56 protein-coding genes, 1 tRNA gene and 1 other RNA gene (2 of these 58 only partly in view) are annotated in these 57,252 nt (G+C 48.3%); 21 read left to right on the top strand and 37 right to left on the bottom strand.

From position 1 onward, the window contains the following. The 4 genes from yrfG to H6995_13500 all read right to left on the bottom strand — a co-directional run. Window positions 1-72, bottom strand: the 5' portion of a protein-coding gene (yrfG, locus tag H6995_13515) for a GMP/IMP nucleotidase (GenBank protein MCP5216016.1). 600 nt of this gene lie to the left of the window's left edge; only the first 72 of its 672 coding nucleotides appear in the window; it begins with the start codon at window positions 70-72; its stop codon lies beyond the left edge, outside the window. Window positions 73-148: 76 nt separating this feature from the next. After that, window positions 149-1,126 (bottom strand): cysteine synthase A, encoded by a 978-nt coding sequence (gene cysK, locus H6995_13510; protein ID MCP5216015.1) that lies wholly within the window; start codon window positions 1,124-1,126, stop codon window positions 149-151. Window positions 1,127-1,264: 138 nt separating this feature from the next. Further along, window positions 1,265-1,591 carry a YdhR family protein gene (locus H6995_13505; protein MCP5216014.1) on the bottom strand — a complete coding sequence of 109 codons (327 nt, stop codon included), beginning with the start codon at window positions 1,589-1,591 and terminating at the stop codon, window positions 1,265-1,267. Window positions 1,592-1,635: 44 nt separating this feature from the next. Then, the gene (locus tag H6995_13500) at window positions 1,636-2,586 is read right to left on the bottom strand and encodes a Ppx/GppA family phosphatase (protein ID MCP5216013.1); all 951 of its coding nucleotides are present in this window, start codon (window positions 2,584-2,586) and stop codon (window positions 1,636-1,638) included. A 1,031-nt stretch (window positions 2,587-3,617) separates the two neighbouring features. On the opposite strand from H6995_13500, the gene H6995_13495 reads away from it, so the two are divergent. Further along, window positions 3,618-4,424: a tyrosine-protein phosphatase gene (locus tag H6995_13495; protein ID MCP5216012.1), complete on the top strand. Its 807-nt coding sequence runs from the start codon at window positions 3,618-3,620 to the stop codon at window positions 4,422-4,424. On the opposite strand, the gene H6995_13490 is transcribed toward H6995_13495, so the two are convergent. Continuing rightward, entirely contained in the window at window positions 4,414-5,313 is a 900-nt protein-coding gene (locus tag H6995_13490) for an acyl-CoA thioesterase II (protein ID MCP5216011.1), read from the bottom strand. The two genes, H6995_13495 and H6995_13490, sit on opposite strands and share 11 nt — an antisense overlap. 106 nt (window positions 5,314-5,419) lie before the next feature. Here H6995_13490 and H6995_13485 point away from each other — a divergent pair, with 106 nt between their 5' ends. From H6995_13485 to H6995_13470, 4 genes are all read left to right on the top strand, one after another. After that, a complete protein-coding gene (locus H6995_13485) occupies window positions 5,420-5,836 on the top strand; it encodes a DUF4399 domain-containing protein (protein ID MCP5216010.1) in 417 nt (138 codons plus the stop codon). A gap of 26 nt (window positions 5,837-5,862) precedes the next feature. Beyond that, a complete protein-coding gene (greB, locus tag H6995_13480; GenBank protein MCP5216009.1) occupies window positions 5,863-6,387 on the top strand; it encodes a transcription elongation factor GreB in 525 nt (174 codons plus the stop codon). Between the two features lie 154 nt (window positions 6,388-6,541). Then, window positions 6,542-7,036, top strand: a complete 495-nt coding sequence (locus H6995_13475; protein MCP5216008.1) for a pyridoxamine 5'-phosphate oxidase family protein — start codon at window positions 6,542-6,544, stop codon at window positions 7,034-7,036. Between the two features lie 21 nt (window positions 7,037-7,057). Further along, window positions 7,058-8,002 carry a radical SAM protein gene (locus H6995_13470; GenBank protein ID MCP5216007.1) on the top strand — a complete coding sequence of 315 codons (945 nt, stop codon included), beginning with the start codon at window positions 7,058-7,060 and terminating at the stop codon, window positions 8,000-8,002. Window positions 8,003-8,010: 8 nt separating this feature from the next. On the opposite strand, the gene H6995_13465 is transcribed toward H6995_13470, so the two are convergent. Next, window positions 8,011-9,342, bottom strand: coding sequence for a YihY family inner membrane protein (locus tag H6995_13465; GenBank protein ID MCP5216006.1), 1,332 nt, complete (start codon window positions 9,340-9,342; stop codon window positions 8,011-8,013). 174 nt (window positions 9,343-9,516) lie between these two features. Then, the gene (locus H6995_13460; protein ID MCP5216005.1) at window positions 9,517-10,317 is read right to left on the bottom strand and encodes an inositol monophosphatase; all 801 of its coding nucleotides are present in this window, start codon (window positions 10,315-10,317) and stop codon (window positions 9,517-9,519) included. A gap of 346 nt (window positions 10,318-10,663) precedes the next feature. On the opposite strand from H6995_13460, the gene H6995_13455 reads away from it, so the two are divergent. Further along, the gene (locus H6995_13455; protein ID MCP5216004.1) at window positions 10,664-12,949 is read left to right on the top strand and encodes an NADP-dependent malic enzyme; all 2,286 of its coding nucleotides are present in this window, start codon (window positions 10,664-10,666) and stop codon (window positions 12,947-12,949) included. Between the two features lie 38 nt (window positions 12,950-12,987). Here the strand turns inward: H6995_13455 and H6995_13450 are convergent, their stop codons facing one another. After that, on the bottom strand, window positions 12,988-13,965 hold the full coding sequence (locus tag H6995_13450; GenBank protein ID MCP5216003.1) for a helix-turn-helix domain-containing protein: 978 nt from the start codon (window positions 13,963-13,965) through the stop codon (window positions 12,988-12,990). 139 nt (window positions 13,966-14,104) lie between these two features. After that, window positions 14,105-14,734: a hypothetical protein gene (locus H6995_13445; GenBank protein ID MCP5216002.1), complete on the bottom strand. Its 630-nt coding sequence runs from the start codon at window positions 14,732-14,734 to the stop codon at window positions 14,105-14,107. Between the two features lie 241 nt (window positions 14,735-14,975). On the opposite strand from H6995_13445, the gene H6995_13440 reads away from it, so the two are divergent. Then, window positions 14,976-15,827 (top strand): DUF4124 domain-containing protein, encoded by an 852-nt coding sequence (locus tag H6995_13440; GenBank protein MCP5216001.1) that lies wholly within the window; start codon window positions 14,976-14,978, stop codon window positions 15,825-15,827. Window positions 15,828-15,837: 10 nt separating this feature from the next. Here the strand turns inward: H6995_13440 and H6995_13435 are convergent, their stop codons facing one another. From H6995_13435 to H6995_13400, 8 genes are all read right to left on the bottom strand, one after another. Further along, window positions 15,838-16,824, bottom strand: coding sequence for an SEL1-like repeat protein (locus H6995_13435; GenBank protein ID MCP5216000.1), 987 nt, complete (start codon window positions 16,822-16,824; stop codon window positions 15,838-15,840). Window positions 16,825-16,929: 105 nt separating this feature from the next. Next, window positions 16,930-17,649, bottom strand: coding sequence for a hypothetical protein (locus tag H6995_13430; GenBank protein MCP5215999.1), 720 nt, complete (start codon window positions 17,647-17,649; stop codon window positions 16,930-16,932). A gap of 13 nt (window positions 17,650-17,662) precedes the next feature. Beyond that, a complete protein-coding gene (locus tag H6995_13425) occupies window positions 17,663-18,865 on the bottom strand; it encodes a M48 family metalloprotease (GenBank protein MCP5215998.1) in 1,203 nt (400 codons plus the stop codon). 147 nt (window positions 18,866-19,012) lie between these two features. Next, window positions 19,013-19,948 carry a hypothetical protein gene (locus H6995_13420; GenBank protein ID MCP5215997.1) on the bottom strand — a complete coding sequence of 312 codons (936 nt, stop codon included), beginning with the start codon at window positions 19,946-19,948 and terminating at the stop codon, window positions 19,013-19,015. Between the two features lie 137 nt (window positions 19,949-20,085). After that, window positions 20,086-23,226 (bottom strand): efflux RND transporter permease subunit, encoded by a 3,141-nt coding sequence (locus tag H6995_13415; protein MCP5215996.1) that lies wholly within the window; start codon window positions 23,224-23,226, stop codon window positions 20,086-20,088. Then, window positions 23,219-24,607 (bottom strand): efflux RND transporter periplasmic adaptor subunit, encoded by a 1,389-nt coding sequence (locus tag H6995_13410; protein ID MCP5215995.1) that lies wholly within the window; start codon window positions 24,605-24,607, stop codon window positions 23,219-23,221. Before H6995_13410 ends, H6995_13415 begins: the two co-directional genes overlap by 8 nt. Beyond that, window positions 24,600-25,928 (bottom strand): TolC family protein, encoded by a 1,329-nt coding sequence (locus H6995_13405; GenBank protein ID MCP5215994.1) that lies wholly within the window; start codon window positions 25,926-25,928, stop codon window positions 24,600-24,602. The genes H6995_13410 and H6995_13405 overlap by 8 nt, the downstream gene beginning before the upstream one ends. Window positions 25,929-26,050: 122 nt before the next feature. Continuing rightward, entirely contained in the window at window positions 26,051-26,413 is a 363-nt protein-coding gene (locus tag H6995_13400; protein MCP5215993.1) for a hypothetical protein, read from the bottom strand. Between the two features lie 220 nt (window positions 26,414-26,633). On the opposite strand from H6995_13400, the gene H6995_13395 reads away from it, so the two are divergent. Then, window positions 26,634-27,284 (top strand): methyltransferase domain-containing protein, encoded by a 651-nt coding sequence (locus H6995_13395; GenBank protein MCP5215992.1) that lies wholly within the window; start codon window positions 26,634-26,636, stop codon window positions 27,282-27,284. Window positions 27,285-27,690: 406 nt separating this feature from the next. Here H6995_13395 and H6995_13390 read toward each other — a convergent pair whose 3' ends face one another. The 6 genes from H6995_13390 to rpiA form a co-directional block, all read right to left on the bottom strand. Then, window positions 27,691-28,137, bottom strand: coding sequence for a hypothetical protein (locus tag H6995_13390; protein ID MCP5215991.1), 447 nt, complete (start codon window positions 28,135-28,137; stop codon window positions 27,691-27,693). Window positions 28,138-28,945: 808 nt separating this feature from the next. Then, window positions 28,946-29,021: transfer RNA gene (locus H6995_13385), tRNA-Phe, on the bottom strand. A gap of 107 nt (window positions 29,022-29,128) precedes the next feature. Then, window positions 29,129-29,407 (bottom strand): oxidative damage protection protein, encoded by a 279-nt coding sequence (locus tag H6995_13380; protein MCP5215990.1) that lies wholly within the window; start codon window positions 29,405-29,407, stop codon window positions 29,129-29,131. A 76-nt stretch (window positions 29,408-29,483) separates the two neighbouring features. Next, a complete protein-coding gene (gene mutY, locus H6995_13375) occupies window positions 29,484-30,527 on the bottom strand; it encodes an A/G-specific adenine glycosylase (protein ID MCP5215989.1) in 1,044 nt (347 codons plus the stop codon). Next, complete coding sequence (locus tag H6995_13370) at window positions 30,524-32,734, bottom strand: AsmA family protein (protein MCP5215988.1); 2,211 nt, start codon at window positions 32,732-32,734, stop codon at window positions 30,524-30,526. Before H6995_13370 ends, mutY begins: the two co-directional genes overlap by 4 nt. Before the next feature lie 109 nt (window positions 32,735-32,843). Then, window positions 32,844-33,518, bottom strand: a complete 675-nt coding sequence (gene rpiA, locus H6995_13365) for a ribose-5-phosphate isomerase RpiA (protein ID MCP5215987.1) — start codon at window positions 33,516-33,518, stop codon at window positions 32,844-32,846. A gap of 152 nt (window positions 33,519-33,670) precedes the next feature. Between rpiA and ilvA the strand changes: the two genes are divergently transcribed. Further along, the gene (gene ilvA, locus H6995_13360) at window positions 33,671-35,185 is read left to right on the top strand and encodes a threonine ammonia-lyase, biosynthetic (GenBank protein ID MCP5215986.1); all 1,515 of its coding nucleotides are present in this window, start codon (window positions 33,671-33,673) and stop codon (window positions 35,183-35,185) included. On the opposite strand, the gene H6995_13355 is transcribed toward ilvA, so the two are convergent. The 4 genes from H6995_13355 to H6995_13340 all read right to left on the bottom strand — a co-directional run bounded on the left by H6995_13355 (window position 35,178) and on the right by H6995_13340 (window position 36,686). Next, a complete protein-coding gene (locus tag H6995_13355) occupies window positions 35,178-35,768 on the bottom strand; it encodes a 5-formyltetrahydrofolate cyclo-ligase (GenBank protein MCP5215985.1) in 591 nt (196 codons plus the stop codon). The genes ilvA and H6995_13355 overlap by 8 nt on opposite strands. A 74-nt stretch (window positions 35,769-35,842) precedes the next feature. Next, window positions 35,843-36,020: non-coding RNA, 6S RNA (gene ssrS, locus H6995_13350), on the bottom strand. A gap of 169 nt (window positions 36,021-36,189) precedes the next feature. Further along, window positions 36,190-36,480 (bottom strand): cell division protein ZapA, encoded by a 291-nt coding sequence (locus tag H6995_13345; GenBank protein ID MCP5215984.1) that lies wholly within the window; start codon window positions 36,478-36,480, stop codon window positions 36,190-36,192. A gap of 2 nt (window positions 36,481-36,482) precedes the next feature. Beyond that, entirely contained in the window at window positions 36,483-36,686 is a 204-nt protein-coding gene (locus H6995_13340) for a hypothetical protein (GenBank protein MCP5215983.1), read from the bottom strand. A gap of 144 nt (window positions 36,687-36,830) precedes the next feature. Here H6995_13340 and H6995_13335 point away from each other — a divergent pair, with 144 nt between their 5' ends. The 4 genes from H6995_13335 to H6995_13320 are packed head-to-tail and all read left to right on the top strand — an operon-like array spanning window position 36,831 to window position 41,385. Next, window positions 36,831-37,430, top strand: a complete 600-nt coding sequence (locus H6995_13335) for a UPF0149 family protein (GenBank protein ID MCP5215982.1) — start codon at window positions 36,831-36,833, stop codon at window positions 37,428-37,430. Window positions 37,431-37,465: 35 nt separating this feature from the next. Next, complete coding sequence (gene pepP, locus H6995_13330; protein MCP5215981.1) at window positions 37,466-38,785, top strand: Xaa-Pro aminopeptidase; 1,320 nt, start codon at window positions 37,466-37,468, stop codon at window positions 38,783-38,785. A 49-nt stretch (window positions 38,786-38,834) separates the two neighbouring features. Beyond that, a complete protein-coding gene (ubiH, locus tag H6995_13325) occupies window positions 38,835-40,088 on the top strand; it encodes a 2-octaprenyl-6-methoxyphenyl hydroxylase (GenBank protein MCP5215980.1) in 1,254 nt (417 codons plus the stop codon). Continuing rightward, window positions 40,075-41,385, top strand: coding sequence for a UbiH/UbiF/VisC/COQ6 family ubiquinone biosynthesis hydroxylase (locus tag H6995_13320; protein ID MCP5215979.1), 1,311 nt, complete (start codon window positions 40,075-40,077; stop codon window positions 41,383-41,385). Before ubiH ends, H6995_13320 begins: the two co-directional genes overlap by 14 nt. A gap of 129 nt (window positions 41,386-41,514) precedes the next feature. Here the strand turns inward: H6995_13320 and H6995_13315 are convergent, their stop codons facing one another. Next, complete coding sequence (locus H6995_13315; protein ID MCP5215978.1) at window positions 41,515-41,907, bottom strand: hypothetical protein; 393 nt, start codon at window positions 41,905-41,907, stop codon at window positions 41,515-41,517. A 238-nt stretch (window positions 41,908-42,145) separates the two neighbouring features. Here H6995_13315 and hisB point away from each other — a divergent pair, with 238 nt between their 5' ends. From hisB to H6995_13290, 5 genes are all read left to right on the top strand, one after another. Beyond that, window positions 42,146-42,739, top strand: a complete 594-nt coding sequence (gene hisB, locus H6995_13310; GenBank protein ID MCP5215977.1) for an imidazoleglycerol-phosphate dehydratase HisB — start codon at window positions 42,146-42,148, stop codon at window positions 42,737-42,739. 66 nt (window positions 42,740-42,805) lie between these two features. After that, window positions 42,806-43,456, top strand: a complete 651-nt coding sequence (gene hisH, locus H6995_13305) for an imidazole glycerol phosphate synthase subunit HisH (protein ID MCP5215976.1) — start codon at window positions 42,806-42,808, stop codon at window positions 43,454-43,456. Next, the gene (gene hisA / locus H6995_13300; GenBank protein MCP5215975.1) at window positions 43,456-44,193 is read left to right on the top strand and encodes a 1-(5-phosphoribosyl)-5-[(5-phosphoribosylamino)methylideneamino]imidazole-4-carboxamide isomerase; all 738 of its coding nucleotides are present in this window, start codon (window positions 43,456-43,458) and stop codon (window positions 44,191-44,193) included. Before hisH ends, hisA begins: the two co-directional genes overlap by 1 nt. 43 nt (window positions 44,194-44,236) lie before the next feature. Then, entirely contained in the window at window positions 44,237-45,016 is a 780-nt protein-coding gene (hisF, locus tag H6995_13295) for an imidazole glycerol phosphate synthase subunit HisF (GenBank protein MCP5215974.1), read from the top strand. 17 nt (window positions 45,017-45,033) lie between these two features. Then, on the top strand, window positions 45,034-45,642 hold the full coding sequence (locus H6995_13290) for a hypothetical protein (protein ID MCP5215973.1): 609 nt from the start codon (window positions 45,034-45,036) through the stop codon (window positions 45,640-45,642). A gap of 6 nt (window positions 45,643-45,648) precedes the next feature. On the opposite strand, the gene H6995_13285 is transcribed toward H6995_13290, so the two are convergent. The 5 genes from H6995_13285 to H6995_13265 form a co-directional block, all read right to left on the bottom strand. Then, window positions 45,649-46,341 (bottom strand): peptidoglycan DD-metalloendopeptidase family protein, encoded by a 693-nt coding sequence (locus H6995_13285; GenBank protein ID MCP5215972.1) that lies wholly within the window; start codon window positions 46,339-46,341, stop codon window positions 45,649-45,651. A gap of 34 nt (window positions 46,342-46,375) precedes the next feature. Next, window positions 46,376-47,017 carry an OmpA family protein gene (locus H6995_13280; GenBank protein ID MCP5215971.1) on the bottom strand — a complete coding sequence of 214 codons (642 nt, stop codon included), beginning with the start codon at window positions 47,015-47,017 and terminating at the stop codon, window positions 46,376-46,378. Between the two features lie 160 nt (window positions 47,018-47,177). Beyond that, a complete protein-coding gene (gene hpaR, locus H6995_13275) occupies window positions 47,178-47,627 on the bottom strand; it encodes a homoprotocatechuate degradation operon regulator HpaR (protein ID MCP5215970.1) in 450 nt (149 codons plus the stop codon). Between the two features lie 5 nt (window positions 47,628-47,632). Next, on the bottom strand, window positions 47,633-48,490 hold the full coding sequence (locus H6995_13270; GenBank protein ID MCP5215969.1) for a fumarylacetoacetate hydrolase family protein: 858 nt from the start codon (window positions 48,488-48,490) through the stop codon (window positions 47,633-47,635). A gap of 1 nt (window position 48,491) precedes the next feature. After that, the gene (locus H6995_13265; protein MCP5215968.1) at window positions 48,492-49,388 is read right to left on the bottom strand and encodes a 4-hydroxy-tetrahydrodipicolinate synthase; all 897 of its coding nucleotides are present in this window, start codon (window positions 49,386-49,388) and stop codon (window positions 48,492-48,494) included. Between the two features lie 393 nt (window positions 49,389-49,781). On the opposite strand from H6995_13265, the gene hpaE reads away from it, so the two are divergent. The 3 genes from hpaE to H6995_13250 are packed head-to-tail and all read left to right on the top strand — an operon-like array spanning window position 49,782 to window position 52,577. Then, entirely contained in the window at window positions 49,782-51,299 is a 1,518-nt protein-coding gene (hpaE, locus tag H6995_13260; GenBank protein MCP5215967.1) for a 5-carboxymethyl-2-hydroxymuconate semialdehyde dehydrogenase, read from the top strand. A gap of 38 nt (window positions 51,300-51,337) precedes the next feature. Further along, a complete protein-coding gene (hpaD, locus tag H6995_13255) occupies window positions 51,338-52,189 on the top strand; it encodes a 3,4-dihydroxyphenylacetate 2,3-dioxygenase (protein ID MCP5215966.1) in 852 nt (283 codons plus the stop codon). Window position 52,190: 1 nt separating this feature from the next. Continuing rightward, the gene (locus H6995_13250) at window positions 52,191-52,577 is read left to right on the top strand and encodes a 5-carboxymethyl-2-hydroxymuconate Delta-isomerase (GenBank protein ID MCP5215965.1); all 387 of its coding nucleotides are present in this window, start codon (window positions 52,191-52,193) and stop codon (window positions 52,575-52,577) included. Here the strand turns inward: H6995_13250 and H6995_13245 are convergent. The 4 genes from H6995_13245 to H6995_13230 form a co-directional block, all read right to left on the bottom strand. Then, a complete protein-coding gene (locus tag H6995_13245) occupies window positions 52,567-53,427 on the bottom strand; it encodes a divergent polysaccharide deacetylase family protein (GenBank protein MCP5215964.1) in 861 nt (286 codons plus the stop codon). The two genes, H6995_13250 and H6995_13245, sit on opposite strands and share 11 nt — an antisense overlap. Window positions 53,428-53,437: 10 nt before the next feature. Beyond that, window positions 53,438-54,781, bottom strand: coding sequence for a S41 family peptidase (locus H6995_13240; protein ID MCP5215963.1), 1,344 nt, complete (start codon window positions 54,779-54,781; stop codon window positions 53,438-53,440). Window positions 54,782-54,959: 178 nt separating this feature from the next. Continuing rightward, the gene (locus tag H6995_13235) at window positions 54,960-56,129 is read right to left on the bottom strand and encodes a peptidoglycan DD-metalloendopeptidase family protein (GenBank protein MCP5215962.1); all 1,170 of its coding nucleotides are present in this window, start codon (window positions 56,127-56,129) and stop codon (window positions 54,960-54,962) included. Between the two features lie 16 nt (window positions 56,130-56,145). After that, window positions 56,146-57,252, bottom strand: the 3' portion of a protein-coding gene (locus H6995_13230; GenBank protein MCP5215961.1) for a 2,3-bisphosphoglycerate-independent phosphoglycerate mutase. 444 nt of this gene lie beyond the right edge of the window; the window shows 1,107 of its 1,551 coding nt (coding positions 445-1,551); the start codon falls outside the window, past its right edge; it ends in the stop codon at window positions 56,146-56,148.

Raw genomic sequence — 57,252 nt, 5'->3', positions numbered from 1 at the left:
ATCGAAGTGCAGATCCAGAAGCGTGCCGTCCATGTCTAGAAATACAGTATCTATTTGATCCCAATCGATCATGTTCTGATGAGCCCTCGATAGTCTCTGAGCTATTTTTGCGATAGTTTCCCTGTGTGGTTGGCTACAACGCAATTGTTCAGCTAATAGCTTGAATCGTTTCTTTATCGCTGAAAAATCCTTGAAACAAAGCAGTGGTGAGATAACGCTCACCGGAATCGGGCAGGATTACCACGATCATCTTTCCCTGGTGCTGCTCCTGCTGAGAAACGCGTATTGCTGCCGCTACGGCCGCACCGCTGGATATTCCGGCAAGAATACCTTCTTCACGCATCAGCCGGTGTGCATACTCCATCGCAATATCATCATCGATACGCTCGACCTGATCTACCATAGAGAGATCTAGATTTTTCGGGACAAAGCCCGCGCCGATACCTTGAATTTTATGCGGCCCATGAGTAGGCGTTTCGCCCGCGAGCGCGGCGGTGATCATGGTGGTGGAGGTGGGTTCAACCGCTACCGATGTGACAGCTTTCCCCTGCACCTTTTTAAAATAGCGCGATGCGCCGGTAATAGTGCCGCCGGTGCCGACCCCCGACACCAGAATATCAATTTGACCGTCGGTATCCTTCCATATTTCTGGGCCAGTGGTTTGCTCGTGAATCTGCGGATTGGCCGGGTTCTCAAATTGTTGAAGCATTAAATAGCGACCAGGGTTGCTATCAATGATTTCTTGGGCTTTTTTAATGGCCCCTGTCATGCCAAGTGCACCATCGGTTAACACCACGTTGGCGCCGAGTGCTTTCATTAACTGGCGACGTTCCAGGCTCATGGTGTGGGGCATGGTTAACGTCAGTTTATAACCGCGTGCGGCGGCGACAAAAGCGAGGGCAATACCTGTATTGCCGCTAGTTGATTCAATCAGTTCAATACCGGGCTTTAATGAGCCATCCTGCTCCGCCGCCCAGATCATACTGGCACCGATACGGCATTTGACGGAATTGGCCGGATTGCGGCTTTCTATTTTGGCGTAAATGTTGGCGTTGGTAATACGATGTAGTTTCACCAGCGGAGTGTTGCCAATGGATAGACTGTTATCTTCGAATAAATTTGACATGATGAACCTCCCTAGGGCTAACGCTGACCGTGATATCTGAGTGTTAGGCTACTACCCACCGATAGCGCTTGTCCAGCAATTAGGCGATTTTATAGACTGGTGGTTTTTGACGCTGCGGGGACGTAAAAGATATCTACTTCAGTGGGGAAATGAACCCCCCAGATAAGCGTGGGTTGCTTGGCTCTGCTCGCGCATAATATCAAATAATCGAACGTTAAAGTCTGAAAATACTGGTGAGTTTTTCAAGCTGGCTACGACCGGCCCGTTAGCGTAGGCTCTCGCCGTATCTTCATTTTCAAAGAGATAAATACCTCCGGCAATTTTGTCTTGATCATTATATATCCAGATTTTCCAGATTAATCCCGGTGCTTGTTGGATCAGCGCAAGGGCTTCATCTGTACCTGCTTGAAGCTGTTGCTTTGGGATTGCGTAGTGAAAGTTTATTTGAACCAGCTTTTGGGCCATTTTTATTCCTCCTTCAAAGTGGTTGGTCCGGGCGGCTTTGCGCCCTAAGGATTATTGACGAGGCTATAGAGTAAACCTTCACGTAGTGCGCCTCGAGTATAGTTCATCTGCTCAATCCTAAGTGACTTAAAGGCAGCGATTAAAATACCGACCGCCGCCGCCAGGATTGTTTTGCGTTCGGGCCATAAGCCGGGCAGTTTGACGTCATCCAAGTTATCAAAGGTAAGGATGTGGTCGGCTATAGTTAATAGGCGCTCCAGCGTGATAGTGCGCTTGCGGTAACCCTCTTCTTTGAGGATGCGATCAATCATCCGTATACTGCCGGAAGATCCCAGACACTGAGTCCAGCCGAGCTTGATATACTCCTCGCTGAACGGTGTGAGTTGTTGTTGCGCAGTATTGATTAAATTATCGAAACGTTTCCTGTTGAGGGTGCCATCGGGGAAAAACTGCCGGGTCAGGTTGATGCAACCAACCGGACAGCTGCGTAGCTGTTTGGCATGAAAGTCAGAGCCGATGACAAACTCGGTGCTGCCGCCGCCAATGTCCATCACCAACAGCTGGCCATGAATATCGGATAAATGTGCAACTCCCTCGTAGATGAGCTGGGCTTCCTGCGTTCCGGAAATAATTTCTATGCTAGCTGGAAAGTGCTGTTTGGCACGCAGCAAAAAGTCCTCGGCATTATCAGCGATACGCAAACTATGGGTTGCCACGGCTCTAATTTGGGTTGGTTGGTAATGACGGATTAGCTTGCTAAATTCTTCCAAACAAGCCATGGCGCGATCGATTGTCTCGCTGTTGATCGTATTTTTGCTATTGAGCCCTGCGGCGAGTCGTATCTGTTGTTTATGACGCTCAAGAAACTGAAAATCACCATCGACTTGGCGGGCGATCACTAGATGAAAGCTATTGGAGCCGATATCTAGTGCGGCGACAATAAAGGGTTGATGGTGTTGTGTGGGGCAGTTTTCGACGCTTGGTTCAGAAAGCATTGGTTACCAATAATGAATGTTTAGGGCGCCGACCAAAGCTTCCTTAAGACCCCGGCCCCTTTAGATAATCGTGAATGGCGATTTGGAATCTGATCTTCTTGCGATTCCCTCGTGGAACATAACGGTTGTTCAAGTTTTTGTCCAGTGTTCGTGCTTTACAAGCGTATTTCCATGATATCGTTGATGCCATTGGCTTTGAGAAAGATCCCAGCTTTCTTGCTTTGCTTGGCAAACTGAGTCTCGTTACGGATGAGCTTGCTCAAACTTCTGTGTGTATCATGTAACCCACCAAGTATGAAACTGAAATACGACAGTTTTATTAAAAGGACATCCGCATTAAACTGTCAGGCTAGCCGTGGCGGCCGGCAAGGCGGGTTACGTCACTCGCCAAGTTAGCCAGTTGTTATTAACATTGATGAACAGATGAGCCGAAACTGTAAAAAGTGTCAAACCATCCGAGTGCTAACCACGCTGGTGTTAATTGCTATGGCGGCAACTCTGGTGTACCTGCAATAAAATACCTACTATTTTCCTTTAATGCAGGCAAAGGCGCAGATAGTTTCAGCATGATGCTTGTTGGCTCCATACGCTTGCCTGCTTATGTTGGCGTATATGTGTGCTTGATTTGCTAGGTGGAGCCGAGCCTGTTAACTATAGGTCGGTCGTATAAAATAATGTTGAATTTACCGAATGAAGTGGTCTGTTTGGGGGGTGCTCTCAAATCATGACCCCTATCTTAGCTATGTTCATTAGGTATAAAAAACCCCTCAAGAGTGAAACAGAAAAATGATAAGGCTTGCTATCCAATCTTATATTTGGCTGATCCAGACTGATGTGATTTCGGAATAATATTAATCAGTTCTTGGCAGTTCACATGACATGGCAGATTGCCGAATCGCAGTTTATGGTTTTGCGCCCCTTAAGGGTTTATATTGGCCTGAGACAGGATATTTGGCCAAGGCAAGGCTTGTAAAAATCAGAGGATAAGAGCTTAATAGGCAGTGTTTGGGCATCAAAGGTGCAGACTATCGATGCATAATGCACATATTCTCGCGTTGCAGGGAGTAGAAAATTTCCGCGATTTAGGTGGTTACTCTGTCGGCAATGGCACCATCGTAAAATGGGGGCGGTTATTTCGCTCTGGGCATCTGGCGGAGCTGAGCGAGTTTGATTGTCAGCAGTTATCGCCTCTCAATATATCCTCTATTTTTGATTTACGCGCCCCCTCTGAGCGCAAAGCATTCCCCACGCGCTGGCATGGCGAACCGGAACCTAGCTTCTTCACCATCGATTTACATCAAGATGACAGCCATCCTGCTGCGGGTCTGTTTGAACAAATTATGAAAGGTTCTATTTCAAGAGCTGAAGTAGAAGCACATCTGTTGGAAGATTATGCGCGCATGCCTTTTGAATTTTCGCCTATTTTAAAAGCACTCTTTGCGAAGCTGTTACAACCGCATAGAGGAGCTGTTGTAATTCACTGTACTGCTGGAAAGGATCGCACTGGTTGTGTGGTGGCTTTGTTGCTAACTTTGTTGGGTGTGCCCCAGGAAAAAGTTATTGAGGATTATTTGCTGAGCAACGAAGGTTTTGCTGCCGAACAAAAGCTTAGCCATATCGCCGATAAATTCAGAAGAAAAGTCGACAATATTGAAGACAAAATTAATGCTTTAAGGCCGTTGGTGCAGGTGCAGCCGCATTACCTGGAAGCGGCATTTGCCGCAATCCTGCAGGAAATGGGAAGCATGGAGCGTTATTTCGAATCGGTGTTGGAGCTTACGCCAGATCAGGTTACACAGATTAAGAAAAATCTGCTGCGCGAGACCATTAGCCTCTAAAGCCAGTCGGATCGCCAATAATATCCATTTGATGGGTTTTTTCGCGCGTACGCAAAATACCCTCCTGGGTCGCAGACGCAATGAGAACTCCTGCTTGATTAAAAATACTGCCGCGTACAAAGCCTCGACCATTGGACGCGCTGGTACTTTCTAGCGCGTAGAGTAACCATTGATCAGCGCGAAAAGGCTGGTGATACCACATAGAATGATTAATGGTTGCCAACAGCGCATTGTCAGCATTAATTTCTGGATGTGGTCGGCAGGCCGTTACTAGTATAGGAGAGTCAGAAGCGTACGCCAAAACCGCTTGGTGCAGTGCCGTCTCATCAGGCAGTTCACCATCGGCTTTGAACCATACGTAAGCAGTAGCGGCCTTTTTTTCCGGCTGGTGAAAATTGATGGGGTCGACATGGCGAAACTCGATCGGCCATTGATAGTTATATTCGGGTGTTTGGTTGGTCTCTTCGAAGTAGCGTAAATGTCTTTCTTCTTCAGACGGAAGTGAATCCGGGCCTGGCACATTGGGCATGTCTGCCTGGTGTTCAAATCCCGTTTCTTCAATATGGAAGGATATAATGGCTTCAAAAATGGGCCGTCCTTTTTGGATGGCAGTGACGTGACGGGTCACGATACTGCGGCCATCGCGGACACGATCGACGTCATAGACTATGGGGATGCTGGTGTCGCCAGGGCGTAGAAAATAACTAGCAAAGGAGTGAACCTGACAGCTACTTTCTACGGTTTGGCTGGCAGCAGCCATCGCCTGTCCCAGCACTTGGCCACCGTAAACGCGAAAGCGGGTTTGGTCGAGTGAAACGCCGCGGAACAGGTTGGTTTCAAGCTGCTCCAATTTCAGGTTGTGTACGAGGGTTTCTAACGCTTTGCTCATCTTCCCGAATTCCTGCCAAATAAATCTCAAACTATAAAACGATTTTACGATATCGTAGACTAAGCTGTTTCCGCTATCATAGCTTTTTTTTGAAGGAGAGTTGCCAATGAGAATCCAATCTAAATTATTCGCTGGCTTTATCGCTTGTAGCTTAGTCTTGATATCGAGTCTAGCACAGGCTGGACAACCTTCAGTCTATATTATTTCGCCTGCTGATGGTGCAACGGTCTCCAGCCCGGTAACAGTTAAGTTTGGGTTACGTGGTATGGGTGTTGCCCCGGCTGGCGTCGATAAAAACAATACTGGGCACCATCACCTGTTAGTTGACGTGGCGCAACTACCGGATTTAACCAAGCCCGTGCCAGCGGACGCCAATCATATCCATTTTGGCGGTGGCCAGACCGAAACCCAAATTGAATTATCCAAAGGGCGGCATAGTTTGCAGCTGTTGCTGGGCGATCAGTTTCATATTCCGCATAACCCAGCCGTAATGTCAGAAAAAATCACCATCAACGTAGAGTAGATAGTTTGTCAGGCAAGTATTGAAGCATGGGGCGCTATCGACCACCTCGTCCGTCGGGTTCTAACTATATTACTGCCGTTGGCAGGCGACGTCTCAAGGAAGAGTTTGATTATCTTTGGCGAGAAAAACGGCCTCAAGTGACACAAGCCGTTTCGGAAGCGGCGGCACAGGGAGATCGCTCTGAAAATGCGGAATATATCTACGGCAAAAAACAACTGCGCGAGATTGATAGCCGAATTCGGTTTCTTTCCAAACGGCTGGATCACCTTAGCGTCGTAGATCGGCTACCGGATGACCGCCAGGCCGTTTACTTTGGTGCTTGGGTGGGCCTGGAAAATGAGCAGGGTGAGACATTCGAGTACCGCATCGTCGGGCCGGATGAGTTCGATATGGAGCCAACTTACATCAGTATGGACTCGCCACTTGCCAAAGCACTGTTAAAAAAGCGTGTGGGGGATGAAGTGGTTGTGAGCACTCCAAGCGGGCAGACCTGCTATGAGATTCTGGCGGTTCGGTATGATGAGGGAAATAATCAGTCTGGCCCTTCATAAAAAGATGTATAAATGCTCATGAGAATAGGGAAATCTTCATCCTGGCCAACAAAAAATATCATTAAAACCGCACATAACAGTTGAAAGGTTAAGACTCCCTTAATATGACTTATCTATGCTGATCTTGCCAATTATATAAGAGTGTCAAGTCAGCGTGGAAAACAGCTTTCATTGGGGTGAACGTAAAGCCCAGCAAAAATGGCATACCGAATCAATTTGGGATGACGCCCGTAAACAGCGATTACTGTGGGATCATATTCCTGCTGAGCTGCAGACAAGGTTAGAGAGCGTCCTTTTCTTCTTTTTGGCGACTAGCGATAGTGACGGTCATTGCGATTGCTCCTTCAAGGGTGGTGGCCCCGGTCTGATAAAAATCATTGATGAGCGCCATTTCGTATTCCCTGATTTTGATGGTAATGGTGCCTTTATGAGCCTGGGGAATATTCTGACAAACCCCCATGTGGGGTGCCTGTTTATAGACTTTGAAGATGGCGCTCGTCTCCGGGTGAACGGGACGGCCAGTATTAGCGAAGATACTGATCTGCTGGCTTTATTTCCTGCCGCTGAGCGAGTGATAAAGGTTGAGGTTGAACAGGTAGTGCCAAATTGCGCACAACATGTGCCGCACCTGATTAAAGCTGACGGTTAAAGCTTGAGGTGGATATAACCGATGAAAACGTATAAAACCTCAATCAATATGGAGTGGACGAGCAAGTGCAACGCCCGTTGTATTATGTGTCCGCAAAGTGAAATCCGACATCCGATGCTGATGAGGCCGCAGGTGTTTGATAAAACCCTGCAGCGGATAGCCGAAGCAAATATTTTCAGAGTGGTTATAGCCGGTTATGGTGAGCCCACTACGCACCCACATTTCATGCCATTTATCGACAAAATTAGAGCACAGCCTGTCCGCTTCGATATGGTGAGTAATGGACAGTTGCTTGATAGCAACAAAATCCGACATTTGGATGGCGTGATTCACACCCTTACAGTTTCATTTTCTAGCATCAACCCGGCGGTTTATCGAGAGGTGCACGTTAATCTGGATCAAGAACGGGTAAAACAAAACATAGTGCAAGCGCAGCAAATTTTGAATAAAACTCAGCTGGCCATTAGTTTGACACCGCTCTCGCAATGTCTCGATAGCCTGGAGGAGACCATTCTTTGGTTTAGGCAGCAGGGCATCAATAATCTCTCGATGTCGCCGACACTCTATAATCGCGCTGGGAATTTAAATGATCAGCAAATCGCGACCGAGCGGCTCAGGCAAATAATTAAAACCCACCACTTGCATTCGCAAGAGCTGGATTTTGTTCCTGCATTATCTGATATCGCGCGTCAGTGCCTGCATAACCGTTTCCGATGTATACCCAGAAATGTCGATTTATTTATCGCCTCAAACGGGGATTACCTGTATTGCTATAACGATATTTCCCACCAACATGCGATTGGGAATATTGCGGCTTCGTCCATCGATGAAGTGTTAACCAAAAGGGAACGCATGGCAGGGTTACCCGCGCTCTGTGATAGCTGCAATATGAAGAATCGATATGGCCTGTTTGAGGCAATCAAGGTGGCATACCAGTTCCGCAAAGACCGGTTGCTGTCGTCTTAGGACTTAACTCAGCTTTGTTTAGTCACTAATTCCTTAATAATCCGATTTGAAAAAGCAGAATGTAAACTAGCGTCCAGTTGTACAAAGAGTTCTTCCAGCTGAGGGTTGTGGGCTAGCTGATTGCTGTTTAACAGACGATCCTCGCCGGCTATACGAATCGCATCCAATACATGCTTAACCGAAATTTCATCAAATGGCTGTGCTGGTAAATAGACGGGTATTACGTCGTTAGTTTGTTTGATCAGGTTTTGATTTTCCAAGGCCGACAGAATATTGGCCATAATGTCGGAAGGGATGTTGGCCTCAATCGCCAGCTGTTTTGCGCTGTATGGTTTACGTTGATGATAGAAGTTGTCAGCAATTCGTGTGATCGCCAGTAACGCCAGTCGTTCCTTCATGTTATTGCTGAGTTTTAACTCTCGCTGTGGTGAGCTTACATAATCAGGGTTTTGTACATAAAAGGAGATGCTGGCACCAACCAGTAAGATCAGCCAGCCGACATGCAGCCAGATGAGGAAAAAGATCAGGGTGGCGAAGGCGGAGTATATCGCGGCGGTTTTGGTGGAAGTTGCAACAAAGGTGGCGAAGCCCCAGCCAGCGGTTTGCCAGAGTATTCCGGCTACCAGCGCACCGACAAAAGCGGGTTTCAATTTAACCTTGGTGTTAGGGATGAAAGTATAGATAAAGATAAAGGCGCAAATAATCAGTACATAGGGAATCAGCTTGGTAGCGGCTTCAATCACACTACCGAAGGGCTCAATTGCCGAAATCCATTGCACCATGGACGTATTAAGCATCGTACTGGTTAAGCCCAACGCGGAAATAACCAACACCGGGCCAATCATCACTACAGACAAATAATCACTAAATCGTTGTGACAAAGGACGTGTTTGGGGTACCCGCCAAGTGTGATTAAAGGCGGCTTCAATTTTTTGCATGAGCGCCACGACCGTATAAAAAAGCAGCGCGATACCGAGCGAGCCGAGCACGCCCACCTTCATATTTTCTACAAAACCGATGATGCTGGCAGTAATCTGTACCCCTTGATCGCCCAAGGGCTGCAATAGATTGAGCAGCATGGGTTCGATTTTATTATGTACCCCAAAGGCCTTGAGCACTGAAAAACTCACCGCAAGCAATGGTACCAGAGAGAGTAGGGTGGTATAGACCAGACTCATTGCCCGCAGTGTGAGTTGCCCGGCAGTCATGTCTCTGGCCACGGCGAAAAGCACACGAACGCACTGTATTAATCCAGCGCGCCAGCGTGGCATGCTGCTTAATTCAGTGTGCCAAATCGATTCGATAAGTTTGGAAATGCTGTCTTTAGGTAACGCAGCCATTGGCGATCCTCGCCCCCCAATAATCAGTATTAATGGACGAAACAATAAGCTTTTGTGGAAGTCTGTGCAACCGACAGATGAAGGAATCTAATAGGTCTCATCCCAGGGTTTTCTATAGAAGTGTTGATAGAGCGTACCAAAGCGTCGCTGCAGAAAGATGATTAGAACCGCAAGTTAGAGATGGCCAAGATGTTTTTTGACAATCTGTAACATCGGTTTGAACACCTTGGGGGAAGCACAGACAATATGGCCGGATTTCAGGTAATTGTCGCCGCCTTGAAAATCACTGGTCAAGCCGCCAGCTTCTTTCACCAGTAATGTACCCGCCGCGATATCCCATTCCTGTAAATTCATTTCCCAGAAACCATCAAAACGTCCGGCTGCCACATAGGCTAGATCCAGCGAGGCTGCGCCTGGACGCCTGATACCTGCCGTTTGTCCGGCGATTTCGTGCATGCAATCCAAATAAGGCTTCATATGGTTTAGCGCAAAACCGCTAAAAGGAATACCCGTGCCGATTAAGGCGCCATCCAGGCTGCGACGACCAGATACCCGCAGGCGTTTTCCGTTCATAGCAGCGCCATCGCCTTTGCTGGCAGTAAATTCTTCACGCTTTATAGGGTCAAAAATTACCGCATGCTGAACGCGGCCCTTGTACTTACAAGCAATGGAAATGGCAAAGTGGGGGATGCCATGAAGAAAATTAGTGGTACCGTCAAGGGGGTCGATCACCCATTCATAGTCGGGGTTTTCGCCAGTGCTAGCCCCTGTTTCTTCGCCGCGAATGCTGTGGTCGGGATAGGCCTTACGCAATTGATAGATGATTTCCTTTTCGGCCGCACGGTCAACCTCTGTGACGAAATCATTACGTCCCTTTTCTTCTATTGCAAGCAGGTTAACGCGCTCCAGCGCATCAACAATAATTTCTCCGGCTTTACGCGCCGCCCGCGATGCGATATTCAGCATAGGTTGCATGATGAAGGTACCTAGTTTTTTAAGGAGCAATATAAAATGGCTGGCTATTCTAACAGGGAAAAAGGGTGGGAACTATAGAAGCCATTTAACATTGAGCGAATTAATGGGGGTAACGCCACTCTCGGTCCGGCCTCAGTATGCCTTCTCATTGAGATTTTTGACAAAACCATCAAAACGAATCTGGTAGGTAAGATTGTGTTTACTTAGCTATTGGTTACAATAGCCCACTGTGCCTGAGGAGGTTCAGTAGTTTTTCTGGGGTAGTCTACCCATAAATAGATATTCATCTTGTAAAGAGGATGCTGAAAAGCATCCTCTATTTGTCGTTTTGTTTGAGGAAGCAGCAGTGTCAGATAATTTTAAAGAAGAATCGTTGTACTACCATCGCTACCCAGTGCCGGGTAAATTGGCGATCGAACCCACTAAACCGATGGCTAATAAGCGTGATTTGGCGCGAGCCTATTCTCCCGGCGTCGCCTATGCCTGCGAAGCCATTGTGGAAGATCCGAAAGAGGCTGCGTCACTGACCGCTCGAGGTAATTTGGTTGGCGTGATAACCAATGGTACGGCAGTGCTTGGCCTGGGCGCGATTGGGCCATTAGCGTCCAAGCCAGTAATGGAAGGCAAGGCGGTGCTGTTTAAAAAATTTGCCAATATTGATGTGTTCGATATTGAGTTTGATGAGAGCGATCCGGATAAGTTGATCGAGCATATTGCTGCGTTGGAACCAACCTTTGGTGGCATTAACCTGGAAGATATCAAAGCACCTGAGTGTTTCTATATTGAGAAGCAATTGCGCGAGCGCATGAGTATTCCGGTCTTTCATGACGATCAACACGGCACTGCGATTGTAGCAGCGGCAGCGGTCTACAATGGGCTGAGTATCGTTAATAAAAAGATGGAAGAGGTTAAACTGGTGGCCTCAGGTGGCGGCGCTGCCAGTATCGCCTGTATCGATCTGCTCGTCAGCATGGGCCTTTCCCGTGATAATGTTTATGTCTGTGATAGCCGTGGCGTGGTCTATAAAGGCCGTGTTGATGGCATGAACGAGTACAAAGAAAAATATGCCCAGGACACTTTGCTGCGGACTCTGGATGATGCCATTGCTGATGCCGATATCTTTATGGGCCTCTCCGGCCCTGGCGTACTGACTCAGGATATGGTGAAGAAAATGGCGGATAAACCGCTGATTTTGGCTATGGCGAATCCGACACCGGAAATTTTACCCGAGCTAGCGCGCGAGGCTAGGCCGGATGCCATCATCGCAACCGGACGTTCTGATTACCCCAACCAGGTTAATAACGTTCTGTGTTTTCCTTTTATATTCCGCGGCGCACTGGACTGTGGTGCAACCACGATTAACGAAGAAATGAAGCTGGCCTGCGTGAAAGCCATTGCGGCCCTGGCACGCAAAGAATCCAGCGAAGTGGTAGCAGCAGCCTACGCTGACGAAGAATTAAAATTCGGCCCTGAATACCTGATTCCCAAACCCTTCGATACCCGTTTGATTGAAGAATTACCCGTTGCTGTGGTGGAAGCGGCAATGGCCAGTGGTGTTGCGGCGCGGCCGATTGATGACTTGGTCGCCTATCGTAGAAAGCTACATAGTTCGGTACATCGCAGTGGTTTGTTCATGCAGCCAATTTTTGAGGTGGCGCGACGTTCGCAGGAACGTTTGGTTTACGCCGAAGGCGAAAATGAAGATGTGTTGCGTGCGGTTCAGGCGGTGGTTGATGAAAAAATCGCCCGTCCAATCGTGATTGGACGCCCTGACATCATTCAGGAACGCATTGAACAAATGGGCTTGCGTTTGCAGGCAGAGCGGGATTTTGAGCTAGTCAATCCAGAGAAGAGCGAAGGGCACCAGGAATACTGGGAGTACTATCATTCGTTGGTGGGAAGAAACGGCGTGTCGGTGGAAGCCGCAAAATCCATCATCCATACCAATAGCACAGTGTTGGCAGCGGTTATAGTGGCCTTGGGTGAGGCGGACGGTTTAATTTGCGGAAAAGTTGGACGCTTTGATTACCATATGCGTGACATTATGGGGGTAATCGGGCCTCGTGCTCGGGGTCAACATGTGTCCTCAACTTCGACTCTACTACTGCCTAAGGGAGAGCCGCTATTTTTGGCGGATTCCTTTATCAATGTAGACCCGACGGCTGAGCAGATTGTGGAAACGGCCAAGGCGAGTATTGAAGTGGTACGTCATTTCGGTGTCAAACCAAAAGTGGCGTTATTGTCGCATTCCAACTTCGGCACATCCAATGCCAGCTCAGCGATAAAAATGCGTAAAGCTTCAGAGATTTTGCGAGCAACCATGCCGGATGTGCAAATTGATGGCGAAATGCACGCGATGTCAGCTATGCGACCGGAATTGCTGCGCACTGTTTTCAAAGATTCTGTGCTGAAAGGGCAAGCCAATCTGCTGATTATGCCAAACCTGGATACCGCTAATATTGCACTAGGCCTAATTCGTTCATTGACCAACGCGCTGTTAATCGGCCCACTATTATCAGGCTTGGCCAAGCCGGCACACATTGTTATTCCTTCGGTCACCCCGCGTGGGATTTTGAACATGAGTGCCTATACCGCTGCGGACATCCAGCGTTACAAAGGGAAAGCAACCTGATTAGATAATGCCGGGCAGGGGTGACCCGGCGAGTTGGATTATTCTGCCGCCTCGTCACTACAAGCGCGCAGCCGGTATTGACGAGGGGTAACACTGTAATGTGCCTTAAAACAACGGTGGAAATGGGATAAATCACCAAAGCCCCATTCCAGCGCAATGTCCGTGGTTGAAAGATGCTGCATCGACGAACTGGCCAACGTTCGCGAGCATGCCTCAAGCCGTTGCTGCTGAATGTAGCGGGAAACTGAAATCCCCTCTTCTTTAAATAACATGTGCAGATAACGTTTGCTGATACCCTCTGCCTGCGCGATGAATTCGGGTGATAATCTCGAATCTTGCAGATGCATGGCAATAAAACGTTTGATACGACGTAAATGATCCTGTACCGCATTTTGCTGAGGAGACATATCTGCGCTGGACATGGCTTCCAGTGAGGTAATGAGCAAGTCAAGAATATTTGTTTCCAGGCGTTTGACTATCGCTGGGGCGAGCATGTCGATACGTTGCACTAGTGAAAATAAAAACTGGCTTAGCAGGCCGTGGGTTGGGAATTCACTACCCATGCGAATGCCAAGAAAATCGTTTGGGGATTTTAATAATTCCTGTAGCGTCGATTGTGGTATCGCCAGCACTGCCTGTTGGTAATGCGAAGGCAAATGCAGTTGATAAGGCTCAGTGGTACTGCAGAGTGCAAAATCACCTGGCTTGAGGTGGGCTTCACGCCCGCATTGCTGGAGAAGGCTCTCGCCTTTTAACTGAAATTTAACGAGGTAGAAGGGATCCGCTATTTGCGCGATATCCTGCTTACGGCGAGTAACCGTCAGCGAGTTACTGGAAACACGTGCAAGCCGCATTTTATCCAGTTCGGTATGATAGAGTTCGGCGGCAAAACCAGTAGCCTGTTTGCTGCGATTGATGCTCACATCCATTTGGCAAAAGGTACGGCAAACCGAATGCGTAAAGTGGTCAAACTCCGCGATGGAATGGAACTGTGACTGTGATGAATTACCTGTCATAAATCGTTACCAGCGTGCTAACTACTCGATTTGATAACCTATCTTGTCTTCCCCATAAGGATTGGTCAAGCTGGAATTGAGTCTTTGGTGGATTAGATGGCCTAAATTTGATCGTTTCACACCGAACACAAAGTGCCAGCTAGCGTTTTCTTCGTGCGTTGGCACGTCTTCTGGCAATGGCATCTCGATTGACTTCGATAAAACGCTTTATCCAATAGGAAAGGATAGATTTGCGTCCGGTTGCTAAAAACGCATAAGCGCCGGTGGCAACAGTGAGGGCACCAATTGAGTCCACCATGAGGTCGCTCATGGTGTCATCCAACCCGCTCTTTTGCATGCGCATCGCAAACAGCTTATCCATGCTGTATTCGAAAATCTCCCAGATAGTGCCGATCGAGAGTGCAAAGGCGAATGCAAACAGGCAGATGAAAGGATGTGACAGCTCAAGGTCGATACGCGCATTAAAGTTTAAAACCCAGACCAGGCAGAGTCCAAGCATCCCCAGCAGTAAACCAGAGGTTAAGTGCAGCAGCAAATCCCACCACCAAAAACGTTCATAAAAACCAGCCAGCTCGCCAAGAAAAATCGCCGCGAATATAAAGACTACTGTGGCGAGGTCAAATTCAACCGGTAAGGAAACCTCAAACTGTCTGGCAAAGAGGGTGGGAGCGAGTGACAGCAAAATAATGCCTAACACGATCAGGGCATTAACCCAGTTTTGGTGATAAGCGGAAATGCAAGCGCCGACAAATAGAGTGCCGAGGAGAATGGATTTAAGCAGTCTGGGGTTGACCTTAATCATCATTTTCAGTCCCATATCGATGCCTACCTTACTTTAAAGATGTAGCCATTATCGTCCTATGGTCAGGTTTTTCCAGTGCTTCCTGTTACAGACAGGAGTAACCGATGGCGATAGAATGCAACAATTGGAAGAGAATTTTAATTGTTTGAGAAAATTGAGAAAGTGCTCTTATTTTGCCCGTGTCGGCAAAATTTGGACAGGAAGCCCTATGAAAAGATTCATGATATTGCTGTTGCTAGCTCAGGTCGCCCAGGCACAGGTTTATAAATGGGTTGACGATAATGGCAAGGTGCATTATTCCGATGAAATCCCGGAAGGAAGGGATGTGCTTGAGGAAAATATCGAAATTAAAAACAGCCAAATACAGATTATGGGTGAAAAAGACATGCAACTGCTGGAAACCTATGATACTGACCGTGAACAGCGCAAGGAGGCTAATAAACTGGAGCAAAAGCGGTTAGATCAGGAAGCGAGTAAATCTGCCAATGTGGTAAATAAAAAAGTTTCCTTGCCAGAGAAGCACCGATGTTTTGGCCCTTCGCCATCTTCGACGCCTTCTGGTGTTTCTCATCTGGAAGTAAACGCCAGGGAGTTAGGTGATGAACAGATTGAAACGCTGAAAAATATTTTTGACAAAATTCGGGGAAACTGGAGAGGTACGGCGGAAGGAGTTACCTGCTTAGGTACGGTCGAGACCCCAAAGCTGAAGCCGGAGGATTTTAACTTGAGGGTTGAGGCGCGGGTAGATTTTTCTTCGACGTTGAGGATAGAGGCGGATCTCGAATCAAAACATGGTGGTTCTCGGCGCAGTGAAAAGTATGACTTTCATTTAGAAGATGATTTTCTCAGACTGAATTTTTTTGGCAAAGGTGGGGATATAGAGCTCCGTCATCTAACTAAAGAAGGCTTTACTATTTTGCAAAAAAAATGGCATCGCAATATTTTTGTCGAGACTTTAATTGCAATCAACCTGAACGGAAATGCCTTAATCATAGAAAGAATCAACTACGCCAACGGTATTCTTGGTGGCGTGAGTGTTTGGGCGTTAGAAAAATACTAACCAAGACAGCTTAATGTTTTTCCGCAAGCGCGCACCAATGCTTTGCAGAATCCGTGTCTGGCGCTGTGCCCTGGCCTAGTTCGTACATAAGACACAATTTCCACATCGCCTCCGGAGAGGCCTCTTGCGTGTGTGTTGCTGCGCTAAGGAAACATTGCAGTGCAGATGCATACTTGCCATCGCGGTAAAAGATAACACCGACATTATAAATCTCAGTTGCGGTTAGGTCGTTATCGACAGTGCAGTGGTGAAGTTGCGCAATCGGCCCGGTTTCCGGGCTGCCGTTAAGGTGCTGCTGAGAACTGACTTGATCGCGAATTAATTTTTGCAAGTCTGCGGGTTCAAATAAAAACCAATCGTCGTTCATCGCTATTCTGGTATAAACAGAGAATAGCAATGCAGACTCCATTTTGAGTCGCCTCACAGCGAGGCCTCCATTTGCGCTACTTGTAAAACGATATTCCCACCATTTCGATATCGGGGCGCCCAGGCCAAAAGTGCCGATCCAGTAGGCAGCTGTGTATAGAGGGTCATACTTTTCCTGGTTGTAATCCTTGAAGCCTTCATGGGTTGTTTTGCTGGCCAGCGCCCAACGATTATTTTTACAGTACGACTGGTCTAGATCGAATAGCTGTTCACCGATGAGTTTTTCCATGCCGTTACTAATACCAAAGGCTTTAATTCGTAGCTGCTTTTTGCCTACCGCTTCAATATTAATATGGGTGACATCAATAATTGAAAAATCGCTGATAAATATATGAGCCATTGTCGGTGCTGGAAATTGATAGGAGTTTTCGTATTCGTAATGGGCGTTACTGCTGATATTGTTGAAGGTGCCGAGAGGTGGGTTGCAGTGATCCGTTTTAGCGGTAGTCAATGTGGGCCAATGCCCAGGGTAATTGCTTTCCTCCGAGCTGATAGTGGCACAACCGCATAGAAATATAACCAAGTAAGCTATACTCACTGGCCTATGCCGCTGATAGCGCCATTTCTTCATACAGGAATCCTGCCGATAATGGTGGCAAGAATATAGCGGGTTATTGATTGAGTCTACACTTATTTGTTGGCCTCTCGGGCTGTGTTAATTGGCACATTGATTGTTTTAAAGAGGGCTCAGCGCCAGTTTTGCTGAATTTTTAATGCGCTTCTCATCCTGCCAAAACTCGGATGTAGGAATTTGTTCGAGTGTTTTGGCATTACGTTGCATGAGCACTTCGATACCGCCGCCCCAGGAATAAAGCAAAGTTTCGCGGCGATCCCAGATGCTGACCTTGAGAGTAGATGCGGCGATGGTGCCGCCATAACTCTTACCAGTAATAAATTTCATTAAGCCATCACCTTTGTGCGCTATTTTTTGTGATGCACCATCCCATTCCGCCTTATCATTCATGAAGGGCGCGCCTACTGCTCGTACGCGGAGCGAGACTATCCCATCCACTTTATGCCGTAACAGCAATTCCCGATAACTGTGATCAAGCACCGCAGCAAGTTTTTTGGGATCTTCTTCCCCCGCTTGATGGGCCAAACCAACGAGGCTGTTCATCTGTTGTCGGATATCCTGCATAATCTGTGGTGGTAAAACCTTAAAACCTTCTTTTTTCAAACGTTTAACCACCTCCTGCTCAAGCATGCTTTTGACGCTGTCTGGCATTTTTAAATCGGCAGCAGCGTCTAGTGGCGCGACGGCGAGGTGGTGATATTCTTTTTTTAACGCGCTCTTTTTAATGTTGATAAAAGCATCTTTGCTGGATTCCGCATAGCTCAAGTTTGCGCTGAAAAGCAGCATTAATACACAAGAAAGGTAGCTTTTAAGCTGTTTCATAACGCCTCCCTCATTATTGATTTGACGAGTCAATATACCAGCGGATAATAGGCGCGTCCGCGGCATCGGGTGCGAGTGCCAGATAGCGATCGAAAGCGGCGGTTGCCAGCTCATTCAATTGCTGCTGACGATAGGCCATACCCAGTTCTTTATGCGCTAGCGCGAACTTCGGATCGACAGCGATCGCTTTTTGATAAGCCGTTAGACGCGGTTTAAAGTCGGGGCCTTCTGGGTATTCTTTCCGATAGGCTTCACCGACCATGTAATGCCCAATTGGCCTGTCTGGTAAAGCACGGGTGTAGCGTTGCAAGGTTTTGTGTGCACGTTGATAACGTTGCCGTTGAAGATCCAGTTGAGCATCTACCAGCAGTGCATTGCCGTAGGCTTCGACATAGGATTGTTCTGGTGGAATATTATGCGGTGGTGATTTTATCCTTTTGATCTGCTTTTTAAGGTTTTTCAGCCGGGAGTCAATGTCCGGGTGGCTGCTCCATATTTTCCCCACATTGACTTGGTCGTCTTCTTTGATACGTAAAGCTTCAAAGGCAGGCAACGCTTGATTGGGTTCGTAACCGGCCGCAACCAGTAACGCTAAACCCTGCTCATCCGCTTTGGTTTCGAGTTTGCGGGAATATCCGCTGGTAACCAAGTCAGTCCATACCTGTCCTGCGCCCATCAGGCTGGTATCCAGGGCTCCGGTTTTCGCCGCGACGGCGGCGGTGGCGAGCAGGCCCAAGCCTTTACCGATCGCCGATTGCTTTTGTTTGGATTTTATTTGGATATAGGCATGTCGATTCAAAAAGTGTGAGATTTCATGGCCAAGAATTGCCGCTAATTGAGCTTCGTTCTCCAACTCAGCCAGTAACCCGGTTTGCACCGCAATGGTGCCATCGGGGTAAACCCAGGCGTTAACGGTTGGGTCTTTGAAGATCAGTACTTTCACTTCCATGCCAATGGTTTCCACCATATCACCCATCAGCCGTGTTACTAAAGCTTCAAGCTGAGCTTCCATCTCAGGGTCATCAATCACCTCGCCAGTTTCGCGAACCTGCTTTTGGTGTGCCTTGCCAATTTCCCAGATCTGTTTTTCTTCCTGACTTTCCGGTACAGAATGTGGGATTTCGTTGATAGGTTGGTATTTTGCTGCGAGACTCAGGGTGCTTAGCGCAGTGCCAAAAGTCAACAATAGGATGGGTAAGTATGGTGGACGTTTCATCGTGCCTCCTACTTGCGACGGTCATTAGACTTCCCGGTGGACGGGTTCCGTACCAAGAATATACGCCTATAGATCGTGTTTTTCTAATTGAATTGTGGAATAGCGGGGCGTCTAGAGGTTTTTCATGGAACAAAATGCTAGCTTATTTCAGGCTCTTTTTAAAATCTCGGTTAATGCCGCTAAGGATATTTCAGCCCGAAATAACACCCGATTGTCGGTAAGCAAACCATAGCAATGATAAAGTTGTTGTGCTGCACCGGAAGCGCCTAACCCCTGACCACTGGTCATTATCTGTGGCGGCGCCACCAGGATATTAAGTTGATCGTTGCTCTTTAGCCTAGCATTGAGAGCTCTATCTACCGAAAACTTATGCGAGGTATAGACCATCGGGTCTTTTTTGAAATCGTGCCCTTGTTTAAATGCCCGCTCCAGTAGCGCACAGGAAACCAGTGCCATCGGAAAGGTCTCAGGAAAGATAAACTTATCATTCAGCTCGTCAAAATAATCTGATTGTTCTGCCAGTGAGCCCGATAAAAAATTCTTAGCATTGCCAACGTTCATGTATTTACGTTTGATGAAATAGTGCTGATCTGAGAAGAATGAGCGATCATCTAATAGCTTTAAATCCGGCAGCCAGCTGAGGTCGGAGTCTGCTAAACATAATGGTGTTTGCGTTTCCTTTTTGTAGCCCAATAAAACCACCCCTGCGTCGGTCTTGATGGCGACACGGTTAGAAAGAGTTGGCGTATCTGCGGTGCTTAAAACGGACTTTCGTATATCCACCGCAACAGCTTGCTCCGGTTTTACCACATTGGCGAAAGTAAATTGATAATTACTAAATTGCAGTTGTTCTCGGTCAATTATTGCGTTCTCTTGTGCCTTTTCGCGAAACAGCCGTAATTGATATTCGATCAAACATTCGAGTTGGAAGCCCAGAACAATCGGTCCGGCAAACGGATTGCCGACAATTTGCGGCCAATGATTTTTGTCATGAAAAAGATTGAAGTCGTCGGTTGAGTTGCGCGCAACTTCGATATGTATTTGTGAAAATAGGAAATTGTTATTGTTTGGTCGTGCTGTCATCTGCCTAACCCCTTGAGGTCCATGGAGCTATTAACCATCCGTTGGCGAATAGATTATCGTATCGAGTAGAACTACGCTACTACCTTTATATCCCCCTCAACCATGCCTTCTCCCTAAGAAGATATGGTTGGTCTCGATCAAGCAGATTTACTTTCCTGATACTGCAGCACCAGGCTATAAATCACGGGTAATACCAACAGGTTCAACAGTAGCACCGAGAACATGCCTCCTAACATAGGCGCGGCGATGGGTTGTGTGACATCTGAGCCGGTACCGCTACTGAGCATGATCGGTACTAAACCGGCCATAGTTGATAGCACTGTCATGGCGATGGGGCGCACACGTTTTGAAGTCGCCTCGAGGACGGCATCTTTGATTGTCTCAGCGGCTAGTTTCGAATCGCTTTCTGTGCGCCGTGACGTAATTTCGCGATCTATAAAACCTAAAACCAGCACACCAATTTCTGCCGCCATTCCGGCGAGAGCGATAAAGCCAACCACGACTGCGACGGAAAGATTATAGTTGTTGGCGTAGATCAGCCAGATACCGCCCACCAGCCCGAAGGGGATAGAGAGCATTACGACCAGCGGGGCAGTGACGTTACGAAAATTTAGGTAGAGCAGCAAAAAAATAATCAGTAGGGTAATCGGCACAATGATGCTTAGCCGCTCAGCAGCCCGCTCCATGTATTCAAACTGCCCAGCCCAATTAAGTGCGTAACCGACTGGTAGGTTAATTTCGTCAGCCACTCGCTGTTTGGCTTTGCGGACAAATCCGCCGACATCCGAGCTGGCTATATCCACATAAACCCAGGCGTTCGGTCTGGCGCCTTCGCTCTTAATGACAGACGGGCCGCGTCGGTACTCGATATCCGCCACCATAGTTAGGGGAATCTGATTGCCGCTTGGTGTTGGAATTAGCACACGTTTCAGGCTTTCCAGATTATCCCTCAGCGCTCTGGGATAACGCAGATTTACTGGGTAGCGTTCCAGGCCTTCGACGGTTTCGGTAATATTCATGCCACCAATGGCGGTAGCGATAACGTCTTGTACCGCGCCCACCGTCAGGCCATAACGGGCAGCATTATCACGATTGATCGTAAAATCCAGATAGTAGCCGCCGACTGATCGGTCACCGAAAGCAGAAGTGGTTTCCGGTAGCTTTTTCATTACCTGCTCAATGTCCCTGGTGAGCTTTTGTAGTACTGAAAGGTCAGGCCCCGAAACCTTAATGCCGACTGGGGTTTTAATACCCGTGGCAAGCATATCCGTACGGGTTTTAATGGGCATAGTCCAGCTGTTTGCCAAGCCAGGAAACTGAATCGCTCGATCCATTTCCGCCATCAGTTGCTTGATGGTTTTGCTTGGGTCAGGCCATTCCGCTTTCGGTTTTAATCGTATGGTTGTTTCCAACATCGACAGCGGCGCTGGATCGGTGGCAGTTTCCGCACGTCCAGCTTTGCCAAATACCGAGGCTACTTCTGGGAAACGGGCCAAAATCTTATCGGTCTGCTGCACCAGCTCTTTAGCTTTGGTAATTGAAATACCAGGAAAGGTGGTGGGCATATAGAGAATATCGCCTTCGTCCAGTGGCGGCATAAACTCGCTGCCTAATTGCGCATAGGGGTAATAGGTCGCTGCAAGTAAGACTGCTACGAGGGCAAGAGTAATGATCCGGTGTTGCATCGCCAAGCGCAAAACCGGGGTGTGTAACTGATGCAGCAAACGATTGATCGGGTTTTTCTCTTCGGAGGTGATTTTGCCGCGCAGGAAGTAACCCATCAAAACCGGCACCAGTGTGATGGCAAGAATCGCTGAAGCGGCCATTGCGTAGGTTTTGGTAAAGGCGAGTGGGCTGAACAAACGACCTTCCTGAGCCTGCAATGTGAATATTGGCATAAAGGAAACGGTGATGATGAGTAGCGAGAAGAAGAGTGATGGCCCGACTTCACGGCAGGCTTTGCCAATTGCTTGCCAATGTTCTTTGTCTGTCAGGTCTTCGCCTTTTGCCGTGATCGCTTTTGCTAAACAGCGATGGCCATTTTCCACCATCACGATAGCCCCATCGACCATGGCACCAATGGCGATGGCAATTCCGCCAAGTGACATTATGTTGGCATTCAGTCCTTGCCAGCGCATGACCAAAAAGGCCATCAAAATACCTAAGGGAAGGGTGATGATGACGACCATCGCTGAGCGGACGTGCAGTAAAAAAAGCATCACCACCAGGCTGACAATTAGTAACTCTTCCAGCAGAGCAGTATTTAAGCTATTGACGGCGCGTTCGATCAGATCACCGCGATCATAAACCGGGATAATTTCTACCCCTTCCGGCAACCCCTTTTTAAGCTCTTCCAGCTTGGTGCGCACGGCCTTAATTGTAGCCAGCGCATTTTCGCCATAACGCATAACCACCACGCCACCGGCCACTTCGCCTTCACCGTTAAGATCAACCACACCGCGCCGCAATTCGGGGCCAAGATGGACTTGCGCGACATCGCGCAGACGCACAGGCGTGCCGTTCGCATCAACAGCAACAGGAATACTGTTGAGGTCGCTAATTGATCGGATATAACCGAGACCGCGCACCATGTATTCGGTTTCCGCCATTTCGAGCAGGCGGCCACCGACATCCTGGTTGGAAGCTTTGATCGCCATTTTTATCATGTTGAGGGAAATGCCGTAGCGCTGTAACGCATTGGGGTCGACCTCGACCTGATATTGTTTGACGAAACCGCCGATGGAAGCGACCTCGGCAACGCCATTGACCGCTTGCAAGGGATACCGTAAATACCAGTCCTGCAGCGAGCGCAACTGTGCGAGGTCGTGTTTGCCGCTACGATCAATCAGGGCATATTCGTAAATCCAGCCGACCCCGGTCGCATCCGGCCCCAGCGTGGGGGTGACGCCCTGAGGTAGTCGACTACTGGCGAAATTGAGGGCTTCTAATACCCGTGATCTGGCCCAGTACATATCGGTGCCGTCTTCAAAAATCACATAAACGAAGGACATGCCGAAGAAAGAGTAGCCGCGCACCACTTTGGTTTTTGGCACCGACAGCATGGCGGTAGTTAGCGGGTAGGTCACCTGATCTTCGATCACCTGGGGCGATTGACCAGGATGCCTGGTAAATAGAATGACCTGAACATCAGATAAGTCCGGGATCGCATCCATCGGCATATTTTTGTAAGCGTATAACCCACTTAAGCCAATTAGCAGCGCAGCCAGCAGCACCAGAAACCGAGTGCGTAATGAAGCCGTAATGATAGCGTTAATCATGCTGGTGTGCTCCGTGATGATCCGGGTTTTCCACTTCCTGATCTACAACAGGTATGTCACGTGAACTTGCGTTATGTAAGCTATGCTCGGTGTCATTTGCTGGTGTTTCAGTGGTGGTAATTACCGGTGCCATCAACCCTAGCATTTTACTCGTGGCTTCACTTAATTTTGATTCTGAATCCACTAAAAATTGTGCTGATGTGACGATTTCATCACCGGCTTCGAGCCCTTTCAATACCTCTACCTGACCCGCAGATTCCAAGCCCAGAGTGACGATTCTGGGGGTAAACTTGCCGGGTGAGAGCACCAGAAAAACTTGATCCTGACTACCGGATCGAATTACCGCCTCAGCGGGAATAACGACGGCGTCTGCCTGAGTGTCCGCCCGGATAATCACCTCGGCAAACATATCAGGGCGCAGCAGCAGTTCAGGATTATCAAACACCAGGCGTACTTTGATGGTACGGGTTTTGGTCTCGGCGTAGGGGTAGATATAATCCAGTTTGCCGACAAAGGTTTTGCCCGGCACGGAGGCTAAGGTCATGGCAACCTGGTCGCCAACCTTAATCCAGGGCAATTCATATTCGTAGACATCCGCAAATACCCAAACTTGGCTTAGGTCGACCAGCATGTATAACTCCGTTGCCGGGGTGACGTATTGTCCTTGGCGTGCACCGATGCGAATCACCGTACCTGCGGTCGGTGCGTGAATATGCAGATTTTTTTTGATCTGCCGGGTTTGTTCCAATTCGCGAATCTGATGTTCGGCAACATCCTGCATCTCAAGCCGTTGCCGCGCACTGGTGACCAGCGATTCCGCGCCTTTGCTAATTTCGGCGAGGGGGCTTCCCTTAAGCGCCGCGCGATTATTTAAGGCCAACAGATATTCCTGCTGCGTGGAAACCAGGTTGGGTGAATAGATGCTCAATAAAATATCATCACTTTTCACCTGCTGTCCGGTTTTATCAATGCGGATTTCATCGATCCAGCCTTCTACCTTGGGGTGTAAATTAACGATGCGTCGCTCATCAAAGGCAACCCGACCCAGCGCACGAATAGAGCGGCTCAACGATGCCCGTTTTGCAATCGCTGTGCGTACTCCGATGTTTTGTACCATCACCGGATCAATGCTCACGGTGCCTGCGCTATCGTTGCCCTCAGCGGCATTAGCGAAAACCGGCACATAGTCCATGCCCATGGAATCCTTGGTGGGCACCGGAGAGGTGATGGCGGGGTTCATCGGGTTGCGGTAAAACAGCGGTTGCGCAGCCTTACTGGCACTGGGTTGCGCCGGTTCAACCTTGCCGTCAGAGAACCAATAACCGGCGAGCAGCCCGATGGCGAGCATGAGAATGGCGATAACAATGCTGGACTTATTCATAAATTGTATCCTCTCCAACTGCGGCTTCTAGGCTGGATAATGCCTGTTTGGCTTCACTGAGCGTCTTCCAATATTGCAGTTCATAATTGAATAGAGTGATTTGGCTGCGTATGAGATTGAGGAAGTCGACCTGGTTCACCTGATACCCGGCCAGCATAGATTCAACCGTTTGCCGCGCCTGCGGTACGATGCCTTTTTCAAACAAAGTAAACTGTTCGCGTGACCGCTGGTAATCAGTGACCGCGTTGGAAATCTCCGCCATTACCTTAAGTTTATCGTCCAGCAGGGCGTAGCGATTTTGTTGGAATTCGCTGCTGCGTTGTTTTATCGCTTTCGACTGTTTGGCCCCTGCATATAGAGGGATTTTTACACCGATCATAAGTGATAAAAAATCTGAGCGAGATCCGCCCATAGGTAACGAATTGCTACCCTGTCGATCGCCGTAAGTCAGCCCCAGACTGAAATCCGGATAGCGATCACGTTTGGCTAAATCCAACTGGGATTGGGCGCTGGCGAGTTGTTGTTCCGCTTGCTTCAATAAGGGGCGTGAGGACTCGGCGTGCTCATAGTAAAACGCTTCTGCTTTAATATCCGGTAGCTGCTTTGATACCTGACTGGGTAATAGTAACGATTGATTTGGCTGGGTATTCATCAGAATATTAAGTTTGATCGATTGCCGTAACCGCAGGGCGCGCAATTGGATATGCTGATCCACGAGTTTGGACAGTTCCAGTTGTGCCAGCAATACGTCCTGTTGCAAGCCCTTGCCAGTCTCATATTTGGTGATGGCGACTTCAATAAACTGGCGCAATAAAGACTGATTGTTGATGGTGGTTTCCAAGGCGCGGTCCAGGTAATAAAGTTGCCACCAGGCTTCGCGGACAGTGTTGATAAGTCCCAGACGCATCTCGTCCACGGAATGAGCCGCCGCTTCAGCGCGATACTCAGCCGCTTCTTTGCGCAAGGATAGTTTGCCCGGAAACGGAATCGCCTGCGTCACGCCGAACTGTATTTGCGTCATGGGTTCCTGATCGAAATCGAAGGAATCCGTTGGCATATTCATCAGGCCGAGTTGCAACATGGGGTCAGGCAAGGCGCTGACCTGAGAAGGAATTTCCGCAAGCGCCGCATAGCGCGCTTGCACTTCGGCCAGCGATGGATTGTTACTGACCGCAGCTTCCACAGCGGTTTCCAGTGCTAATTCATTACGGCCTATCGACGCCTGCGTCTGCGCAATAACTAACATCAGCAGACAGGTAGCTGTGCGCAAAAAGAATGAAACAGCACAATGCCATTTCGTGCGAGTAGCTTTGGTTTTCATAGTCGCTCCCGGAGCGGATTACAGTCAAAACAGATATCGGGAGCTTAATGTCTCCCGCCAATAGATTACGGATAGCTGAGTGGTGACTCAAAACGCCAAAAAACGGGCGCAACTATCCTGTATTAGCAGGAAATAGGAGGTCGGAAGAGCGAACTTGAAACTTGGTTTTTTTGGGAGTTTTGGTATTGGCTTTCTAGTGAATCGATAAGCGGTGTAATTGCCGCCTGTGCCGAGGATAGTAAGCCAGACGCGCAGCCACCTAGATCACAGCCGCAGTCCTGCATATCACAATGGCTTACACTCGAAGCAGGGTCGACAGTGGAGGTTTCATGGCTGGAGTGATCCATCGGCACGGTCACCGCACCATCGAGTCCGGTATCTGATATCGTCGCCATCGGCAAACAAGGATTCGCCAACGCAGAAAACCCCTGGCCAAGAAAGACTAGTAGTGTCAGGCTGAGGAGAGTCTGTTTGATAGTTAACATTGTTTGGATGCAAACCCGTTTTTACCAACTGTGCTTAATAGAGTACATCAGATTGGCAGTAGTTCAATGATTTTTTTGATAGTGACGTAACCTCTATGCCTAATTAATATCAGCGAAATATTCGCTACAGGGGGCGTATTAATGTAATTTGGAGATTCCTATGGCACATGCCTTGTGTGAAACAAGTTGTCTGCTGGCAACGTTATTAAATAGGCATGCAGTGATGACAGTAAGGGTTTGTTATAACACGCACGAATTTGAAGCAGTGGATATCCATCTGCGAACTTTGCGTGATCGGCAGGAGTTTTCCGATGAGCAAGGTGTAGCGGCAGACCTGGGCATTTGCTCGGCGTCTTGGCCCATGTTTGGTGTTGTGTGGCCCTCCGGACTCGTGCTTGCCCACTACCTGTTTAACTTCGATATTACCAATAAACGGATTCTCGAAGTCGGTTGCGGTATAGGTTTAAGCAGCTTATTGCTGAACCACCTCAAGGCAGATATCACCGCCACCGACCACCACCCGGAAGCGGAAGCTTTCCTGATCAAGAATGCGCAGCTCAATCATGACCCCTTGATTCCTTTTGTGCGCACTGGCTGGGCTGACCCGAAAACCGCTTTGGGTGAATACGACCTAGTTATCGGTAGCGACCTGCTCTATGAGGACCAACATATTCATTTACTGGTTGCCTTTATTGCGCAGCACTGCAAGGCGCACTGTGACGTTATTTTAGTAGACCCCGGGCGTGGTAGACATACGAAATTCAGCCGTAAAATGATGGCGTTAGGGTTCACTATGGAGCTCACCAGATCAGGTGACAGGGCCTATCTGGATAAACCCTTTAAAGGAGTGATTTTGCGTTACACAAGGTAAAAGCGGCCGCGCCAGCAGTCAAATCCCTTCTCCCAAGGGGAGTGGCGATGTCGAAGCAGGGCGGTTGATTAGCACCGAACAATTGCATAAGGGTTTGGGCCAGACTAAATGATCGAAGTAGCATGGACGCACCGGGCACAAGAACACTTAAGAGAAATTTATCAACACATCGTGCAAGACCGCCAATCAAGGCCGAGCACTTACTCCTTCTGGAGCCGCATGGTACCGGAGTATCAAAACCCGACTATCCGGGAATCTTTGAGGGTGACTATCGAACAATCGATAAGAGGGGGTTTTAGTGCCTTATGGCTAAGACAAAATCGGCCATAAACCTTTTAAATCAAATGCTCAGCTATCGCCCAAAATCGTAGAAAGTCACAAATAACACATAAAATGTGTTCATTTTTCAAAAATAATCGTTATGCCTGATTATGCAGTTAAGGTCGTAAAATTGATCTTGAAGTTTTTTATAATAGGATGATTTTTCATCGAGTGGATCCATCATTTTTTTAAGTTTTACGCACTGATTGTGCTTTTCTTGTGATTCGCTGATTGTTTGAGATTTAGGTTTTGTTGCTAAGTATGTTAGTGCTTTGGCTGGTTTCCTTATTGGTTTTTTTATAGGTTTCTTTGCCGTGTTTTTGGTTAGTAGCTTTTGTTTATCTAATGAAGTGAATTGTGTCCTTAGATGGTTTATTTCTTTGTTTCGAGCATTGACCTTATGTTGAAGTATGGTGACTTCTTGTCGGGTTTCATTCCATTTCATCCAGTAATAGTAGTTCCCGCCTGCAAGGCATAGGCAGCTAATTGTGAGTATTGAATAGATGGTTATTAGGATTTTGTCAGCGTACATTTTGTGCTCCTTGTAGTATTACATCCAGATTACCGGAATCCCTATTCTATTAAGGGTATCCTCACATAGTTATCGCTTGAGCCTTGAGTATAGTATGTTTTTTGCGAGGACTAACCCTTTCCTGGTTCTTGGTAATTTTTGGCAGTTGCTTCGATTTTAGGACTAATTTGGCCTACATTAGGAAAGGTCGTTCCATTAGTTTTCAATCGGCGCCAACAATTAAGGTAACTATGCGATATGCTCATCTTGCTCTTGAAAACTTATTGGCGCGGTTAAGTATAACCCATTGAATAGCCTTTAAATTATTATGGTTACATGTAAGTTGAATTAAGATTTTCTTGTGAGATAATCGCTCTGCTTTGTCTGGTAGTAAGACTACATACAGTTTTTAGTTTGCTTCTAGCTAAGCTAAATAATCTAGTATTTACCAAAAATAAAAATAAGGAAAAAACATGCATCAATATTGTGTTAATAGACAACCTCAGCCAACTGGAGAACATGAAGTGCATAACTTGGGAGCAAACTGTCCGTACTTACCCGAATATAAAAATCAGTATGAATTGGGAAGTTTTTCTGATTGCTCAACTGCAATTTCAGTAGCTAAGGTTTTTTATAACAGCGTGGATGGGTGTGCTCATTGTTGCCCCGATTGCCATACTAGATAAATAAAAGGGGATATTTGAACAGTATAGGAAGGAGAATTAATTAGTTTTTTTATAAAACTGCACATTATCTGTGCATTATCTGTGCATTTAGAAGTTCAGTTGGTAGGGTGGTTTTTGCAAGCGGTTGAAAATAAAGGGAAAAATGGTGCCCAGAGACGGGATCGAACCATCGACACGAGGATTTTCAGTCCTCTGCTCTACCGACTGAGCTATCTGGGCATTCTTTTTACACTTTGTCGATGGATAAGCAGATAACCCAATCGAACAGGGCGGCTATTAAACCGTTCTAGCGAATTGTAGTCAAGAGTAATTCTGCCAAAATTTGGTTATTCCGGCTTGCTGGGTGGCACATAGCCCTCAGCGCGCGCGAAGTCTTCACCGGCAAGAAATTTTTCCATTTGCTCAGCCAGGAATTTGCGTGAGGCGGCATCGACCATATTCAGTTTGCGCTCGTTTATAATCATGGTTTGATGTTGCAGCCATTCCTGCCAAGCTTTTTTGGAGACGTTATCAAAGATATCCTGTCCTTTTGGCCCAGGATAGGGGGGGGCGTCGAGGCCTTCTAATTCTTGTTGATATTTTTTACAAAAAACTGTGCGACTCATGGGGCTTCCTAATCGTCATAAAACTGAGTGTTGCATTGTACTTAGCTAGGTAGGATAAGACTAGTTCAGTTTTTGCTTAGCCTCTTTCGAGTAGTTTTTTGATGGGAGCGGCGAGGCCAATTTTTTTAAGTTCTTCCGCCTGATACCAGCGCCAACGGTCTGAGTCTTGTATCTGTGTGCTCTGATATTGGATTTGTGCTTGGATTGGTTGTAGCTCAAGGTGAAAGTGGGAGAAGGTATGTCGTAGCTTGTCGCATTCGCTCGGATTGTTGATTTCGCATCCGAGTCTCTGCTGCCATCGCTCGTATAGCGTGTTTTTATCCCTATCTTCCGGCAAACTCCAAAGGCCACCCCAGATACCTGAAGGTGGCCGCTTTTCTAACAAAACTTCTCCGTTTTGGTTTTTTAAAATGAGGCAATAGGATTGTTTGGTGGGAATGTTAAATTTGAGTTTGCGCTGGGGAAAAGCCGTCACCTGGTCGCTCAAATGGGCAGCGCAGTTTCTACTTAGCGGGCATTGGTGGCACTGAGGCTTGGTGCGGGTGCAGACCGTCGCACCAAGATCCATGATCGCTTGGGTGTAGGCCGCGACGTTAGACTTTGGTGTGTAGTCTTCAGCATATTGCCAAAGCTTTGCCGCCACGGCGGATTGTCCTGCCCAGCCTTCGACAGCATGAAAGCGCGATAACACACGTTTTACATTGCCGTCTAAAATAGGCGCACGACCATTCATTGCAATACTGATAATGGCCCCGGCGGTGGAGCGGCCAATGCCGGGGAGCGCAGATAATTTCTCTACGGAGTTAGGAAAGTCACCTTGATATTGCTGCTGTATTTGCTTTGCCGTTTTATGCAGGTTGCGGGCGCGGGCATAGTAACCAAGCCCGGACCAGTGCGATAAAACCTGATCTTCGCTGGCAGCCGCTAAGGGTTTCACGCTGGGGAAGCTGGCGAGAAAACGTTCATAGTAAGGAATAACCGTGCTGACCTGCGTTTGCTGGAGCATGATTTCCGAAATCCATACGCGATACGGGTTGATCGCCTTTTGCCAGGGCAAGTCTGTGCGGCCATGCTCAGCAAACCATTTTAGAATTGCCTGATTAAACTTGCTGGGAGTCATTTGAATTTTAGTATTTGTTGCAGCTGGTCGCCAAAATCATCACCTAATTTTTTGCGTAGGGTTTCTTCCAGTTTACTGCCAGCTTTCAGCTTGAGTTCTTTTTCGGCAAGCGTAACAATTATTTTTTGCATTTGCTTCGCATCAATGGAACAGAGGTCGGAAGGCTCGGCATCCCACTTGCCCGCGCAGCGGATCGGCCACTCAATGTCGCGATAACGCGCGTGCACTTCGCAGGCTTTGTTTTCCAGGTCTCCCAACAGGGTTGTGTTAATACCTAAATCTAAGGTTTCCTGTGGCAGATTGATGGTGCCGGTGCCGCGTGCTTTGAGTTTTTCGACAGCGATGTTCAGGGCTTGCAAATTCACTAAGCCATTGTTAATGGTCATGCTGCCATCGAAAGTTTTGAATCGTGTGTTCTTAGTTGCGCTGGGTATTAATTCTAACTGGCGAATGGTGGCGATGCCTTCACAGACCATTTGCTCCAGGCTAATCTCCTTCAAGACGCCATTTGCCACCGAGAAATTGGCTTTACCGTTGAGGTTACGTTTTATTTGGTCTAGATCGTTCCCCTGCGCGTTGATATTGAGAGCTAGGTTTAATTTGCCGGAGATGTAGTCTATATCGGCTAGGGCTTTGAGCACTGGTCCGGCCTGCATATTATTGAGAGTTTTGTTGATGGCGATTTGTGGGGTTTTACCACGGGCGTCGATCACTCCGTCAATGGCAAAGTTACCCTCGTAGAGATCGCCTTTAATTCGCTCCAAGTTGATGAGCCCGTCATGGCCTTTAGCCTTAAAGTTGAGGTTCTCAATGGTTAACCCGGAGGCGACTAGTTTTTTAAGTTGCAGCACGCTGTCAATATTCAGAGCGCCCAGCAAAGCAACCGGTAGCAGCAGTGCTGGTGGCTGCTCTTTATTTTTCTGCTGTTGATCCGTTGCTGCGGCTGTTTTAGGCAAATAGCGGTCGAGATTAAAGGCGTCGCCGGAGAGGTTGAATACTATGTCCGGCTTATCATAGTTTTTAAGTACAAAATTACCGGTAAGTTTGGTCTGATCAAGTGTCAGATCAAGCTCGCTAATATTCAGCGACTGTCCGGTGGCTTTAAATTTGAATTGGCCAGCGAGCTGGTTTAACGCTTTCGGATCCTGCGGGGAGAGCGCATTACCTGACATCGCCAATAGTCGTTTTAAGTCGTTAAATTTAATTTGCAGCTTACCCTGGGTATTCGGTTCCAGGCTGAGCTGACTAATATTAGCGTTGCCGTGAGCTTCCACTAAACTTGATTTGACGGAGATGCTGTCCAATTTCAGGGTATCTTTGTCGGTGTCTAGCGTGGCAGATAATTTCATATCTATCGGTAAATCCATATCCGCAAGGCTGGGGACTTGTAGCAGCACTGCCCATTGGCTGGGGTTAAATGCGCCAATCTCCAATTGGCTGGTAAATTGCGGCTTGTTGAATAGCCTGCTTGTTTTAACGTCACCCAGGATGCGTGTTTTGGCGAGATCAATGCTCAAGTCTTCAAGTTGAGCGGCTTGATTGGGTAAGTCCAGGGTGATGTTAGTGTCGATATGAACTGGCACGCTGACCTTATTATCGGCTTGAAGATAATTGAAGTCAGCGGTCAGCGGAAAATGGTTAGAAAGCTCTGGGTTACGAATTTGCAGTGCTAGATCGAGCAGTTGATAATGGGTTTTTTGCTGTAAATCCCGATAGTTGATTTCAGCATTTTCAATGTTAACATCGCCCAGACTGAATGCTGCAAGGGGTGCACTGGCTAGCGATGCCTGGTTTTTGTTTGGCGTTTTACTGGTCGCGGGGCTGTCGATTTCCCAATTCCCTTTGCCATTCTTATCCACGATCAGGTTGAGTTTAAGGTGGTCTAGCTTGACGCCATCCACCACCAGCTCACCGTTGAGCAGGGGTTTGAGTTTCGCAAAAATTTGCAGCTGCTTAACTGCAGCAATTTCCTGTTGTGTTTTATTCAGCGTAACGCTATTGGCAGCGACACCTAACCAAGGAAATACCGAGAGAGAAAGATCTCCGTCAATTGCCAGTTCTAGTTGAGTTTGCTGTTTGACCCATTGCTGAATTTCCTGCTTAAAGTCATTGGGGTCAAAGATGGTCAATAAATAGAACGTGAATAATCCGATAGCGACTATCAGCGTAACTAAAGTTACCGCAAGGAATTTAAATAGTTTACCCATACATACCTCATGAGAGCTTTGTCTAACGGCTACGCTAGGCAACGGACTCAATAAATTACAAAATGTGCCATTCAGACAAGCCGTTTGGAAAAGGTTTCAAAGATTCAAATTATTTTGCGCGGATCTGTAGAACCCCTTGCTCGCTGCCTACCAACAGGACGTCGGCGGGACGCTGAGCGAACAAACCATTGCTGACTACTCCGACAATATTATTGATCTGACTTTCCAGTTTCATCGGTTGAATAATTTCCAGGTTGTGGACGTCCAGAATAATATTGCCGTTGTCGGTTACGAAACCGTCGCGGTACTCTGGTGCGCCGCCCAGTTTCACCAGCTCGCGTGCGACATGGCTGCGCGCCATCGGGATAACCTCGACCGGTAGCGGAAAGGCGCCCAGTACATCGACTTGTTTGCTGGCGTCAACGATACAGACGAACTCTTCCGCCACGGCGGCTATAATTTTTTCCCGTGTGAGTGCGCCACCGCCACCTTTAATCAGTTCCAGGGCCGCATTGGTTTCGTCGGCGCCATCAACGTAGACTGCCACCCTATCAACTACTGTTAGCTCATACACCGGAATGCCATGTGCTTTGAGGCGCGCTGTACTGGCAACGGAACTGGAAACAGCACCATCGAAGCGATGCTTAATTTGTGCTAAGGCGTCAATAAAACAGTTGGTGGTAGAGCCGGTGCCGACGCCGACAATGGTGTCATTCTGTAATCTATTTTGGATATGATCGACGGCAGCTTGCCCGACAGCCTGTTTCAGTTCATCCTGCGTCATGGGGCTATTTGTCATGGAGAAAGGTTTCCGCGAGTGAAAAGGGGAGTTGCGCCAAGATTATAAGGCCTTGGCGCGATTGATTATAGACTTGTTCGCCACTAACTCTTTATCATAGGCGTCTTTTCAAAGTTATAAGGTGATCACAGGTTCTCATGCCCCAACAGTACGTAAAAAAAATATTAGAAGCCAGAGTCTATGATGTCGCTATCGAGACCCCGATTGATGAGGCACGGTTCCTTTCAGAGCGTTACCACAATCGTATTCTGATTAAGCGCGAGGATTTGCAGCCGGTTTTTTCTTTCAAGCTGCGTGGCGCCTATAACAAGATGTCCCGTTTAACCACTGCACAACGTGCCAAAGGCGTAATTGCTGCCTCCGCCGGTAATCATGCGCAGGGGCTTGCGCTGTCTGGAAAAAAGCTGGGTATTAACACGGTTATTGTGATGCCGAAAACGACACCAAATATTAAAGTAGCGTCAGTACGCGCGCGCGGCGCAAAAGTCATTTTGCATGGTGATACCTACGATGAAGCCTCTGCCCATTCCCATAAGTTAGCCAAGGAAAAAGGCTATACTTATGTGCACCCTTTTGATGACCCTGACGTGATAGCAGGACAGGGTACCATCGGTATGGAAATTCTGCGCCAGGTGACTGGGCCGCTGCACGCAGTCTTTGTGCCGGTGGGCGGAGGTGGGCTGATTGCAGGTGTGGCTGCTTATATCAAATTCGTACGACCGGATGTAAAAGTGATTGGGGTAGAAGCCGAGGATTCTGCCTGCATGAAGGCTGCTTTGAAGAAAGGGCGTCGAGTCATTTTACCGGAGGTTGGCATTTTTGCTGATGGCGTAGCGGTGGCTCAGGCGGGCAAAGAAACCTTTCGTATCGTCAAGCAGTGTGTCGATGAAATCGTGACGGTCAATACTGATGAAATCTGTGGTGCGATTAAAGATGTCTTTGATGATACGCGCTCGATTGCCGAGCCTGCTGGCGCGTTGGCGGTGGCTGGGCTGAAAAAATATATCGAAACCAATAGTATTCGTGGTAAGACACTATTAGCTATTGATAGCGGCGCTAATGTTAATTTTGATCGTTTACGGCATATTTCTGAGCGTTCAGAATTGGGTGAAAAACGTGAAGCGATTATTGCCGTGACGATTCCCGAAGTGCCAGGAAGTTTTAAGAAATTCTGTGGTGATCTAGGTAAACGTAATATTACCGAATTTAATTATCGCTATGCCGATGAGTCGGATGCACAGGTTTTTGTTGGCGTTCAGCTCAGTGACGGTGGTAAAGAACGAGCTAAATTAATTGCCGAGTTAGGTAAGCTTAAATACGCTGTGCTTGATCTTACCGAAAATGAAATGGCGAAACTGCATGTGCGCCATCTAGTCGGTGGGCGTGCACCCAAAGCTCAGAATGAGCTGGTGTTTCGGTTTGAGTTTCCCGAGCGTCCGGGTGCGCTGATGAAGTTTCTGCAGACCTTAGGACAGCGCTGGAATATATCTTTGTTCCATTACCGGAATCATGGCGCCGCCTATGGTCGTGTGATGGTGGGTTTGCAGGTTCCGGCTAACGAGAAAAAACGGGCTGAAGAATATTTTAGAAAGATTGGTTACCCTTTCAGTGAAGAGACAGCTAACCCGGCTTACCAGATTTTTCTTAGCTAAATAGCGTTAGCTCATGCTCTGAAGCAGTACCCTGAAGCGGCACATCCCACTCACTCGGTTTGATCTCATTAATTATTTGAAAGCTATGCGCCAACCCGATCAGCGTTGGCTTTTGTGGCCGTGGCTGCCGCTTCAGAAAGGCAAAGGTTCGATCATAGTAGCCTTTTCCCATGCCCAACCGATTTCCCTCTGTATCCACCGCCACTAAGGGTACGAATACCAAATCCAGGGCTTGCGCCGGGTAAATAGTATCGGACGAGTACTTCGGTTCGGGGATACCGTAACGGTTATTTTCCAGGATTGACTGCTGAGTATAGCGCGCAAAAATTAACTGGTTGTCACCATTATGGGCCAACACGGGCAGGTAGCAGGATATCCCCATCCGCCAAGCCGCTTCGACGAGCGGGTGAGGGTTGATTTCACCCCCATTGGCCAAATAAAACGCAATATGTTGGCTATTTTTGAATAGCGAAAAATCCGCTAAAACATGAGTTAAAGCCATCGATGCTTCCTGTTGCTGTGAAGCATTCAAAGCTTGGCGTGTACGCCGCATGCTTTGTCGCAAATGTGTTTTATCGAGCATAGAAAACCCGGAAAATTTAGATATTTAGGAGAAAGGATTATAAAACGGATAGTGGCGGCAAGGGTAGGATTTAGCAGCTCTCCGCAACGCCGTTGTCAGCCAAGCCCTTGAACCATTGGTCCAAGGCGGTGGCAGCTGAAGCGAATCAGGCTTTCCGAATGAACGGACATGCACACCTTCACTTCGAAGCCGCCCCCAAAATTTAAATATAGGCTCGAGGACTAAACTGACTAGCGAACGTAACAGAGAGCTTGTTAACTAGTATATCGCATAGGATGATTTTGTCAGTTTTTACTACAGGTTTTTTAGATTGTTTTGGTTTACGAGAGCCAGTCTTGGCGCGAAATGGTTTTAAAAGGTGAAAATTTAGTATTGCTAAAGCCGACCGTGCAACGCAGTCAAAACCGGGAGACTCAAGGGGCTAGGAGATATCTTTTAAGAAATCGTCTATTTTGGTGGCGAGACGTAGCGCGGTGCCTTGGCTGCTGCTATGGGCCTGGTCTTTTTTAATAAATTCGTGGGTGATATTTAAAGCTGCCATGACGGCAATCCGCTCTAAACCATGCACTTTGCCTGAGCTGCGAATGGCGCGCATTTGGTTGTCCAAGTGCTGGGCCGACTGTTGCAAAGCCTGTTGTTCTTCAGGCGGACAGGCGATCAGGTACTCTTTGTCAAGAATATGTACCTTGGTGGTATTGGCGCTCGTAGCCAAAGTTAGTGTTCCATTGCTTTAAGGCGAGAGATCATACCCTCAACTTGATGACGGGCCATGTCCTTTTGCTTTATAGCCCGAGAACGATCAGCTTTATAGGTCTGATTTTCTTTAGTTAGTGCAATGTTTTTTTCGTGCATCAGCCGACAGGTTTCTATCAACTGATTAACTTTAAGTTCCAGCGCTTTGAAATCTAACTCACTCATAGCATTATTTTTTTAAATTTGAAGTCTTGTAGTACTATAGTTGCGTCGCGCACGGTGGTCAACGGTCGCAAATCATATTTTACTCAGTCGGCAACGGGGAAATTGAACTTCTCTTGGCGCTGCGAATTGTCTATTGGAATGTAAATGACGGATTTAGATAGAACAGAGGGTGCTGAAGTGCTATTTCGCCAGCTGGCAAATTTGTTTGTGGAAATGGACGTGTTTGCGTCACCTTCTGAGTGTCATGGTTTGCTCTGTGGATTGTTGGTGCAAGGTAAAGTGCTAAGCGAGGCGGCATGGCTGCGAAGTGTTGCCAGCTACCTGGAGCAGGTAAAAATAGATAATAACAATGCTAAAGAATTGCTGGGCGAACTGTATAAAAATACGGCTTCGCAGTTGCAAACGCCTGGGTTTGAGCTGGCATTAGTGCTACCCGATGAAGATGTTGAGTTAAGCAGGCGGGTGGAAAGCCTAGGTCTGTGGTGTCAAGGGTTTTTAGCCGGTTTTGGTAACCGTCAATTAGCAAGTCTGTCTGAAGAGGCGCGTGAATCGTTAGAGGATTTTGCTGAAATAGTACAGATCGCGCGGGATGACTTGGACGAAACCGAGGAGGATGAGCAGGATTTAATGCAGGTCTCAGAATATGTGAGAATGGCCGCCATTCTTATTTATAGTGAATTGATGACGGATAAGGATAAGCCGCTCAAGACGACGATGAATCAGCCACCGCCCTACCTTCACTAACTCCCTACCCATCGCGACTAAATAGAGATTTATAGATGCAGATATCCGCTAGAGAATTCCAGCAGCGTCGTCAACATTTGATGGCCTTAATGGGTGAGAACAGCGTGGCGATATTGCCTGCTGCGCCGGTGAGAATACGTAACCGTGACGTCGAGCACCCTTATCGGCAAGACAGTGATTTTTACTACTTGAGCGGGTTCACTGAGCCGCATGCGGTAATGGTGTTAAAGCCGGGACGTAAGCATGGAGAGTTTATTATGTTCTGCCGCGAACGAGACCCGGAACGTGAATTATGGGATGGCTATATTGCCGGTCCCGAGCGGGTATGCGAGCTATTTGGCGCGGACGATGCTTTTCCCATCAGCGATATCAATGACATTTTACCTGGCCTGATGGAGGGCTGCGACAAAGTTTACTACTCGATGGGTTCCAATCAAGACTTCGATAATAAGGTCATGAGTTGGATCAAAGTTATTCGCTCCAAGGTGCGTAGCGGCGCGCAACCACCCAATGAGTTTATGGTTCTGGATCACTTTCTGCATGATTTACGGTTGTACAAAAGCAAAAGTGAAATGCAACTGATGAAGCGGGCTGGGAAAATTTCTGCCCAAGCACATATGAAGGGCATGCAGGCTTGTCGTGCGGGGATGTATGAGTACCAGTTGGAGGGCGAGTATTTGCAGCACTTTATTCAAAATGGCTGTCGCTCGTCGGCCTACCCCAGCATCGTTGGCGGTAGCGCTAATGCCTGCACCTTGCATTACATTGATAATAAAGATGTGCTGCAGGACGGTGATTTGGTCTTAGTCGATGCCGGTTGTGAATATCAATATTATGCCTCGGATATCACACGCACTTATCCGGTAAATGGTAAATTTAGTAAAGAACAAAAAGCGCTTTATCAAATTGTGCTGGATGCTCAGGCGGCTGCGATCAAACAGGTGAAGCCGGGCAAGCATTGGGATCAAGCGCATCAAGCGGCGGTTAAGATCATTACCAAAGGCTTGCTGGATCTGGGGATACTTAAGGGGCGTCTCAGCGATTTAATCAAGAAAGAGGCTTATAAACCCTACTACATGCATAAAACCGGTCATTGGCTGGGTCTCGATGTGCACGATGTTGGTGAGTATAAAGTTGGTGGTGAATGGCGCCTACTAGAGCCGGGCATGGTGTTGACAGTGGAGCCGGGAATTTATATTGCACCAAACGCCAAAGGCGTGGCGAAAAAATGGCGTGGCATTGGGATACGCATTGAGGATGATGTAGTAGTGACCAAGGATGGTTGCGAAGTACTGACCGATCTGGTGCCAAAAGAGATCGACGCGATCGAACAGTTAATGGCTAATCGAGGCTGATTGAGTGGCGGGAAACGCACAATTTGACCTGGTGATTGTCGGTGGCGGTATGGTAGGCGCCAGTCTGCTCTGTGCGCTATCACCGTTGGTGAACCGGTATGGTTTACGGGTTGCGATCATCGAAGCATTTCCGCTGTATGCGCAAGCTTCAGCAGGAAACTCAGGTGGTCAAGCTAAGCGCTCATATCAGCCGAGCTATGACGCGCGCTCAACCGCTCTTTCCTGGGGTAGCCGCAATATTTTTAAACGCATGGGCCTGTGGGAAAAGCTAGTTGAGCAGGCGACGCCGATTGAGCGCATCCATGTTTCGGATCGAGGGCATTTTGGTAGTGTGCGCATGAATGCGCAGGACTACTCTGTAGATGCCTTGGGCTATGTGGTTGAAAATGGTTGGCTAGGGCAGGTGTTGTTGGAAACCGTCGAGCAGATGAAGCAGGTAAAGCTTATTTGTCCGGCACAGGTGGCCAGAGTGGAAAGCATACCCACTGGTACTCGCATAAGCTTTGAACAAGAGGGCTCGAGTCAGAGCATAGAGGCAGGGTTGCTGGTCATTGCTGACGGTGGCCGATCCGAGCTTTGCCAACAATTAAAGGTTGAGTCAGAGCAGCACGATTATCTACAGCACGCCATTATCGCTAATGTTACCGTTCAAAAAGCACATCAAAATGTTGCCTATGAGCGCTTTACTAGCGCCGGTCCCTTGGCGTTATTGCCGCTGCATGAGCCTGGTAAAAGAGCATCGGAGCAAAATCGAAGTGCGCTGGTGTTAAGTGTTGGTGCGGATGAAGTGGACGTCTTAATGGCTATGGATAATAAGGCGTTTATCGAACAGCTCCAGGAAAAATTTGGCTACCGCCTCGGGCGATTTGAGCAGGTAGGAGAGCGCCACAGCTACCCCTTGACGTTGCGCCGAGCGACAGACCAGATACGGAATGGCATCGTGATTATGGGGAATGCGGCTCATACGCTGCATCCCGTAGCTGGGCAGGGTTTTAATTTGGCGCTACGTGGTGTTGCCGCTTTGGCGGAAACGATCCGGGAAGCCTGTACTCAAAATGAGTGGTTGGGGTCGATCGATGTGTTGCAGCGATATTTGGCGCGTTGCGACAGCGACCAACAACAGACCATTGCTTTTTCCGATCAAATGATAAAGCTGTTTTCTAACGATGATTTTTTACTCAGTCATCTGCGCGATTTAGGTTTGGTCGCACTTGATTGTGCGCCGCTTGCTAAGAAACTATTTGCCCATAAGGCAATGGGCTTTAGTCATCAAGTGCCACCCACGTTCCATGCGGGGAAATAGCTCTGTGGTCTCTGGGCGAAAACGCAGGAAAACCCCAACGCAGGCTTTTGACCTAATTATTGTCGGGGGCGGTATGGTGGGTGCGGCCTTAGCCTGTGCTTTGGGCGGCTCTTCTTTACGTATCGGGTTGGTCGACGCCAATCAGCCACCAGTGCTTGCGCTGCCCGAGCACAATGATTTCGACCCTCGCGTTAGCGCACTCACGATGGCGTCACGAAATTTTCTAGAAAATATTGGGGCTTGGTCATTTATTAGTACGTCTCGGCATAGCCCTTTTGAGCGCATGCAAGTATGGGACGCGGATGGTACGGGTGAGATAGTGTTTTGTGCGGCAGAGCTGGGGCAAATTGAGCTCGGGTATATCGTTGAAAACTCGGTGACTTTGGCGGGTATTTATCAGCGCATAGCGCAGTTGCAGAATATTGAAATAATAGCGCCAAGGTTAATAGCGAATATAACAGAATTGCGGGACGGTAACCGCTCTGTAACTCTCCAGGATGGCACGGTGCTAGGTGCCAGTCTAATTGTCGGTGCGGATGGTGCGCAGTCCAAGGTTAGAGAACTCGCGGCGATAGAGGTGGAGGAGAAGGATTATCGCCAGCGCGCAATGGTAACTACCGTTAAAACAGAGTTGCCGCATCAGGCGACAGCGTGGCAACGTTTTTTACCCAGCGGGCCACTGGCATTTTTGCCGCTACGTACTTCTGAGCATGACGATCATTACTGTTCCATCGTTTGGTCCTTGGACGAGGCGCAGGCGGAACCTCTGCTGGCGTTGGACGATGCTGCCTTTGCTGCTGAGTTAGCGCAGGCCTTTGAGCATAGATTGGGCGCGATTCAATCAGTGGCACCGCGCCATGTGTTCCCTTTGCGCCAGCGTCACGCCAAAACCTACATTAAGGCCGGGCTGGCATTGATTGGTGACGCCGCCCACAGCATACATCCGTTGGCGGGTCAGGGTGTGAATCTTGGCTTGCTCGATGCGGCGGTGTTAGCGGAAGAAATTGTACGAGCGTTACAGCGAGGATTGCCATTGACCGAGCCCAGCTTGCTCTCCCGCTATCAGCGTCGCAGAGTCGCGAACAATATGCTGATGATGCAGGCGATGACTGGGTTTAAGCAACTTTTTGGCAATCGCAATCCAGCGCTACGATGGTTACGCAATAGCGGGATGAGCTTGGTGAATAAATTGGGGCCAGTGAAAAACCACCTGGCGGCTCAGGCGATGGGGTTGAGCGGTGACCTGCCTGCGCTAGCCCGATATCAACCAAACTGTACAACAAAATCCAGGCAATAAAAAACCCGGACCGAAATCCGGGTTGCTTTCCCTGCAAAAAGAAGCCATCTCAGTCTGAAGTAAGCTGGCTTCGGGGAACTGAAAAATTACTCTACGTTATCGATATACTTTCACGATAGCGCCAAAAGTTTAAGCCTTTTTTGATGAGCTCTTGATGATTTCGATGTTGGTCTCTAAAGCATTTACCGCGAGGCCAATATTCATCCAGGCTTGCTCTACCAGAGCGTCCTTTGATTTTTCACCAAAGTTCTTTTGAGCTTCCATGGCGGATTCTAGATTCTTACACTGGGCCAGCGTATCGGCTTGTTTTAGTGCGCTTTCAACACCATCACGTAGCTTTACAGACTGCATGATGACTGCGTCGCTAGCCGCTGAGGTATTGGCTTCAATTAATTTTGAGGCGAGCTTAACGTTCTCTTGAATCTTGCTCATCAGGCTGTCAGCGTCATAGAAATCCTTGACTGATTCCTGCAGCTGTTCAATGTTTAAAAGTTTGCCTAGTTGATCTTGAAAATTGTTCATAGTAATCCTCCTGAATCATTTTTCCGCATTGCAAAATGCGATTAAATATTAGGCTTGTGGACAAAAAAAGTCAATACATATTTTGCAGTGCAAAATGATTAGTTGTACGCATTCAATTGCTCGGCAAGCAGCTTATTTTATTAATTTAGCCATTGCTGCCGCTAAATAAGCCCGAATTGGTTCCCGTACCTGCTTGCAGGCCTTATAATGGCCGCGAATTAATACTGGAGTGCAGAGCATGGCTGAACGCAAAGCCAGCGTGGAACGTAATACCCTGGAAACACAAATCAAGGTTTCGGTGAATCTGGACGGTACCGGTGTGGGCAGCTTTAACACCGGTTTGCCCTTTCTCGATCACATGCTTGATCAGGTTGCGCGTCACGGAATGATAGATATTAATATCGAAGCGCAGGGCGATTTAGAAATCGATGCGCACCACACGGTGGAAGATATAGGGATTACGCTGGGACAGGCTATGCTCAAAGCCGTCGGCGACAAAAAGGGTATTCGTCGCTACGGTCATGCCTATGTGCCGTTGGACGAGGCTTTGTCTCGTGTGGTGATAGATTTTTCCGGGCGTCCCGGTGTTGAGTACGATGTGCCCTTTGTGCGTGCTGCGGTGGGCGGATTCGATGTGGATTTGTTCTATGAGTTTTTTCAGGGTTTCGTCAATCATGCTTTGGTCACTCTGCACATTGATAACCTGCGTGGACGCAATGCGCACCACCAGGCGGAAACGCTGTTTAAGGCGTTTGGCCGCGCCTTGCGCATGGCGCTGGAATTAGATCCTCGCATGGCGGGTATTATGCCCTCCACCAAGGGCTCGTTGTAATCCCATTTCTTTGCCCGCCTCTCTAGGGATGGCGGGCTCGTTTAAATCATTGAGGATTGACAGAATATGGCAACTGGCCGTATTGGTATTATTGATTATGGTATGGGCAATCTGCACTCAGCAGCGAAGGCGCTGGAGCATGTTGCCGACGGTGCAGAGGTAGTCGTCAGTTCCGACCCGGAAGTCATTCGCTCGGCGGATCGTATACTGCTGCCCGGCGTAGGCGCTATTCGTGACTGTATGGGCGAAATCCGTCGTTTGGGTTTTGATCAGCTGGTGCGTGACGCCGTCAAGGAAAAGCCTGTGCTGGCAATCTGTGTTGGTATTCAGGCGTTGATGGAACATAGTGAGGAAAATGACGGTGTTGATTGCCTGGGGTTGTTCCCTGGTGAAGTACGTTTTTTCGGCAATTCACTGATCGATGAAAGCGGCGAAAAGCTGAAGGTGCCGCATATGGGCTGGAACCGCGTTAAGCAGGTGGTTGCGCATCCTCTATGGCAGAATATTCCCGATCAAGCCCGCTTTTATTTTGTGCACAGCTACTATGTCGAAGCGCAGCGTGCTGAGCAGGTCGCCGGTGAATGCAGCTACGGCGTTTCCTTTGCCGCAGCGCTTTACAGCAAAAACTTGTTTGCCGTGCAATTTCACCCGGAAAAAAGTCAGAAAGCGGGTCTGCAGTTGCTAAAGAATTTTGTGAATTGGGATGGAGAGAGTTAATGCTTGTTATACCGGCAATTGATTTGAAGGACGGTCAGTGCGTACGTTTGCGCCAAGGTTTGATGGAGGATTCAACAGTATTTTCGGATGACCCGGTGGCGATGGCAAAGCGTTGGGTTGAAGCGGGTGCACGGCGATTGCACCTGGTTGATCTCAACGGCGCTTTTGCCGGTGAACCCGTTAATGGCGCAATCGTACGCGCAATCGCGGCCGCTTATCCAGACTTGCCTATTCAAATAGGCGGCGGTATTCGTTCATTGGAAACAATTCGTGCCTATCTTGATGCCGGTGTTGAGTACGTGATTATTGGCACCAAAGCTGTTAAAGAACCGCAGTTTGTATTCGACGCCTGTACAGAATTTCCGGGGCATATTATCGTCGGTTTGGATGCGAAAGATGGTAAGGTCGCGACGGATGGCTGGGCTGAGGTGTCAGAAGTGGACGTAACTGAACTCGCCAAAAAATTTAAGGATGCCGGTGTCAGCGCCATTGTTTATACCGACATCAGCCGCGATGGCATGATGCAGGGGGTTAATGTCGAAGCGACTGCTCGATTGGCCAGGGCTTGTGGTATTGATGTCATTGCTTCCGGTGGCGTAACCGATATTGAAGATGTACGTGCTTTGGCGCAGGTATCGGATGCAGGTATTTGTGGGGCCATTACTGGGAGAGCCATCTACGAAGGCACGCTGGATTTGCGGGAAGCACAACAACTCTGCGACGAGCTGACAAAATAGTTACTGCCGATAGGGGCAGACCATTCAACTGAGGTGAAAGAGCATGGCGCTAGCAAAACGCATTATTCCCTGTTTAGACGTGGACAATGGCCGCGTAGTCAAGGGTGTCAAATTCGTTGAAATTCGCGATGCCGGTGATCCGGTCGAAATTGCCAAGCGCTATGACGAGCAGGGTGCCGATGAAATTACCTTTTTGGATATTACCGCGAGTCATGAAGATCGCGACACCATGGTGCATGTGGTAGAGGAAATCGCCAGCCAGGTATTTATCCCGCTGACCGTGGGTGGCGGCATTCGTGCACTGGAAGATATTCGGCGTATGCTCAATGCGGGCGCGGACAAGGTAACTATCAACACGGCAGCGGTGAACAACCCAGATTTGGTGCGAGAAGCTGCCGAGAAATTCGGCTCACAATGCATTGTTGTTGCGATAGATGCGAAAAAGGTCAGTCAAACAGGCGAGCCTAATCGCTGGGAAATTTTCACCCACGGTGGTCGCAAACAGACTGGGTTGGATGCCATCGAATGGGCGCGAAAAATGGTTAGTCTGGGGGCGGGTGAAATATTGTTGACTAGCATGGATCGCGATGGCACCAAAATTGGTTTCGACCTGGAATTGACCCGAGCCATTAGCGAGGCCGTAACAGTGCCGGTAATTGCATCCGGAGGCGTTGGCAATCTTGAGCACTTAGCTGATGGTGTGTTGCAGGGTAAGGCGGATGCGGTGCTGGCGGCGAGTATTTTCCACTTTGGCGAATACAGTGTGCAGGAAGCTAAGGACTTTATGGCGACAAGAGGCATCGAAGTAAGAGATCTTTATTAAACCAGGAAAAATTCGTTATGGCATACCCAAAGTTTTATGAGCAAGTGCGCACTATCAAAGTCTACGACCCATTGGCAGAATTTCTTGGTGCGGCGGATGCGGGAGTGATTGAGTATTCCTATGTGGATGTGGTAAAAACCGCTGGGCACTCTTGTCCAACGGTTGCCTCAGCCTACCTGATGACAGCAAAAGCATTAGATACGCTTTACCCCAAAGGGGGAGCAGAGCGCGGCGCGGTTAAAGTGGAGTTCCAGCAGGATAAGCTGGCTGGGGTTTGCGGTGTGATCGCCAATGTTGTCAGTCTCATCACCGGGGCGACTCACGATACAGGATTTAAAGGTATCGGTGGGCGCTTCGATCGACGCAATCTGTTGTTTTTCAATGCGGATATCGAAGGTGAAATTCGCTTTGAACGACTGGATACGAAAGCGGCGGTAGTTGTTTCCTCGCGCTTGGAAAGCGTTCCCGCTGCGCCACGAATGCGCGATTTGTTAGGCAAGTGCGTCGGTGGTCAAGCCAGTAAAGAGGAGGCTCGTGAGTTTGGTGAACTTTGGCAAGAGCGAGTACGTAAGATTTTGCTCGAACACTGTGACGATCTGGATAAAATTATCGTCAAGGCTGAATGAGCTTCCTTAAAGCGCCTCGGCGTATTGATGTGGGCCCAAGTGATTTTGCGGATTTAACTGTTTTCCTGCCTTGATAAACTCGAAATGCAAATGATAGCCAGTAGCATTGCCACTGTCACCCACTGCGCCAATCACCTCGCCCTGGCGAACCTGTTGACCAAGATGAACATGGTTGCCTTGGTTGTGGGCATACAGAGTTTTTATCTGGTTCGGATGTTCTAGGATGATAACCTTGCCATATCCCTTTTGCTTGCCGACAAAAGTAACTACGCCATCCGCTGCCGCGTAAATTTCGGTGCCGGGAGCAGCGCGTAAATCGATACCTTTATGACGATTATTGCGAGCCCCGAATGTGGAACTGATATCCCGTTGGGCAATTGGCCAGATGAATTGCTGTGGGCTGGCTGGGTACTGCGGGGCTGTTTCGAAAGTGGCACCAACAATAATCAAGCGCATGCCTACTGCTAACTGATTGGGATTGGATATATTGTTGCGGCGCTGCAGCGTTGTTTGTTCGGTAGCAAAACGCCGCGCGATGGAAAATAAAGTATCTCCCTTTTCAACGATATAACTGAACTCCTGCGCATGGTTGTTGGATGGTTTAGTGCTAACAGGCTGTTGTGGAGTGACCGAACAGCCTGTGACCAGCAGTGTGCAGAATACGAGCAGCAGTAGCGTTGAGTTCGATTTGGTCGGCATCTCTATCGGCTATCCGTCTAGTGCAAAGTCTCTGCTAAGTCTTAGGTAATACATAGAGCTCAACCCGACGGTTTTTGGCGCGGCCAGCGGGACTCTCATTATCGGCGATGGGTTGTGATTTACCCATTCCCTGTGCATAGAGGCGCTGGCGTGCAATGCCTTGGCTCGCTAGGTAATCGGAGACGCTTTGGGCGCGCTTTTCAGACAGTTCCTGATTATGCGCAGCCGTGCCTGTGCTATCTGTATGCCCTGTTATTTTAAGGGTAGTATCGTAATATTTTGTCAGTACCGTACTGACAGAATTCAGTACCGGGTAAAAGCTGCTTTTGACATGGTAGTTGTCTGTTTCAAAAGTGATATTGCCGGGCATAATCAAACGGATATTGTTGCCTTCACGGGAAATGCCAACCCCAGTGCCTTCGAGTTCTTCTCGTAATTTAGCCTCTTGCACATCCATATAGGCGCCGACGCCAGCGCCAATAGCGCCGCAACCTAAAGCCGCATTGCGAGCGCGCTTACTGGATTCCGCGGCACCGATAAGTCCACACAGTACCGCAGCGCCGCCGCCGTATACTGCCGCCTTGCTGGCTTGACGCTGACCAGTGTAAGGATTAGTGGTGCAAGCCGCTGTGATAAGCGCAAGAGCGATGATAAAGCAGGCTTTATATATTTTCATTACTTAAAGCTCCTTGAAATAATATTGGTAAAACGCCCAATAAAGCATAGCAGAAATTACTCAGGGCGACGGGTAATTGAGATTAATTTAGCAGCCAGATAGGACAGTCGTTGGTGAAATAAGTTTGCGGACTAGACTCAATTGTCTGGCTAGGAGGCTCTCATTTTGGAGTCTCGTCTTCTGTTTCGAGTTTGTTGATGAGTTCGTCAAGTAATTCATAAAGCAGCTCTAGCTTACCGTAACCAAAGCGTTCAGTGATGTATTGATAGCGCTCTTCAGAAATCGGCGCGATCAGTTCAAATAGTTTTTTGCCCTGCGGGGTAATCACGATGGCTGAACTGCGCTGGTCTCCGGGAACGGCTTCACGCTTGATCAGCTGACGCTTTTCCAGGTTTTGAATAATCCGGGATATGCTCGGCATCAGTAAGTGACACTTTTCTGCTAATTCAGTGATCTCGAGTTTGTCAGATTCCACCAGTATGCGAATGACGCGCCATTGCTGCGCTGATAAATTATGCTCCTTCAACGAGGGAGAAAATTTACGCATTACCGCTTCGCGCGCTTTGAGCAGCGACATCGGTAGCGAGCGGTGAAATTTACGCAAATTCATCGAATTCAAGATTGATCCTCGTCAGTAATACCGTTGCTGAGCGTGCCGATGCCGGGTACTTCAACCTCGACAACATCTCCCGGAGCGAGGTATTTGGGTGGATCAAAGCGAGCGCCAGCGCCGTTAGGGGTTCCGGTCGAAATGATATCACCTGGTTTGAGAACAAAGAATGTTGAGAGGTAACTAATTAGGTAAGCAAAGGGGAACATCAGGTTGGCGGTGGTATCGTGCTGACGTACCTCGCCATTGACGCGGGTAGTAACCCAGAGGTTTTCGTAGCTGGAAAACTCATCGGCGGAAACCATCCAAGGGCCAAGCGAGCCGGAGTGGACAAAATTCTTACCTTGGGTGACATTGAATTTTGCATGGCGTACCCAGTCTCTGATGGTGCCTTCATTCATGATGGTTAAACCAGCGATATGGCTGAGCGCATCCTTTTCCGCAATACGATGGCCTGTTTTGCCTATCACAATGACGATTTCCCCTTCATAGTCGAGCTGCGGAGATTCTGGCGGACGAATCAAGGGTTGTTGGTGTCCTGTCAAAGAGTCAGGGGTGCGCATAAAGACGCTGGGGTAATCCGGGTCATCTGAGTTGTCGCGATACTCAGCGTTGCGGTTGGCATAGTTGACGCCGATACAGATAATTTTTTCGGGATTGGCTATGGTGGGCAGATAACTGACATCTGCCAGCGCAATATCGCCATTAGATGAGGCTACCAAATCCATGGCTTTTTCCATGTCGCCACGGCTAATGAGTTGACGCAAGTCGCCACCCAGGCGCTGCCCTAGGTCGACAATGGCGCCACCGTTGATGACGCCGTAAGATGCTTTTCCCTGATGGCTATAAGTAATGAACTTCATGTTAAATAAGCCCTGTGTTTTGCAAGACGATATCGAGCCTGCGTTCTAGCTCCGGAGTTGCCGGTGACATGGGTAAACGGTGTTCGTTGGCGCTAATCAGCCCCATGCGTTTCATCATATATTTCATCGGGATGGGATTGGTTTCGTAAAAGATTGACTGATTAATGGTCAATAATTGCTGGTGCAGTTCGCGCCCTTTGTTGAGGTCATTTGCCCACACCGCCTCGCACATTTCGCTGAGAGGTTTTGGACAAAGATTGCCGACCGCATTCATCAAGCCACAGGCGCCAACCGCCATCATGGGGAAGCTGAGCTCTTCGAGGCCGACAAAAATTTTAAAGTCCGACCCCAACTCAGTTAAACATTCCGACACCATGCCAAGGTCATTATAGGCCTGCTTCATGCCGATAAAATTAGGGCATGAATTCCTCAGTTGCTTGAGTGATTCAACGGCCATGACCACGCCGGTGCGGCCGGGGATATGGTAAATCATCCAGGGTGTCTTAATGTCCTTCGTCACTTCTTTGTAATAATCAACCAAGCCGCGCTGTGGCGGTTTGATGTAATAAGGGGTGACGATCAATAGCGCGTCGACACCGGCCTTGGCGGCGTATTCGGTCAGTATTTTGCTTTCCCATAAAGACTGTGACCCGGTGGCGGCGACAATGGGCACGCGGCCGTTCACGGTTTTTACGGCAACGTCCACCAGCTGATTGCGCTCGTCGGTGGTTAGCGTGGATGGCTCGGCCGTGGTGCCATTCACCAATATGCCGTGTGTGCCGTTTTTAATCTGGTACTCAATCAAGTTGGCGTAAGTCACGTAGTCGACTTCGCCGTTCTTGAAGGGGGTAATGACTGGAGGGATGGAGCCTCTGATGTCTGCTGTGGTGAATGCCATTAATCTGGTCTCCTTGAAAAAGCTAAGCCTATATAAAATTAACACGTTAAATAAAATGAATAGTATTTAAAATTTTGTTTGATTGCAAGCCGACTAGTGTTGTAATCAGGAAAGCCCAATAAAAACCAATAAAATATTGGTTTTTATTAGTGCTTATATAATTGCCGCACTTGGTGAATAAAAAATAATTTGTACTAATATATTTAACATGTTATGTTTATTTCTATCCTGGTGAGTCTCTGGCTGATATTCAGCACGCACATCCGTAAAGCTTTAAACGTCGAGGTGGATGAAACTCATAGTGCTTTAAGTTTTACCAATCAGAGTGCTTTAAGTTTTACCAAAAATAGTATTTCTAATTTTATGCAAACCGATTAATAGAGAGAGTCAAGTATGTCGATATTTGCAGATAACCTAGAGCGAGCAAACGCTTATCTGGAGCGATTTAAAAGTAACCTGACGGGCCACTATATCAACGGTGAAATGACTCAGGGTACTGGTAACGCTGAGTTCGAAAACTATACACCTGTGGATAACACTGCCCTCGGCAAGGTGGTTGAGGGCACGCAGGAGGACGTTAATCAGGCTTGTGAGGCGGCGCAAAATGCGTTTGCCGATTGGCGTGCGATCAGTGGTAAAGAGCGTAAACAACTACTCAATCACTTTGCCGATAAAATTGTCGAACGCGCTGATGAAATAGCTTTAGTGGAAAGCATGGATTGTGGGCAGCCGCTGCGGTTCATGAAGGCCGCGGCAGTGCGGGGAGCTGATAATTTCCGCTTTTTTGCAGATAAAGCGCCCGAAGCGCGCAATGGACAATCTTTGCATCAGGATGAGCACACCAACTATACGGTGCGCAATCCCATTGGTCCGGTGGCGGTGATTACACCCTGGAACACGCCGTTCATGTTGGCAACCTGGAAAATTGCCCCTGCCTTAGCCTCTGGCTGTACAATAGTGCACAAGCCGGCTGAATTTAGCCCCCTTTCGGCCATGTTGCTGGCCGAGATCAGCCATGAAGCAGGGCTGCCAGCGGGGGTTTGGAATACGGTGAATGGTTTTGGTGAAGTGGTGGGTAAAGGTCTCACTGAGCATCCGGCGATCAAGGCAGTGGCCTTTGTTGGTGAAACGGTGACTGGCAGCCATATTATGGCGCAGGGCGCGCCAACCCTGAAGCGAGTGCATTTTGAGTTAGGCGGTAAAAACCCCGTGTTGGTGTTTGATGACGCTGATTTTGACCGGGCGTTGGATGCGGTGGTATTCATGATTTATAGCCTTAACGGGCAACGCTGTACTTCCAGCAGTCGGTTGTTGATTCAAAGCGGTATTCGCGATCGCTTTATTGCGGCTTTGGAGCAGCGGGTAAAAAATCTCAAGGTGGGCCATCCGCTGGACCCCGCTACTGAAGTCGGGCCCTTGATCCACCGTTCGCACTACGAGAAAGTGCTGAGTTATATGGATGCCGCCAAAGCGGATGGCGCGACGATTGCTGTTGGCGGTAGTGCTCGTGCTGATTTGGGTGCTGGTAACTACGTTGCACCAACACTGTTCACCGGAGCGAACAACCAGATGAAAATCGCGCGCGAAGAAATATTCGGGCCGGTGCTGACCGCGATCAGCTTCGATACAGAAGAACAAGCGGTTCAGATTGCGAACGACACTCCCTACGGTTTAAGCGGTTATATCTGGACGAATGATTCTGGTCGTGCGATTCGTATGGCGGAGCAACTGGACGCTGGTATGGTATGGGTGAACTCGGAGAATAATCGTAATTTACCATCTCCATTCGGGGGCGTTAAGAGCAGCGGTATTGGCCGCGATGGTGGTGATTACAGCTTCGAGTTTTATATGGAAACCAAGAACGTCTGTATTGCCCACGGCACCCATAAAGTACCTGTATTGGGCCGCTAATAAATAATAGTTGATCGGCGTTCGGGAAGGAGAAAACAATGGGTGAAATAGCACTTGCAGCAAAAATTACACATGTCCCCTCAATGTACCTTTCAGAACTGCCGGGGCCGCATCAGGGTTGTCGCGAACAGGCCATCGAAGGACATCGTGAGCTGAGTCGTCGTGCCCGGGCAAGAGGTGTCGACACGATTTTGGTGTTTGATGTGCACTGGTTAGTGAACAGTGGTTATCACATCAACTGCAATAAGCGCTTTGCGGGCATTTACACCAGTAATGAATTGCCGCACTTTATTCAGGACATGTCCTATAGCTACGAAGGCAACCCAGAGCTTGGTCGCCTGATTGCTGAGCATGCCAACCAGCGGGGTGTGGAAACCCGCGCTCATGAAATCGATTCGTTGGAGTTGGAATACGGCACCCTAGTGCCCTGCCGCTATATGAATGAAGACGGCTATTTCAAGGTGGTTTCTATCGCGGGTTGGTGTGCCTGGCATACGCAGGCCGAATCGCGTGTATTTGGCGAGGCGGTACGCTCAGCAATCGAGGCTAGTGACAGCAAAGTGATGGTACTAGCCAGTGGGTCTTTATCGCACCGTTTCCATGACAATAAAGATGCGGCGGCAGGGATACATAAAATAAGTAGAGAATTTTATAAACAGGTGGATGTTCGTGTGCTTCAGCTATGGGAAAGCGGGCAGTGGGATATTTTTACCAAGATGCTGCCAGAGTACGCTGAGACCTGTCATGGTGAGGGCGGCATGCATGACACCGTCATGCTCTTAGGTATGCTGGGTTGGGATAAATATAAGGGTAAGGTGGAAGTGATCGGCAACTATTTTGCCAGCTCGGGGACGGGGCAGGTTAACGCTGAATTCCCGCTAGGAGAGTAGTATGCCGCATTTTATTCTGGAGTACTCTGCGAACCTGAACGACGAATTGCTGGATCTGGATAACCTCTTTGAAAAACTGCATCACTGTGCCAGTAGCAGTGGTATATTTCCGCTGGGAGGCATCCGCAGTCGAGCCGTTCGGTGTGAACAGTATCGTATTGCTGACGGTGACCCGAGTATGGCATTTGTGCATCTCACCGCTAAAATTGGTCATGGCCGTGAACCAGCGGTGCAAAAGACAGAGGCGGAGAAATTTTTTGCGATATTGACGCAACATCTACAGCCAATATTTGATCGACAGTATTTAGGGATTTCCTTCGAAATGACAGAGCTGCATCCGCTGCTCAACTTCAAAAAGAATAATATTCACCAGAAATTTAACAGGTAACTATTCGACGCTCTAGCTGTTCAGTGATGGTGCAATGAGACCGGTTTGTTGGTAAAGCCGCAATCACCAGGGCTTTGTCTGAATGGGTTTCTGTATTTCTGGTTTTTGCTTGCTTGAGCATTAATAGTCCTGAGGGCGAAACTAAAAAAATTCCCATGGCGTCCAGCTTTGGTATAACGTTTTCTAAATAACCCAATGTGCTGGGATAAGGGTGCCCTATGGCAACAGCGCTCCCTTGTTTTTTCGCCAGCTTGATGAGGCGCTTAAATTGCTTATCTATTGCTGCCGGCGTCGGATCGTGATCAAGAAAAACATCTCTTTCCAGGCTGGGTATATGCTGGCGCCGAGCGGTTGCGCCAGCAACAGATAGCGCTGTTGTGCGGCTATCAACAAAGTAAAGCGAACGATTCTTGAGGCTGGCCATCACCCATTTCATGCGTTGGGTATTTTGGGTCAGGCTGCTTCCCATGTGGTTGTTAATTCCCTGTAGGTGGGGAATGGCTTGGATTGCTTGTTCTAGTTGCTGGCGAAAGGTGGTTTGATCCTGCTTTGCCGTTAACACACCTGGGCCTGGTGAAAGTCCGCTGCCATTGTCCATGGGCATATGCAGCATCACTTCTTTATCACGGTTATGCGCTGCCTCAGCAAGCTTTTTGCTGTGTGGACTATAGGGTAGCACTGCGAAGGTTACCGGCCCTGGCAGAGCAACCGCGCGCATACCCTGATTCAGGTTATAACCTAGATCATCGATAATGATAGTGATTGCTGCTGGCTCGATCGAGTCGGCAGCGGACCACAACGGATAGCAAAAAACAATGAGCAACAGCCAGCGCAACCGAAAACGTCTCACTACCACCGCGCTATTTACGGGTACGATTAATAATATAAATTCCCTTCAATAAATTTAATGCTTCATGCAATTGAAAATCAGTTTCAGCCAAATCCATTTCATGGCCGTCTGCTTGAGCCGATTCGATTTTCTTGTTTTTGACCTTTTGATCATCAGTATGTTCGAGATGCCCTTTTAGGTCTGCCTCCTTAAAGCGCAACGACCCCGTGCCCAAGGCCGTTACTTTCGCATTTTCGATATTGATATCCGGTGTAATGCCTTCCGCCTGAATCGAGCGCCCGCTGGGGGTATAATAACGTGCGGTAGTGAGTTTAAGCGCGCGTTCATTATTCAGCGGTAACACAGTTTGAACCGATCCCTTGCCAAAGCTTTCGGTTCCCATTATGACTGCACGCTGGTGGTCTTGAAGCGCACCGGCTACGATTTCAGAGGCAGAGGCAGAGCCGCCATTAATCAATACGACTACTGGAACTTGCTGGCTAGGATCTTCTGGTGTGGCGCTATAGCGCAATTCGGAATTAGGTAAACGACCTTTGGTGTAAACAATCAAGCCATCGCTAAGAAAGGCATCGCTCACTTCCACCGCAGCATTCAGAACGCCACCAGGATTATTTCTCAGATCCAAAACTAAGCCCTTTAATGGGCTATTTGTTTTGCGCAATTTTTTAATCGCTTTAACCAAATCGTCGCCAGTAGTGACCTGGAACTGCGTGATTCTGATATAACCAAAGCCCGCTTCCAAGGATTTACTCTTAATACTGGCCACCTTGATGATGTCACGTGTGAGCGTAATAATCAGAGGCTTGGTTTCGCCTTCGCGGGCAATCGTTAACGTTATATCTGTGCCGGGATCGCCACGCATTAGGTTAACCGCATCTAGCAGACTCATACCTTTGACTGGGGCATCGTCAATTTTTAAAATTAAATCTTGTGATCGAATGCCAGCTTTAAGGGCTGGGGTGTCATCGATTGGAGAGACCACTTTGACGAAACCATCCTCCATTTCAACCTCAAGACCAAGACCACCGAATTCGCCTTTGGTATTTTCCTGGAGATCATCAAAGGCTTCCTTTTCCAGATAAACCGAATGGGGGTCGAGACCTTCGAGCATTCCCTTAATGGCGTTTTCTAGCAGCACGCTATCTTCAACCGGCTCAACGTAGGCTTTTTTGATGCGGTCAAAAATATCGGTAAAGGTGCGTAACTCTTCTAGCGGTAGCAGTGTCTCCTGTGCTTCAGATTCATCTGCCTCGAAATTACCCGGCGGTGCTTCGTCGGCCGACACTGGTAATGTCAGAGAGAGAATAACTATCCCAATACTGAGTATTTTTAAAGGGCAAGAGAATAACTGCATAGCATGCGACGCCTAAATGGAAAAAGAATTTGGCTTATATTACCCAAGCGGCATGATGGAGTCATTGTATTTATGATCGCGGTTGTCGCACCGTTACCAAAGTGCCGGTATCTAACAAATTAGCGGACGCAGAAGTGTTTGAAAATGCATAACGTTGCAAAAGAGTTGAGCCGGGCGGTTATTTCTTGGTTAGTATCCAGTGTTGCGGGTTTTGTGGTTGGCCGTTGTGGCGAATTTCAAAGTAAAGTCCAGCATTTTTGCGGCCGCCGCTATCGCCGACGCTGGCAATGACTTGATTGGAGGCAACCCAATCTCCGGTTTCTTTGTAGAGCGTTTGGTTATGTCCGTAAAGACTCATATAGCCATTGCCATGATCAATTATTATCAATAGGCCAAAGCCGCGCAGCCAGTCGGCAAAAACCACTCTGCCGGAGTGAACGGCGGTAACTTCAGCGCCTTCGGAAGCGGCAATCAGGACACCGTTCCAGCTGGCGCTGGAGGCGGAGTCTTTACTGCCAAAGCGCCGGACAATATTACCGTGAGCTGGCCAGGGTAGACGACCTTTAAGCTGAGTGATAGGCGCCGAAGAAACTGGTATCTTTAGCTCGGCTAAGGTCTTTTTAACGGCTTCCAAGAGTTCCTCTAGACGTTTGCGATCAGCCAAAAGCTTTGCTAGCTCCTGGTCCTTATTTTGAATGTTTCCCTCTAGTTGAAGCAGCACCTGTTGGCGCTTTTGCTTGCTGGCGCTGAGTGCTGCGCGCTTCTCCTCCAGTTGTTGTTTTTCTTGCTGAAGAACTTGATTTTCCTGATCAATGTCGGCTTCGGTAGTTTGTAATTGGGTCAGGGTTTCTCGATAGGCTTCGATCTGCTCTGTGCGTGCGCGATTGAAATAACCGTAATAGGTTAAGGCACGTGCGACTTGGTCGGGTTGCTCCTGATTCAGTAATACCTTTAGGTATTCTTGCCGACCGATACTGTAAGCGGCACGTATTTGATGTGCGAGCCGTTGTTCTTGCTGATGTTGTGAGTTTAAAAGTTGGCGACGTGTGGCTTCGAGCTGTTTTAGCTTTGTTTGAGTCTGGTCGATCTTATTGGCGACGTGGCGGATTTTGGAGGCGGTTTCTCCAACCACAATTTCTGATTGCTTTAATTCCTTTTGCAGCTGGCTCTGCTGTCCCTTTGCACTATCGAGCCAGGTTCGTAATTCGCCAATACTTTTCTTGAGTGTCTGCAGCTGTTGCTCAGTCGCCTTTGCATCAACTGCTGCCAGAGTATGCTGAAAGCCGCCTAACGCCAGTAGGCAACAGGTCAGAATAAGCAAGCGAAATACTATTGTGATTCGGCCCATAGACGCCATTCGCTGACTATAAAAATCGAACCATTGATTCGCCCGTCATCTCTTCCGGCTGCTCTAAACCCATCAGGTAGAGTAACGTGGGAGCAATATCAGCTAAGCCGCCTTCCCGTTTTTCCATCATGCAGTCACGCTGAGAAACATAAACTAGTGGCACCAGTTCGCAGGTATGGGCGGTATGGGGTTGGCCTGATTCGGTATCATTCATCTGTTCGACGTTGCCGTGATCGGCAGTAATGATACATTCGCCTCCCACCTTGTTGAGCGCGGCAATGATGCGTCCAAGACAGCCGTCGACAGCTTCCACGGCTTTAACCGCCGCTGTAAAAATTCCAGTATGCCCCACCATATCGCCGTTTGCGAAATTACAAACGATCAGGTCATAACCGCCCAACTCTATAGCTTCTACTAATTTATCCGTCACTTCGGGTGCGCTCATTTCCGGTTTGAGATCGTAAGTCGCCACCTGCGGGGAAGGGATCAGAATGCGATCTTCGCCAACATATTCCTGTTCCTGGCCACCGCTAAAGAAAAAGGTGACATGCGCGTACTTTTCAGTCTCAGCGATACGCAGTTGACGTTTACCGAGTTTGGACAGATATTCCCCGATAGCGTTGTTAAGAGTGTCGGGCGGATAAGCACAGCTGGTTTCAATATTGGCAGCGTATTCGGTCAGCATGACGTAGTCGGATAAAACCGGTCTGACTTTGCGTTTGAAACCATCGAATTCATCATCGACAAAAGCGCGGGTGATTTCGCGAGCCCGATCGGAGCGAAAATTCATACAAATGATGGCATCGCCATTTTCTATTTTGATGGGTTGTTCATGCGCACCAACTACCAGTGTTGCTTTAACGAATTCATCATTTTCGTCGCGTGCATAGGCCTGCTCTAAAGCTGCGACCGCTGTACTGGCCTGATACTTTGCGTGTCCCTGCGTTAGCATGTCATAAGCCTGCTCGACCCGATCCCAGCGATTATCACGATCCATTGCATAGTATCGCCCAATAATCGAGACAATTCGTCCGCAACCAAGTTGATCCAGCTTGGCTTGCAGTTTTTCCAGGGAAGTTTTAGCACTACGTGGAGGTGTATCTCTGCCGTCCAGAAAAGCATG

Source organism: Pseudomonadales bacterium (assembly GCA_024234615.1).
In the GTDB taxonomy this organism is placed as follows: Bacteria; Pseudomonadota; Gammaproteobacteria; order Pseudomonadales; family IMCC2047; genus JAJFKB01.
The sequence above is the reverse complement of the archived record's forward strand: the minus strand, read 5'-3'. Positions and strand labels throughout refer to the sequence as shown.

Excerpts from the sequence above, each read along its gene's own strand:
- hisB (MCP5215977.1), top strand. The coding sequence starts at position 42,146 with ATGGCTGAACGCAAAGCCAGCGTGGAACGTAATACCCTGGAAACACAA.
- H6995_13505 (MCP5216014.1), bottom strand. The coding sequence starts at position 1,591 with ATGGCCCAAAAGCTGGTTCAAATAAACTTTCACTACGCAATCCCAAAG.
- H6995_13235 (MCP5215962.1), bottom strand. The coding sequence starts at position 56,129 with ATGGGCCGAATCACAATAGTATTTCGCTTGCTTATTCTGACCTGTTGC.
- H6995_13425 (MCP5215998.1), bottom strand. The coding sequence starts at position 18,865 with ATGAAACGTCCACCATACTTACCCATCCTATTGTTGACTTTTGGCACT.
- H6995_13355 (MCP5215985.1), bottom strand. The coding sequence starts at position 35,768 with ATGCTCGATAAAACACATTTGCGACAAAGCATGCGGCGTACACGCCAA.
- H6995_13435 (MCP5216000.1), bottom strand. The coding sequence starts at position 16,824 with ATGAAGAAATGGCGCTATCAGCGGCATAGGCCAGTGAGTATAGCTTAC.
- H6995_13270 (MCP5215969.1), bottom strand. The coding sequence starts at position 48,490 with ATGAAGTTCATTACTTATAGCCATCAGGGAAAAGCATCTTACGGCGTC.
- H6995_13285 (MCP5215972.1), bottom strand. The coding sequence starts at position 46,341 with ATGCCGACCAAATCGAACTCAACGCTACTGCTGCTCGTATTCTGCACA.
- H6995_13465 (MCP5216006.1), bottom strand. The coding sequence starts at position 9,342 with ATGGCTGCGTTACCTAAAGACAGCATTTCCAAACTTATCGAATCGATT.
- hisH (MCP5215976.1), top strand. The coding sequence starts at position 42,806 with ATGGCAACTGGCCGTATTGGTATTATTGATTATGGTATGGGCAATCTG.
- H6995_13400 (MCP5215993.1), bottom strand. The coding sequence starts at position 26,413 with ATGTTAACTATCAAACAGACTCTCCTCAGCCTGACACTACTAGTCTTT.
- H6995_13460 (MCP5216005.1), bottom strand. The coding sequence starts at position 10,317 with ATGCAACCTATGCTGAATATCGCATCGCGGGCGGCGCGTAAAGCCGGA.
- H6995_13430 (MCP5215999.1), bottom strand. The coding sequence starts at position 17,649 with ATGAAACAGCTTAAAAGCTACCTTTCTTGTGTATTAATGCTGCTTTTC.
- H6995_13320 (MCP5215979.1), top strand. The coding sequence starts at position 40,075 with ATGCGGGGAAATAGCTCTGTGGTCTCTGGGCGAAAACGCAGGAAAACC.
- H6995_13415 (MCP5215996.1), bottom strand. The coding sequence starts at position 23,226 with ATGATTAACGCTATCATTACGGCTTCATTACGCACTCGGTTTCTGGTG.
- H6995_13335 (MCP5215982.1), top strand. The coding sequence starts at position 36,831 with ATGACGGATTTAGATAGAACAGAGGGTGCTGAAGTGCTATTTCGCCAG.
- H6995_13440 (MCP5216001.1), top strand. The coding sequence starts at position 14,976 with ATGAAAAGATTCATGATATTGCTGTTGCTAGCTCAGGTCGCCCAGGCA.
- H6995_13500 (MCP5216013.1), bottom strand. The coding sequence starts at position 2,586 with ATGCTTTCTGAACCAAGCGTCGAAAACTGCCCCACACAACACCATCAA.
- H6995_13370 (MCP5215988.1), bottom strand. The coding sequence starts at position 32,734 with ATGGGTAAACTATTTAAATTCCTTGCGGTAACTTTAGTTACGCTGATA.
- mutY (MCP5215989.1), bottom strand. The coding sequence starts at position 30,527 with ATGACTCCCAGCAAGTTTAATCAGGCAATTCTAAAATGGTTTGCTGAG.
- greB (MCP5216009.1), top strand. The coding sequence starts at position 5,863 with ATGGGGCGCTATCGACCACCTCGTCCGTCGGGTTCTAACTATATTACT.
- ubiH (MCP5215980.1), top strand. The coding sequence starts at position 38,835 with ATGGTAGGCGCCAGTCTGCTCTGTGCGCTATCACCGTTGGTGAACCGG.
- rpiA (MCP5215987.1), bottom strand. The coding sequence starts at position 33,518 with ATGACGCAGGATGAACTGAAACAGGCTGTCGGGCAAGCTGCCGTCGAT.
- hpaE (MCP5215967.1), top strand. The coding sequence starts at position 49,782 with ATGTCGATATTTGCAGATAACCTAGAGCGAGCAAACGCTTATCTGGAG.
- ilvA (MCP5215986.1), top strand. The coding sequence starts at position 33,671 with ATGCCCCAACAGTACGTAAAAAAAATATTAGAAGCCAGAGTCTATGAT.
- H6995_13450 (MCP5216003.1), bottom strand. The coding sequence starts at position 13,965 with ATGACAGGTAATTCATCACAGTCACAGTTCCATTCCATCGCGGAGTTT.
- H6995_13495 (MCP5216012.1), top strand. The coding sequence starts at position 3,618 with ATGCATAATGCACATATTCTCGCGTTGCAGGGAGTAGAAAATTTCCGC.
- H6995_13280 (MCP5215971.1), bottom strand. The coding sequence starts at position 47,017 with ATGAAAATATATAAAGCCTGCTTTATCATCGCTCTTGCGCTTATCACA.
- pepP (MCP5215981.1), top strand. The coding sequence starts at position 37,466 with ATGCAGATATCCGCTAGAGAATTCCAGCAGCGTCGTCAACATTTGATG.
- hisF (MCP5215974.1), top strand. The coding sequence starts at position 44,237 with ATGGCGCTAGCAAAACGCATTATTCCCTGTTTAGACGTGGACAATGGC.
- H6995_13265 (MCP5215968.1), bottom strand. The coding sequence starts at position 49,388 with ATGGCATTCACCACAGCAGACATCAGAGGCTCCATCCCTCCAGTCATT.
- H6995_13290 (MCP5215973.1), top strand. The coding sequence starts at position 45,034 with ATGGCATACCCAAAGTTTTATGAGCAAGTGCGCACTATCAAAGTCTAC.
- H6995_13485 (MCP5216010.1), top strand. The coding sequence starts at position 5,420 with ATGAGAATCCAATCTAAATTATTCGCTGGCTTTATCGCTTGTAGCTTA.
- cysK (MCP5216015.1), bottom strand. The coding sequence starts at position 1,126 with ATGTCAAATTTATTCGAAGATAACAGTCTATCCATTGGCAACACTCCG.
- H6995_13380 (MCP5215990.1), bottom strand. The coding sequence starts at position 29,407 with ATGAGTCGCACAGTTTTTTGTAAAAAATATCAACAAGAATTAGAAGGC.
- H6995_13250 (MCP5215965.1), top strand. The coding sequence starts at position 52,191 with ATGCCGCATTTTATTCTGGAGTACTCTGCGAACCTGAACGACGAATTG.
- H6995_13315 (MCP5215978.1), bottom strand. The coding sequence starts at position 41,907 with ATGAACAATTTTCAAGATCAACTAGGCAAACTTTTAAACATTGAACAG.
- hpaD (MCP5215966.1), top strand. The coding sequence starts at position 51,338 with ATGGGTGAAATAGCACTTGCAGCAAAAATTACACATGTCCCCTCAATG.
- H6995_13390 (MCP5215991.1), bottom strand. The coding sequence starts at position 28,137 with ATGTACGCTGACAAAATCCTAATAACCATCTATTCAATACTCACAATT.
- H6995_13470 (MCP5216007.1), top strand. The coding sequence starts at position 7,058 with ATGAAAACGTATAAAACCTCAATCAATATGGAGTGGACGAGCAAGTGC.
- H6995_13405 (MCP5215994.1), bottom strand. The coding sequence starts at position 25,928 with ATGAAAACCAAAGCTACTCGCACGAAATGGCATTGTGCTGTTTCATTC.
- hisA (MCP5215975.1), top strand. The coding sequence starts at position 43,456 with ATGCTTGTTATACCGGCAATTGATTTGAAGGACGGTCAGTGCGTACGT.
- H6995_13490 (MCP5216011.1), bottom strand. The coding sequence starts at position 5,313 with ATGAGCAAAGCGTTAGAAACCCTCGTACACAACCTGAAATTGGAGCAG.
- H6995_13410 (MCP5215995.1), bottom strand. The coding sequence starts at position 24,607 with ATGAATAAGTCCAGCATTGTTATCGCCATTCTCATGCTCGCCATCGGG.
- H6995_13420 (MCP5215997.1), bottom strand. The coding sequence starts at position 19,948 with ATGACAGCACGACCAAACAATAACAATTTCCTATTTTCACAAATACAT.
- H6995_13240 (MCP5215963.1), bottom strand. The coding sequence starts at position 54,781 with ATGCAGTTATTCTCTTGCCCTTTAAAAATACTCAGTATTGGGATAGTT.
- H6995_13340 (MCP5215983.1), bottom strand. The coding sequence starts at position 36,686 with ATGAGTGAGTTAGATTTCAAAGCGCTGGAACTTAAAGTTAATCAGTTG.
- hpaR (MCP5215970.1), bottom strand. The coding sequence starts at position 47,627 with ATGAATTTGCGTAAATTTCACCGCTCGCTACCGATGTCGCTGCTCAAA.